Origin of the sequence: Aurantimonas marianensis (genome assembly GCF_024195285.1) — a bacterium.
Classification (GTDB): domain Bacteria; phylum Pseudomonadota; class Alphaproteobacteria; order Rhizobiales; family Rhizobiaceae; genus Aurantimonas; species Aurantimonas marianensis.
Genome location: NZ_JALHBS010000047.1, coordinates 1 through 42,299, shown reverse-complemented (window position 1 = coordinate 42,299; position 42,299 = coordinate 1). Strand labels below are relative to the sequence as shown.

The 42,299-nt window shown below is 64.8% G+C and carries 42 protein-coding genes and 1 tRNA gene; 12 read left to right on the top strand and 31 right to left on the bottom strand.

Annotation, left to right across the window (positions count from 1 at the left end; translation table 11 throughout):
* Positions 1-214 precede the first annotated feature (214 nt).
* Positions 215-1,195 (top strand): NAD(P)H-quinone oxidoreductase, encoded by a 981-nt coding sequence (locus MJ956_RS08845; RefSeq protein ID WP_253964113.1) that lies wholly within the window; start codon positions 215-217, stop codon positions 1,193-1,195.
* Positions 1,196-1,308: 113 nt separating this feature from the next.
* Here MJ956_RS08845 and fdhF read toward each other — a convergent pair whose 3' ends face one another.
* The 6 genes from fdhF to MJ956_RS08815 form a co-directional block, all read right to left on the bottom strand.
* The gene (gene fdhF, locus MJ956_RS08840) at positions 1,309-4,305 is read right to left on the bottom strand and encodes a formate dehydrogenase subunit alpha (RefSeq protein WP_253964112.1); all 2,997 of its coding nucleotides are present in this window, start codon (positions 4,303-4,305) and stop codon (positions 1,309-1,311) included.
* Positions 4,302-5,993 (bottom strand): NAD(P)H-dependent oxidoreductase subunit E, encoded by a 1,692-nt coding sequence (locus MJ956_RS08835; RefSeq protein WP_253964111.1) that lies wholly within the window; start codon positions 5,991-5,993, stop codon positions 4,302-4,304. Before MJ956_RS08835 ends, fdhF begins: the two co-directional genes overlap by 4 nt.
* 256 nt (positions 5,994-6,249) lie before the next feature.
* Entirely contained in the window at positions 6,250-7,458 is a 1,209-nt protein-coding gene (locus MJ956_RS08830) for an MFS transporter (protein ID WP_253964110.1), read from the bottom strand.
* 42 nt (positions 7,459-7,500) lie between these two features.
* Positions 7,501-8,754, bottom strand: coding sequence for a threonine ammonia-lyase IlvA (ilvA, locus tag MJ956_RS08825; RefSeq protein WP_253964109.1), 1,254 nt, complete (start codon positions 8,752-8,754; stop codon positions 7,501-7,503).
* 401 nt (positions 8,755-9,155) lie between these two features.
* A complete protein-coding gene (locus MJ956_RS08820) occupies positions 9,156-9,455 on the bottom strand; it encodes a hypothetical protein (protein WP_253964108.1) in 300 nt (99 codons plus the stop codon).
* A 1-nt stretch (position 9,456) separates the two neighbouring features.
* On the bottom strand, positions 9,457-11,130 hold the full coding sequence (locus MJ956_RS08815; protein WP_253964107.1) for an NAD+ synthase: 1,674 nt from the start codon (positions 11,128-11,130) through the stop codon (positions 9,457-9,459).
* A gap of 121 nt (positions 11,131-11,251) precedes the next feature.
* Between MJ956_RS08815 and MJ956_RS08810 the strand changes: the two genes are divergently transcribed.
* Positions 11,252-11,998, top strand: coding sequence for a DedA family protein (locus tag MJ956_RS08810; protein ID WP_253964106.1), 747 nt, complete (start codon positions 11,252-11,254; stop codon positions 11,996-11,998).
* 90 nt (positions 11,999-12,088) lie between these two features.
* Here MJ956_RS08810 and MJ956_RS08805 read toward each other — a convergent pair whose 3' ends face one another.
* The 8 genes from MJ956_RS08805 to rpiA form a co-directional block, all read right to left on the bottom strand.
* Complete coding sequence (locus tag MJ956_RS08805; RefSeq protein ID WP_253964105.1) at positions 12,089-12,538, bottom strand: hemerythrin domain-containing protein; 450 nt, start codon at positions 12,536-12,538, stop codon at positions 12,089-12,091.
* Between the two features lie 188 nt (positions 12,539-12,726).
* Positions 12,727-13,524, bottom strand: coding sequence for a DODA-type extradiol aromatic ring-opening family dioxygenase (locus MJ956_RS08800; protein WP_253964104.1), 798 nt, complete (start codon positions 13,522-13,524; stop codon positions 12,727-12,729).
* A 97-nt stretch (positions 13,525-13,621) separates the two neighbouring features.
* Complete coding sequence (locus MJ956_RS08795) at positions 13,622-14,053, bottom strand: GFA family protein (RefSeq protein ID WP_253964103.1); 432 nt, start codon at positions 14,051-14,053, stop codon at positions 13,622-13,624.
* Positions 14,054-14,088: 35 nt separating this feature from the next.
* On the bottom strand, positions 14,089-15,474 hold the full coding sequence (locus MJ956_RS08790; RefSeq protein ID WP_253964102.1) for a class II 3-deoxy-7-phosphoheptulonate synthase: 1,386 nt from the start codon (positions 15,472-15,474) through the stop codon (positions 14,089-14,091).
* Positions 15,475-15,625: 151 nt separating this feature from the next.
* Positions 15,626-16,261, bottom strand: coding sequence for a gamma-glutamylcyclotransferase family protein (locus MJ956_RS08785; protein WP_253964101.1), 636 nt, complete (start codon positions 16,259-16,261; stop codon positions 15,626-15,628).
* Positions 16,262-16,291: 30 nt separating this feature from the next.
* On the bottom strand, positions 16,292-17,692 hold the full coding sequence (gene gor, locus MJ956_RS08780; RefSeq protein WP_253964100.1) for a glutathione-disulfide reductase: 1,401 nt from the start codon (positions 17,690-17,692) through the stop codon (positions 16,292-16,294).
* Between the two features lie 182 nt (positions 17,693-17,874).
* A complete protein-coding gene (locus MJ956_RS08775; protein WP_253964099.1) occupies positions 17,875-18,393 on the bottom strand; it encodes a DUF2059 domain-containing protein in 519 nt (172 codons plus the stop codon).
* Positions 18,394-18,567: 174 nt separating this feature from the next.
* Positions 18,568-19,263, bottom strand: coding sequence for a ribose-5-phosphate isomerase RpiA (gene rpiA / locus MJ956_RS08770; protein WP_253964098.1), 696 nt, complete (start codon positions 19,261-19,263; stop codon positions 18,568-18,570).
* Between the two features lie 169 nt (positions 19,264-19,432).
* Between rpiA and MJ956_RS08765 the strand changes: the two genes are divergently transcribed.
* The 8 genes from MJ956_RS08765 to MJ956_RS08735 all read left to right on the top strand — a co-directional run bounded on the left by MJ956_RS08765 (position 19,433) and on the right by MJ956_RS08735 (position 26,641).
* Positions 19,433-20,119, top strand: coding sequence for an HAD-IA family hydrolase (locus tag MJ956_RS08765; RefSeq protein ID WP_253964097.1), 687 nt, complete (start codon positions 19,433-19,435; stop codon positions 20,117-20,119).
* Between the two features lie 92 nt (positions 20,120-20,211).
* Positions 20,212-20,286: transfer RNA gene (locus tag MJ956_RS08760), tRNA-Val, on the top strand.
* A 432-nt stretch (positions 20,287-20,718) separates the two neighbouring features.
* The gene (locus MJ956_RS08755; protein ID WP_253964096.1) at positions 20,719-20,934 is read left to right on the top strand and encodes a hypothetical protein; all 216 of its coding nucleotides are present in this window, start codon (positions 20,719-20,721) and stop codon (positions 20,932-20,934) included.
* Between the two features lie 24 nt (positions 20,935-20,958).
* Complete coding sequence (locus MJ956_RS08750) at positions 20,959-24,162, top strand: formate dehydrogenase subunit alpha (RefSeq protein ID WP_253964095.1); 3,204 nt, start codon at positions 20,959-20,961, stop codon at positions 24,160-24,162.
* A 10-nt stretch (positions 24,163-24,172) separates the two neighbouring features.
* Entirely contained in the window at positions 24,173-24,769 is a 597-nt protein-coding gene (gene fdh3B, locus MJ956_RS08745; RefSeq protein ID WP_253964094.1) for a formate dehydrogenase FDH3 subunit beta, read from the top strand.
* On the top strand, positions 24,727-26,004 hold the full coding sequence (locus MJ956_RS08740; protein ID WP_253964093.1) for a formate dehydrogenase subunit gamma: 1,278 nt from the start codon (positions 24,727-24,729) through the stop codon (positions 26,002-26,004). The genes fdh3B and MJ956_RS08740 overlap by 43 nt, the downstream gene beginning before the upstream one ends.
* On the top strand, positions 26,001-26,129 hold the full coding sequence (locus MJ956_RS18780; protein WP_256477793.1) for a hypothetical protein: 129 nt from the start codon (positions 26,001-26,003) through the stop codon (positions 26,127-26,129). The genes MJ956_RS08740 and MJ956_RS18780 overlap by 4 nt, the downstream gene beginning before the upstream one ends.
* A gap of 323 nt (positions 26,130-26,452) precedes the next feature.
* Positions 26,453-26,641: a hypothetical protein gene (locus MJ956_RS08735; protein WP_253964092.1), complete on the top strand. Its 189-nt coding sequence runs from the start codon at positions 26,453-26,455 to the stop codon at positions 26,639-26,641.
* A gap of 73 nt (positions 26,642-26,714) precedes the next feature.
* On the opposite strand, the gene MJ956_RS08730 is transcribed toward MJ956_RS08735, so the two are convergent.
* From MJ956_RS08730 to MJ956_RS08690, 9 genes are all read right to left on the bottom strand, one after another.
* A complete protein-coding gene (locus MJ956_RS08730) occupies positions 26,715-27,071 on the bottom strand; it encodes an SH3 domain-containing protein (RefSeq protein WP_253964091.1) in 357 nt (118 codons plus the stop codon).
* Between the two features lie 135 nt (positions 27,072-27,206).
* Positions 27,207-28,106: a YiiX/YebB-like N1pC/P60 family cysteine hydrolase gene (locus MJ956_RS08725; protein ID WP_253964090.1), complete on the bottom strand. Its 900-nt coding sequence runs from the start codon at positions 28,104-28,106 to the stop codon at positions 27,207-27,209.
* Positions 28,103-29,032 (bottom strand): MBL fold metallo-hydrolase, encoded by a 930-nt coding sequence (locus MJ956_RS08720; RefSeq protein ID WP_253964089.1) that lies wholly within the window; start codon positions 29,030-29,032, stop codon positions 28,103-28,105. Before MJ956_RS08720 ends, MJ956_RS08725 begins: the two co-directional genes overlap by 4 nt.
* Positions 29,033-29,230: 198 nt before the next feature.
* On the bottom strand, positions 29,231-29,509 hold the full coding sequence (locus MJ956_RS08715; protein WP_253964088.1) for a YARHG domain-containing protein: 279 nt from the start codon (positions 29,507-29,509) through the stop codon (positions 29,231-29,233).
* Positions 29,510-29,591: 82 nt separating this feature from the next.
* Positions 29,592-30,275 carry a fumarylacetoacetate hydrolase family protein gene (locus MJ956_RS08710; protein WP_253964087.1) on the bottom strand — a complete coding sequence of 228 codons (684 nt, stop codon included), beginning with the start codon at positions 30,273-30,275 and terminating at the stop codon, positions 29,592-29,594.
* A gap of 33 nt (positions 30,276-30,308) precedes the next feature.
* A complete protein-coding gene (locus tag MJ956_RS08705) occupies positions 30,309-31,064 on the bottom strand; it encodes an ABC transporter permease (protein WP_253964086.1) in 756 nt (251 codons plus the stop codon).
* An 8-nt stretch (positions 31,065-31,072) separates the two neighbouring features.
* Complete coding sequence (locus tag MJ956_RS08700; protein ID WP_253964085.1) at positions 31,073-31,876, bottom strand: ABC transporter ATP-binding protein; 804 nt, start codon at positions 31,874-31,876, stop codon at positions 31,073-31,075.
* The gene (locus MJ956_RS08695; RefSeq protein ID WP_253964084.1) at positions 31,873-32,751 is read right to left on the bottom strand and encodes an ABC transporter permease; all 879 of its coding nucleotides are present in this window, start codon (positions 32,749-32,751) and stop codon (positions 31,873-31,875) included. Before MJ956_RS08695 ends, MJ956_RS08700 begins: the two co-directional genes overlap by 4 nt.
* Positions 32,744-33,733, bottom strand: coding sequence for an ABC transporter substrate-binding protein (locus MJ956_RS08690; RefSeq protein WP_253964083.1), 990 nt, complete (start codon positions 33,731-33,733; stop codon positions 32,744-32,746). The genes MJ956_RS08695 and MJ956_RS08690 overlap by 8 nt, the downstream gene beginning before the upstream one ends.
* 162 nt (positions 33,734-33,895) lie before the next feature.
* Here MJ956_RS08690 and MJ956_RS08685 point away from each other — a divergent pair, with 162 nt between their 5' ends.
* Positions 33,896-34,618: a FadR/GntR family transcriptional regulator gene (locus MJ956_RS08685; RefSeq protein ID WP_253964082.1), complete on the top strand. Its 723-nt coding sequence runs from the start codon at positions 33,896-33,898 to the stop codon at positions 34,616-34,618.
* A gap of 135 nt (positions 34,619-34,753) precedes the next feature.
* On the opposite strand, the gene MJ956_RS08680 is transcribed toward MJ956_RS08685, so the two are convergent.
* The 8 genes from MJ956_RS08680 to MJ956_RS08645 all read right to left on the bottom strand — a co-directional run bounded on the left by MJ956_RS08680 (position 34,754) and on the right by MJ956_RS08645 (position 41,297).
* Entirely contained in the window at positions 34,754-35,338 is a 585-nt protein-coding gene (locus tag MJ956_RS08680; protein ID WP_253964114.1) for a nicotinate-nucleotide adenylyltransferase, read from the bottom strand.
* Between the two features lie 56 nt (positions 35,339-35,394).
* Complete coding sequence (locus tag MJ956_RS08675) at positions 35,395-36,681, bottom strand: glutamate-5-semialdehyde dehydrogenase (protein ID WP_253964081.1); 1,287 nt, start codon at positions 36,679-36,681, stop codon at positions 35,395-35,397.
* 26 nt (positions 36,682-36,707) lie between these two features.
* Positions 36,708-37,862 (bottom strand): glutamate 5-kinase, encoded by a 1,155-nt coding sequence (gene proB, locus MJ956_RS08670; protein ID WP_253964080.1) that lies wholly within the window; start codon positions 37,860-37,862, stop codon positions 36,708-36,710.
* Positions 37,859-38,914 carry a GTPase ObgE gene (gene obgE, locus MJ956_RS08665; protein WP_253964079.1) on the bottom strand — a complete coding sequence of 352 codons (1,056 nt, stop codon included), beginning with the start codon at positions 38,912-38,914 and terminating at the stop codon, positions 37,859-37,861. The genes proB and obgE overlap by 4 nt, the downstream gene beginning before the upstream one ends.
* A gap of 94 nt (positions 38,915-39,008) precedes the next feature.
* Positions 39,009-39,527: a DUF3833 family protein gene (locus MJ956_RS08660; RefSeq protein WP_253964078.1), complete on the bottom strand. Its 519-nt coding sequence runs from the start codon at positions 39,525-39,527 to the stop codon at positions 39,009-39,011.
* Between the two features lie 71 nt (positions 39,528-39,598).
* A complete protein-coding gene (locus MJ956_RS08655; RefSeq protein WP_253964077.1) occupies positions 39,599-40,165 on the bottom strand; it encodes a GNAT family N-acetyltransferase in 567 nt (188 codons plus the stop codon).
* 131 nt (positions 40,166-40,296) lie between these two features.
* Positions 40,297-40,566 (bottom strand): 50S ribosomal protein L27, encoded by a 270-nt coding sequence (gene rpmA / locus MJ956_RS08650; protein ID WP_206453290.1) that lies wholly within the window; start codon positions 40,564-40,566, stop codon positions 40,297-40,299.
* A 62-nt stretch (positions 40,567-40,628) separates the two neighbouring features.
* Positions 40,629-41,297, bottom strand: coding sequence for a 50S ribosomal protein L21 (locus MJ956_RS08645; RefSeq protein ID WP_253964076.1), 669 nt, complete (start codon positions 41,295-41,297; stop codon positions 40,629-40,631).
* A 304-nt stretch (positions 41,298-41,601) separates the two neighbouring features.
* Here MJ956_RS08645 and galE point away from each other — a divergent pair.
* Positions 41,602-42,299: UDP-glucose 4-epimerase GalE (galE, locus tag MJ956_RS08640; RefSeq protein ID WP_253964075.1), on the top strand; the 698-nt coding region annotated here is incomplete at its 3' end.

Sequence of the window (42,299 nt, the reverse complement as noted above, 5' to 3'; positions counted from 1 at the left end):
TGGAAGCCGCCGGCATCCGCGTCTCGCCCTCCCCCGCACAGCTCGGCAAGACCCTCGTCGAACTGCTCAAGGGCTGAGCCGGGCATTCCCGGGCCGGTGGGGCGGGGTCTCACGATTTGATACGGCGTCCCCTTCCCCTTTAAAGCATCCGACAAGGAGATGGCCCCCCATGCGGGGCCATCATGCGTGATGGGTGACCAAGGAGAGATACCTGATGCTAGACGCCATGAAGACCATCGAAATGCGCGAGGCCGGCGGCCCCGATGTTCTGGAAGTCGGCTCGCGTCCGCTTCCGGCTCCGGCCGCTCACGAAGTGCTGGTCAAGGTCACCGCCGCCGGCGTCAACGGCCCGGACCTGGTGCAGCGGCGCGGCCACTACCCGCCGCCCAAGGGCGCGTCCGACCTCTTGGGCCTCGAAGTCTCGGGCGAAGTCGCCGCTGTCGGCGCGGACGTCTCGGCCTGGTCGGTTGGCGACAGGATCTGCGCTCTGACCAATGGCGGCGGCTACGCCGAATATGTGGCGATCGACGCCGGCCATTGCCTGCCGATACCGGACGGCGTCAGCGAAATCGACGCGGCGGGTCTCTGCGAAACCTTCTTCACCGTCTGGAGCAATTGCTTCCTCGGGCGCGGGCCCGCCAAGGGCCAGATCTTTCTGGTCCACGGCGGCGCTGGCGGCATCGGCTCCACCGCCACGCAATTGGGCGCCGCGCTCGGCATGCGCGTCTTTACGACCTGCGCGAACGACGACGACGCGGGATTCTGCCGCGCCAATGGCGCGGAACGCGCGATCAATTACAGGACAGAGGATTTCGTCGAAATCGTGCGCGCGGCCGGCGGCGCGTCTTTGATCCTGGACATCATCGGCGGGGACTACATCGCCCGCAACATCAAGGCGGCGAAAGCTGACAGTCGAATCGTTCAACTCGCCTTCAACGCGGGATCAAAAGTCGAGATCGACCTGATGCCCGTGATGCTGAAGCGTCTGACCTACACGGGCTCGACGCTGCGCAGCCGTCCCGATGCGTTCAAGGCGACGGTCGCGGCCGATCTCAAGGAAAAAGTCTGGCCGCTGTTCGCCGACGGCACTTTGAAGACCAACACCCATGCGGTGCTGCCCTTCGAACAGGCGGCCGAGGCGCATCAGATGATGGAAGCGGCTCGCCATCGCGGCAAGATCCTGCTCACGCCGTAACGCTTCGCGAACCCGCCCGGAACCAACAACGCCGACGAAACGACAGGGTCGCTTCGTCGGCGTTTTGCTGCCTGGCCGCCGACTGCCCGGCGGCCAGCGGCCAGAACCCTGCCCTACTCCGCCGCCTCGCGCATCGACGCGGCCGACACCTTCGCCGCGCAGAACTTGAACTCAGGGATCTTGCCGTAGGGGTCCAGCATCGGATTGGTGAGCCGGTTCGCCGGGGACTCGTTGAAGCAGAACGGAATGAACACCATCCCGTCGGCGACTTCCCGATCGGCCCGCAGCACGGCCTCGATCGTACCACGCCGCGTCTCGACCGCGATCATCTCGCCGGCCTGGAGGCCATGCCGGGCGATCTCGCGCGGGTTCATCGCGGCGATGCCTTCAGGCTCGATCGCGTCGAGCACCTCGGCGCGGCGGGTCATCGACCCCGTGTGCCAATGCTCCAGCAGCCGCCCGGTGGTCAGCACCATCGGGAACTCCTCGTCGGGGACCTCGTCCGGCGCGCGCAGATCGGCCGGCACGATGCGGCCGCGCCCGTCTGCGGTCGGGAAACGGTCGTCGAAGACCACCCACTGTTCCTCGCCGTCGGGCTTCGACGGATAGGTGACGCTCTCATTCGCCTCCAGCCGGTCCCAGGAGATGTAGTTCAGCGAGGCCATCACCTGCCGCATTTCCTCATACACCGCTGGCACGCCGTCATAGGACCAGTCGAGCCCCGAGCGATTGGCGAGTTCGACGATCAGCTCCCAGTCCTGCCGTGCCTCGCCCGGCATGTCGATCGCCGGCCGGCCGATCTGCACCTGACGGTTGGTGTTGGAGTAGGTGCCGAGTTTCTCCGCATGGGCGGAGGCAGGCAGGACGACGTCGGCATGCCAGGCGGTCTCGGTGAGGAAGATGTCCTGCACCACCAGATGGTCGAGCTTGGCCAGCGCCTCGCGCGCATGGATCTGGTCGGGATCCGACATCGCCGGATTCTCGCCCATGACATACATGCCCTTGATCGAGCCCTCATGGATGGCGTCGATGATCTCGACCACGGTGAGGCCCTTCTTGGGGTCGAGCGTTCGGCCCCAGAAATCCTCCATCTCGCCGCGGATATCGACATTCTCGACCGACCGGTAGTCGGGAAAGAACATCGGGATCAGTCCGGCATCCGACGCACCCTGCACGTTGTTCTGCCCGCGCAGCGGATGCAGCCCGGTGCCGGGACGTCCGACATGGCCGGTGATCAGCGCCAGCGCGATCAGGCAGCGCGAATTGTCGGTGCCATGGGTGTGCTGGGAAATGCCCATGCCCCAGAAGATGATCGAGCGTTCCGACGTCGCATAGATGCGCGCCACGTCGCGGATAACATCCGCCGCGATGCCGCAGACTTCGGCCATCGCTTCCGGCGCGAAATCCTTGACCTTCTCCTTCAGCGCCTCGAAGCCGCTGACATTGGCCTGAATATATTGCTGGTCGTAGAGCTTCTCCTCGATGATGACATGCAGCATCGCGTTGAGCAGCGCGACGTCGGTGCCCGGTTTGAAGCGCAGCCCGTGCGAGGCGTGGCGCATCAGTTCCTGGCCGCGCGGGTCCATCACGATCAGCTTGGTGCCCTGTTTGGCCGCCTGCTTGAAATAGGTCGCGGCCACCGGATGGTTTTGACCCGGTCTTGCGCCGATAACGATGACGCAGTCCGACTTCAAGGCGTCCATGAACGGCGCGGAGACAGCGCCCGATCCGACACCTTCCAGCAAAGCCGCCACCGAGGAAGCGTGGCAAAGTCGCGTACAGTGATCGACATTGTTGGTGCCAAAGCCCTGCCGGATGAGCTTCTGGAAGAGATACGCCTCCTCGTTGGAGCCCTTGGCCGAACCGAAACCGGCGATCGCGCCGCCGCCATCCTCGTCGCGAATCCTGGTGAGGCCGGTTGCGGCCCGCTCCATCGCCTCTTCCCAGGTCGCTTCGCGGAATACGTCGGAGACCTGCATGAAACGCATGTCGATATCGCCGCGCTTCAGCGCGTCGTCGCGGCGGATCAGCGGCTTGGTCAGCCTGTCCTTCGACATGGCGTAGTCGAAGCCGAAGCGGCCCTTGACGCAGAGCCGGTTCTCGTTGGCCGGTCCATCGCGGCCATCGACCAGGACGATCTTGTTGTCCTTGGAATAAACCGTCGTCTGGCAGCCGACCCCGCAGAACGGGCAGACCGAATCCGTCACCTTGTCGAATTCGGTGACGACGCGCTTGCGACCGTCCGTATCCATCAGCGTCTTTTCGTACAGAGCGCCGGTCGGACAGGCCTGCACGCATTCGCCGCAGGTCACGCAGGTCGAAAAACCCATCGGGTCGTGGATGTCGAACACCGGCACCGCGTGGTGGCCGCGGTCCGCCATGCCGAGCACATCGTTGACCTGCACTTCGCGGCAGGCGCGAACACACAGATTGCAAGCGATGCAGGCATCGAGATTGACCGCGATCGCCGGGTTGGAGACGTCGTGGATGCCCGGGGTGTTGTCCGGCATGCCGTGGGTAGTGGACGCCGCCACGCTGTCCGGTCCGGCCGCAGCATTCGGCGACGGATTCAGGCCGTCGAACTTCGATGGCAAGCGCTTCGAACCGGTAATCCCGAAATCCGCCGCCCAATTCCAGAACGACGACTGGCTGTCCGGGCTCTCCTCCGGCGGGCGCATGTCGGCGGCCAGCATCTCGAAGACCATTTCGCGCGATTTTTTCGCGCGCTCGGTCGCGGTCTTCACGACCATGCCGTCGGCCACCTTGCGCTGGCACGACGCCGCCAGCACCCGCTCGCCCTCGACCTCGACCATGCAGGCCCGGCAATTGCCGTCCGAGCGGTATCCCGGCTTGTCGAGATAGCACAGATGCGGAATCCGGTTGCCCTCGCGCTTGGCGACCTGCCAGATGGTCTCGTCCTTGAGGGCGGAAACCGACTGGCCGTCCAGAGTGAAGGTAATCCGATCCGCTTGCGTCTCGAGCCTGTCGGCATGATCGCAGGCGACGTGCCCCCCGTCGGCGGAGGCCGCGCGGCCCGTTGAGTTGTCGGGCGAGATGTTGCTCGTGTCGGCCGGATTCGCCGTGCCGTTGTTCTTGTCGGAACCGCTCATGACAAATCCTCCCGGAAATATTGCAGCAGATGGTTCACCGGATTCGGTGCCGCCTGCCCGAGCCCGCAAATCGAGGCATCACGCATGACTTGTTCGAGATCGCGGATCGTCGCCTCGTCGAGCTTGCCTTCGGTCCTCAAGAGCTTGCCCATCTTCTCTGTGCCACCACGGCACGGGGTGCACTGGCCGCAGCTTTCATGGGTGACGAAATCGACGAGGTTCAGCGCCACGTCCTTGATATTGTCGGCCTCGGAAAACACCACGATCGCGTGGCTGCCGACGAACGAACCCAGTTCCGCGAGCTTGCCGCCGAAATCGAGCGGCACGTCGTCGAGGCTCGCCGGCAGAATCCCGCCCGATGCGCCGCCCGGCAGATAGGCTTTGAACGTATGGCCATCGGCCATGCCGCCGCAGTGATCGTCGATCAGTTCGCGAATCGTAACACCCGCCGGCGCAACCTTCACGCCCGGGCTCTTGACCCGGCCGGAGACCGACCAGGAGCGCATGCCGGGATGATCGGGCTTGCCCTGCGCACGGAACCACTCGGCTCCGTGTTCGAGGATTTTCGGCACCCAGTAGAGCGTCTCGACATTGTTATTGAGCGTCGGACGACCGAACACGCCGACTTCGGCGATATAGGGCGGCCTGTGGCGCGGCAGGCCGCGTTTGCCCTCGATCGACTCGATCATCGCGCTTTCCTCGCCGCAGATATAGGCACCTGCCCCGCGCCGCAGCTCGATGAAGCCCGGCGCGACCAGTCCGGCCGCCTCCAGAGCGGCGATCTCTGTCCGCAGGATCTCCAGCACGGCCGGATATTCGTCGCGCATGTAAAGATAGATGCGCTCCGCCTCCACGACATGCGCGCCGATCAGGGCGCCCTCGAACATCGGATGCGGATTGCGTTCGAGATAATAGCGGTCCTTGAAGGTGCCGGGCTCGCCCTCGTCGCCATTGATCGTCATCAGACGCGGGCCAGGATAGCCGCGCACGAAGCCCCATTTCTTGCCGGCCGGGAAGCCGGCGCCGCCGAGGCCGCGCAAGGACGCATCGTTGAGCTTCTCGATAATGGCGTCCGCGGCGAGCGCGCCGGAACGAACCTTTTCCCAAATTCCGTACCCGCCCTTCGCCCTGTAGGCCGCCAGGCCTTCGTAGTCGGGCTTCAGGACGCCGGTCTCGCCAGCCTCGGCCATCTTGAGCAATCCCGCCGCGCTGGCGTGGCCGACTTCGCGGTCGCCGATCCTTGCCGCCGGCGCGACATCGCAGCCGCCCATGCACGGCGCGCGCAGGACGCGCACCTTGGCCGGATCGACCTCAGCCTCCAGTCCGGCAATCACCTCCTCGGCGCCCATGCACATGCAGGTGACCGAATCGCAGACCCGGATGGTCAGCGGCGCGGGCGTTGGCTCGCCTTCCTTGACCACGTCGAAGTGATCGTAGAAGGAGGCGACCTCGTAGATCTCCACCTGGCTAAGCCGCATTTCCTCGGCCAAGGCCCGGATATGTTTGGCTTGCAGGCAGCCGTAACGATCCTGAATCAGATGCAGATGCTCGATCAGGAGGTCGCGCCGCCGCGGCCGATCCGCGAGCAGATCGCGAATCTCGCGATGCGCCGCTTCGTCCAGCTGGCGTCCCTTTGGCTTGGCGGTGTCGCGCCTGCGTGGTGCTGGCGCGGCCGGTCGATCAAGCATGATGTGGCTCCCCCCATTTCGCTTTCATCGGCGAAACTTCATTTTCACGCACAAGCTCCGCGGAACCCTCCACGACAACCCTGCGGTCTAAGATGAGTTGGCTGGGATGCGATCCGTCCACTGGCAATCAGGTGTCGCCACGTTCGCCATCCCTCCGGGAGCCCTGTCCGGGGTGATTACCCTAACACGCCAGCCATGTGATGCAAGGCATGGTTCCATGCATTGCCGCCCAAACGCGACCTCTCAGGCGCGTGCGTCATCGTCGACCGGATGTTGGCAGCCCGTCGCTCTCGGGCGGACGATCGCGGCTGAAGAGATAGGCAAGCAGCCCCGCTGCAAGCAACAGGGCATAGAAGGCGAAAACGGCGGCATAGGCCGTCCCGGACGACGTCTTGGCTCCCGCCAGGGCGAAAACACCGCCCGACAGAAACTGGGTTGTTCCCGCCCCGCCGATCGAGAAGAAGTTCATCAGTGTGATTCCGCGCCCGAGGAGCTCGGGTGGCATGAAGCTGCGCGCGTGCGCGAGGATCAGCGTGTAGCTCGCGCCGAACAGCGTGATCGCGGTTAAGAGAGTCACCGCGGTCCCGGCGGCTCCGGAGCCGAGGAGGACAAGCCCTGCCAGCACGAGAATATTGAGCGACGAGCCCACGACGGGAATCCATTTCCGGGTCCGGAAGACGACGTCGAGCGGTCCATAGGCAATCGTGCCGACGATCAACGCGATGGCCATTGCCAATGTCGCGTTGCCGACCCCGGCCAGATCGAAACCGTGGATGTCGGTAAGATAGGGGCCGGCCCAAAGTCCCCGCAGGTTCGCGGCCGGCGCGTAGGCCACGAAGGCCATCGCCATCAACGGCCACAGTTCGCGCATCCGCAACAGGTCGAGCAGCGAACCACCGTGCTGATCCGCCGGTTCCGTGGCGGGCCGATCACGCACCAGGCTGACGATGACCGCCGCCAAAACGGTCGTCACGGCCGCTAGCCCGGCCATTACCTGCCGCCAGCCGACCGCATCGACGGCGAGCGCCAGCGGAGCCGAGCCGAGCACGCCGCCGCCAAGGCCGAAGGCGAGGAACAAGGAAGCGAACATTGCGAAGCGACGCGGTGGAAACGTTCGCGCGAAAATGAAGAACGCCGCCATCAGGATCGGCGCGCAGCCGGCTCCGATCAGCGTCATCGCGACGATGATCGCGGTCGCGCCCTTGGCCAGCGCGAACAGAAGTGATCCGCCTGCCGCCGCGAGAAGAAACAGCGCCACCGTGCGGCGCGGACCATAACGATCGAGAGCAAATCCGACCGGAAACTGCATCAGCGCGAACGCGATGAACCAGAGCCCGGCGGCGCTCGAGAGCGCCGCCTCGCCAATCCCCAGATCCCGCGTCAGTTGCGGCGCGAGCACTGCGAGAAAGGACCGGAAGAACTGCGAGAGGATATAGGTGACGGCGAGAATGACGACGCCGGTCATCGGCGGTTCCTCCGGCAATGGAATGACGACCGGCCCTCCCGATCAGATCAGCAGATCGGCGAGGATCTGGTTGTCGGTGATATCCTGGTAGCTGACGCCGCCCTCCTCGAACCGCTTCAGGAGACCGGCGAAATTCGCCGAATCCTTGGTCTCGATGCCGATCAGGATCGAGGCGAAATCGCGGGCCGATTTTTTCAGATATTCGAAACGCGCGATATCGTCGTCGGGTCCGAGATAGTCGAGAAAATCCTTCAGGGCGCCCGGCCGCTGCGCCAGCCGCAGGATGAAGTATTTCTTCAGGCCCTCGAAGCGCAGCGCCCGCTCCTTGACGTCCGGCAAGCGCTCGAAATCGAAGTTGCCGCCGGAGACCACCAGCACCACGGTCTTGCCGCGCACGCTCTCGCCAAGGCTTCGAAGCGCGTCGATCGCCAGGGCGCCGGCCGGTTCCAGCACGATGCCCTCGACATTCAGCATCTCCAGCATGGTCTGGCAGAGCCGCCCCTCGGGCGACAGGATCACCCGGTCGGCCCCGAAGCCACGCAGCGTCTCGAAGGGCAACCGGCCGATTTCGGCGACTGCCGCCCCGTCGACGAAACCGTCCAGTTGCGGCAGGCGGACCAGTTTGCCTTCGGCGAGGCTGGTCCGCAGGCTCGGCGCGCCGAGCGGCTCGACAAAGTGGAATTCGGGCGCCCCCTCGCCCTCGAAATAGCGGGTCAGGCCCGACGCGAGCCCGCCTCCCCCCACCGGCAGGATCAGCATGTCCGGCGTCTCGCCGGCGAGCTGACGCTCGAGCTCAAGCCCGACGCTGGCCTGGCCCTCGACGATATCCTCATGATCGAACGGCGGCACCATCGGCGCGCCGGTCTCGGCGGAATAGGCCTTGGCTGCGGCGTAGCAGTCGTCGAAGAAGTCGCCGACGAGTTCGATCTCGACGGCATCGCCGCCGAAGATGCGGGTCTTGTCAATCTTTTGCTGCGGCGTCGTCACCGGCATGAAGATGCGGCCCTTGAGCCCGAAATGCCGGCAGGCGAACGCGAACCCTTGCGCGTGATTGCCGGCCGAGGCGCAGCAGAACTTGCCGGTTGCCGAGCCAGCCGCGATGCGCTTGCGCATGAAGTTGAAGGCGCCGCGGATCTTGTAGGAGCGGACCGGCGTCAGATCCTCGCGCTTGAGGAAGATGCGGCCGCCATAGCGGGCAGACAGATGCTCGTTGAGCTGCAGCGGCGTTTCGGGAAACAGCGCGCGGAGCGCGTCCTCCGCGCTGGCGACGCGGGAGCGGAAATCGGAAGTGGACATGAGACGGTTCTTGGATTTTGGGGCGCGCGGCGCGGCGTTCCCGGGAGATGTGCGGATCGACGGGGCGTACCCGCGATCAGGAGGCGATGGCGCTGTCGGGCCGACCACCGCGAGCCGGACGGGCCCGTTCCACACCACACCGCGAGGCGGCACGGGGATCGGACGCGCCGGCGCCGATAATCAGGGACGCGGCTCCGCCGATCGAGATATCCAATGCCATCGCAGCCCCTTCCCGCTCGTCCGTTGCTGTTGCGGCCAGCCATCGGCCATCGCGGCGGCTTTGTAAAGTCGTGGTCGCCCGTGCGTCCAAAACTCTGCTTCATCCGACCGAATCTGGTCGCTGGCTTGCGCCGTCGTCCGTGAAGAATGCCGATCCTGTACGAATGAGGGCTCGTAGCGGGTCAGACATTCACGCCGACGGGCGCGCCGGTCGCCAGCAGCCAGGCGAACAGCAGCAACCCGGCGGCGGCGAACACGATGCCGAAAATGAGCTGCCGCGCGGCGTAGCGTCGTTCCGGTTCCAACGCCGCCCCGAACGCATGGCGTTGCATCGCCCGAAAATAATCGCCGAACTGAAAGCTCGGCCGGTGTCCGGCGATTTTCCAGATCCGCCGCATCGCCAGGAAATAGCGCAGCAAAAACAGCGCGCCGACGGCGAGCGTGGCTGTCGCAACGGTATCGAGCGGCGGGATCTCGGACATCTCAGGCACCGTCCCGGAAGCGGTTGGTGATCGGATAGCGTCGGTCACGGCCGAAATTCTTGCGTGTCACCTTCACGCCCGGCGCCGATTGCCGGCGCTTGTATTCGGCGATGTAGAGAAGCCGCTCGATGTGGCGCACGGTGTTCCGGTCGAATCCGCGCTCGACCAGCGCGTCGACGCCGCCATCATGCTCCACGAGATGCTGAAGGATCGCATCGAGAACCTCGTAGGGCGGTAGCGAATCCTCGTCCTTCTGATCCTCGCGCAGCTCGGCCGAGGGCGGTTTATCGATGATCCGCTCGGGAATCACGACGCCGTCCGGCCCGAGACTTCCTTTGGGCCGGTGCGCGTTGCGCCAGCGCGCCAGTCGAAATACCTCGGTCTTGTAGAGATCCTTGATCGGGTTGAAACCGCCATTCATGTCGCCGTAGAGCGTCGCGTAGCCGACGCTCATCTCGCTCTTGTTACCGGTGGTGACGACCATCGAGCCGAACTTGTTGGAGATCGCCATCAGGATGGTTCCGCGTGTGCGGCTTTGCAGGTTTTCCTCGGTGATATCGGCCGGCCGGCCGGCGAACATCTCGGCCAATGCGCTGGTGAAGCCTTCGACGGGATCGGCGATCGGCACGATGTCGTAGCGAACGCCAAGCGCCTCGGCGCAGACCGCCGCATCCTCCAGGCTGGTCGCGGCGGTGTAGCGGTAGGGCAGCATCACGCAGTGGACTCGCTCCGCGCCCAGCGCGTCGACGGCGAGCGCAGCGACGATCGCCGAATCGATGCCGCCGGACAGGCCGAGCACAACGGATTTGAAGCCGTTCTTGTCGACATAGTCGCGCAAACCCAACACGCAGGCCCGCCACACCGCCTCATCCGCGTCGGGCATCACCGCCGTCTCGCCGTCGCGGCAGGTCCAGCCCGTTTCCCCTCGTCGCCATTCGGTGACGAAAACGCCGGATTCCAGTCGCGGCAATTGGAAAGCGAGACCGCGGTCACCGTTGAACGCGAAGGAACCGCCGTCAAAGACCAGATCGTCCTGCCCGCCGACCTGGTTGGCATAGACCAGCGCAAGGTCGGTCTCGATCACCTGGCGCAGCGCCACCTGGTGCCGGACGTCCATCTTGCCGCGATAAAACGGCGAACCATTCGGAACGAGCAGGATCTCGGCACCCGATTCGGCCAGAGTCTCGCAGACGCCGAGATCGCCCCAGATGTCCTCGCACACCGGGATGCCAAGTCTGAGGCCACGGAAATTTACCGGGCCGGGCATCTCGCCGGCCTGAAACACCCGCTTTTCGTCGAATTCCCCGTAGTTCGGCAAATCCACCTTGGAGCGCCATGTGACGACGCGGCCCTGATCGAGGACGGCCACGGCGTTGAACAGCCCCTCCCCGGTGCGCAGCGGACAACCGATGACAACGCCGGGGCCGCCATCCGCCGTGTCTCTGGCCAGAGCCTCGACCGCCTCCATGCACGCCTCGATGAAGGCCGGCTTCAGGACGAGATCCTCGGGCGGATAACCGGCGATGAAGAGCTCGGTGAAGAGGATCAGGTCGGCGTCCTTCTCCGCCGCCTCGGCCCTGGCATCGCGGGCCATCGCGAGATTGCCCGACACATCGCCGACGGTCGGGTTCAACTGGGCGATAGCCAGCGTCAAATGGTCGTCGATAGCTTTCACGTCTTTGCCCGCTCCCCTGCGACAAATCATCATGCAGACGGACGAATGGCATTTCCGCAACCGTCGACTGGCCTCATAACAAGCCGCGCTCGCGGGCGCGAGCCCATCGGCACGAGGCGACATGAAGAGGATACGGCGCGCTGGCGATGCCGGTCGCCGCGAATTTCCACTTTTTTGCGCCTCAAAACTCTGCGACAAGCGCGCCACGTCGAACTGCGACGGGATGGTCGATCGCGCCTGGGCCGTCGTACTCCTCACGCGCGGAGCCGCTGTGTATGAAATCCTGAGCCTCATCGGACAGTTCGGACCGATCATCGTCCTGGCCGGAACCTTCTTCGAGGGCGAGGTCTTCGCGATTATCGGCGGCTTTCTGGCCTATCGTGGGTCGTATCCGTTCGAGATGATGATCGCGCTGGCCTTCGCCGGCTCCTTCGTCGGCGATCTCTCGGTCTTTCTCTTCGCCCGTTTTTCATCGAATCACCGCTGGGTGGCGCGGTGGCGGCGCCGGCGGAAGTTCGCCAAGGCGCTCGAACTGGTCGAACGTTATCAGGCCTATTTCGTTATCGTGAACCGCTACATTTACGGCCTGCGAATGCCGGGTCTCATCGCCCTCGGCCTGTCGCGGATCTCGATCACGCGGTTCGTCGTCCTCAACCTGTTCGGTGCGGCGCTGTGGGCCGGCATCTTCACGACGGCCGGCTACGTCTTCGGCTATTCGATCGGCTCGGTCTTCGCCCATCTTCAGGTGATGGAGCGCGGTGTCGGAATCGTGCTGATCGTCATCGCGGTGGCACTCGCCGGATGGTTCGCATGGCGACAGTGGGGCCCGGTTTTCATGCGGCGCGCGCGGAACCGGCGCGGTGAGTGATTGGCGCCCGGTTCGAGGTGTCGCCCGATCGATCCGACCCGCGCTGAGCGGAGCCGATCATCGCGATTTGCCTCGACGCTTTCCGTACGCTCAAATCCCGATCGCAGCCTCTCCCCGATCGAGAATCAGAGGAATGATCAGGTCCTCTTCGTCGGCAAGATGCCGGACGAGACGGCTCAATAAGCGCTCGCTGGCATGGGCATGGGCATCCGTGGCCCTGCGTGCTTGGTCGCCGGGCTTTTCGTCAGAGACGATTTCAACCGCCAGGAAACGATTGGCCGTCTCGGCCGTGGCCAGGAGATCCTGGTGGATCACATCGTAATCGGCCTCGAGCAGTTCGAATCCGTGAGCGAGCTTGCGTTCCGCCCGCTGGAACGCCGGAAAATAATGCTGATCCTCGATTCCGTGGTGGTCTTCCATCTGGGTAAGGAAGAATTCTAGCGGCGGCGCGAACCATTGCCGAAAGGGTTCCATCGCGACCGTACCCTCGCGCTGCTGGTACAACGCCCCTTTAAGCGCGCCACCAGGCTCGCGAAACATGTCGTGCCGCCGCAGCCGAAAGCGCGCCGTCGCGCCGAGATTTTGATGCGCGGTTCAGATCTCGCGCGGATAGCGATCCAGCAAGTCGCGCAAGTCCGCCGGTAGACCGGCGCGGGTATCGAGATCGAAGACACTCTGGTCCGTCCGATAGGCGATTGCCCACTTCCTTTCGCTTTGCCGCAGGCCCGTCAGGCGAAGGCGAAGGCCTCCATGGAGAGCACGCCAAAGTCGCGGCTGTCGTGCAATTTCCTCGCCGTCGCATCCGCTCCGGCCGCGCCGATCGCCACGTATAGCGGCATCAGATGTTCGTCGGTCGGATGATTCTCGACCGCAAAAGGCGCCCTCGCGCGATAATCGGTGAGCGCGTCCCGGTCGCCGGCCAGGAGGTGCTCGCTCATCCAGTCGGCGAAATCGGCGACCCAGGCCGGCGTTTCCGTCTGCCGCTCGCCTTGCTGCATACGGGCGAACGCCTCGCGCAGATTGTGGGTGAACGAGCCCGACCCGATGATGAGGATGTCCTCATCGCAAAGCGGCTCCAGCGCTTCGCCCAGCGCGAGGTGATGCGCCGGCCCCCGCGTCGGATCGACCGAGATCTGCACGACGGGAATATCCGCATCCGGATAGGCAAGGATCAGTGGCACCCAGGTGCCGTGATCGAAGCCGCGTTCGGTCGCAATCTCCGCCGCGAAGCCGCGTTCGCACAAGGCCTGGACGACGCGGTCAGCAACCGCCGGGTCGCCCGGTGCCGGATAGCGCATCCGGTAGAGGCGCCGATCGAACCCGCCGAAATCGTAAATCGTCTCCGGCCGTTCATCACCGGAAACGAGGACACTGTCTTCCGCTTCAAAATGCGCGCTGGCGACGAGGATCGCCTTGGGCCGCGGCAGGTCCGCGGCCAGGCCGCGCAAAAACCGCGTCGCCTCGGTCTCGGCAATCGCGATATCGGGCGATCCATGGGAAATGAAGAGGCTGGGAAGAGGCGCCATCACGTAAACTCCGTTGATCGCCTCGAAGCTAATGCCAGTTGGGCGGCAACGTCAGCCACCGCAAAGCCGACACAGCGTTTACCATTCGCCGTCGCCTTCACCTACTCTGGGAGCCGACCACCGTTCGGCCATCGCGTTCGGGAAACTGTTCGAGCCCGTCGCCGATGCCGTAGAAATCGGCCTTGCTGGCGGTGAAGATATGATGCGACGCGACAAGCCCGCTCGGCTGGTCGAATGCCCCGGCCAGGATCGATGTCTGGTCGAGACGATCGTGTTTCCAGAACAGCAGCGTGCCGCAGATCGAACAAAAGCCGCGCCGCGCGTCGGATGACGACCGGTACCAGGCAAGCGTCTCGCCGGTGACCGACAGATGGTCGTCGGCAACGCTTGTCGCGGCATAATGCAGACCCGATTGCCGGCGGCATTGCTCGCAATGGCAGAAGATGACCGGTCTGACCGCGCCCCGCGTCTCGAACCGGAGGCCGCCGCACAGGCAGCGTCCGGTTCGAAGGATCTCATCCGTCTGCATTGGCCGTCACCTAAGCTAAGGTCTCCGGCCGCGCGTCAGAAATTCGCCGCCTGCTTCGGCGCGTTCGCGGCGTGGTCCTTCTTGAGGAGCTCGGCGACCAGGAAGGCGAGCTCCAGCGCCTGATTGGCATTGAGCCGCGGATCGCAATGAGTGTGGTAGCGGTCCGACAGATCCTCGGCCAGGACCGGCCGCGCGCCGCCGGTGCACTCGGTCACGTCCTTGCCGGTCATTTCGATATGGATGCCGCCGGCATGGGTTCCCTCGGCCCGGTGAACGTCGAAGAAGCCCTGCACCTCGGCGAGAATCCGGTCGAACGGCCGCGTCTTGTAATGGTTGAGCGTGATGGTGTTGCCATGCATCGGATCGCACGACCAGACCACCTTGCGTCCCTCTTTCTCGACCGCGCGGATCAGCTTCGGCAGATGCGCCTCGACCTTTTCGTGGCCGAAGCGCGTGATCAGCGTCAGCCGACCCGCCTTGTTCTCCGGATTCAGCTTGTCGATTAGCCGCAACAACCCATCGGCTTCCATCGAGGGGCCGCATTTCAGGCCGATCGGGTTCTTGATGCCCCGGCAGAATTCGACATGCGCATGATCTTCCTGGCGCGTGCGGTCGCCGATCCAGATCATGTGGCCGGAGGTTGCGTACCAGTCGCCGGAGGTCGAATCGACGCGGGTCAAGGCCTCTTCATAGCCAAGCAACAGGGCTTCGTGGCTGGTGAAGAAATCGGTCTCGCGCAGCGAAGGATGGTTTTCCGCGTCGATGCCGATCGCGCGCATGAAGTTCATCGTCTCGGAAATGCGATCCGCGAGCTGGCGATAGCGCTCGGCCTCGGGGCTGCCGGCGACGAAGCCGAGCATCCACTGATGGACGTTGTCGAGATTGGCATAGCCGCCCTGAGCGAAGGCTCTGAGCAGGTTCATCGTCGCGGCCGACTGACGGTAGGCCATCACCTGCCGCTCCGGATTGGGGATGCGGGAGCCCTCGTCGAACTCGATGCCGTTGATGATGTCGCCGCGATAGGACGGAAGCGTCTTGCCGCCCTTGGTCTCGCTGCCGGAGGAGCGCGGCTTGGCGAACTGGCCGCCGATGCGTCCGATCTTCACCACCGGCTGCGATGCGGCGAAGGTCAGCACCACCGCCATCTGCAGGAAGGCGCGGAAGAAGTCGCGGATGTTGTCGGCGCCGTGTTCGGCGAAGCTCTCGGCACAGTCGCCGCCCTGCAGCAGGAAGGCCCGGCCTTCGGCAACCTCGCCGAGTGCGCGCGTCAGCTTGCGGGCCTCACCTGCAAAAACCAGCGGCGGAAAGCTCGCCAGACGCTTTTCGGTTTCGGCCAGCGCCATCGGGTCCGGATAGTCCGGCACCTGCTCGATGGGCATTGAGCGCCAGCTCGATGGTGTCCAGTCCTTCGCCATAACCATGTCTCCTGACCGGGCACTTCCCGGTCGTCTTTTGTCTTATCGTGATCCGAAATCCCGGCTGACAGGCTCGCTCGCCCCGACACGCCGGCGGCGTTTAAACATTTCTACGCCGCTTTGTCATCCTTTGCACGGCGCCTGTCTCGCCGTGGATTCAATCCGGATCGACGAACCGGGCGCCGCGATCGACAACGAGGCGGTCAAAAAGATCCGCCTCATCCCGGTCCAGGCTGACCGCTCGCGGATAACGCGGCGCTGCCCGGTCACGCAGAACAGCTGTCTCGAAGCCATGCGTTTCATCGACGAAGCGCCGCAGTCCGGCCGCACCGTAGAGCGTATGAAATCCCTGCATGACCGCGTCGAGATAGCTCTGCAGGATAGCCGCCTGCATATCGCTGGCATCCGCGGCGCCGCGATGCGCCTCATAGATGTAGAGCGGCACGCCGGTGACCGGCGGCTCCTCGATTTGCAATCGTGCGAGATCGACGATGCGCCGGCTATAACCCGCCTCGCGCTCATCGACCGACGGCAGGTGGTCGGCGAGATCGTAGACCACCACGCCTTCGACCGCATCGGTGTCGGAGGGATGAACCGATAGCAGCGCCATCGCGGCACTCGCCTCGCGCGGCAGCCAGAACCGCTGCCAGCCCTCGACACGGGCACGGCGAATGCCGAGAAACTTGGTGCGCAGCGTGCGCCGGTTGACCAACGACCCGTAGCCGAAATAGGCGACGATTCGCCCCTCGGCCGCCAGCCGCGTAAGGTCCGGGTGATCTTCGTGGATGTCCATTGAAACGGCTCTACCGGGTCATGGCGGCGATCAGGCGGCGACCTTCTTGCCCTTGCGCACCCGGTAGGTCGGCTCGTACATCGTCACCAGTTCCTCGGCCGCCGTCGGATGCACGGCCATGGTCGCGTCGAACTGGGCCTTTTTCACGCAGGCCTTGATCGCGATGCCGATCAACTGGGCCATCTCGCCAGCTTCCGGACCCAGAATATGGGCACCGACCACCGTGTCGTCGGCCGCGTCCACCACCAGCTTGATGAGCATGCGGTCCGGGCGGCCAGCCAGAATATTCCGCATCGGCCGGAAGATCGTCCTGTAGACGTCGAAATTCTCGAGAGTTCTTTCCGCCTCGTCTTCCGACATGCCGACTGTCGCGATCTGCGGATGCGAAAAGACGGCGGTGGGGATGTTCACGTAATCCGGCTGGGTCGGATTGTCCTTGAACACGGTTTCGATGAAGCACATTGCCTCGTGGATCGCCACCGGCGTCAGCGGCACCCGGTCGATCACGTCGCCAAGGGCGTAGACGTTGTCCGCGCTGGTCTTCAAGTGGTCGTCGACGAGGACGCAGCCTTTTCTATCCGTTTGCACGCCTGCCCTGTCGAGGCCAAGCTTCTCCGTGCTCGGCAAGCGCCCGAGAGCCAACATGATCTGGTCGCCCTCCCAGAAGGAGCCATTCGACAAGGCGGCGCGAAGGCTGCCGTCCTCCTTGCGTTCCACCTTTTCGAAGATCGTCTTCGTGATGATCTTGATGCCCTTGTTCTCGATCTCCGCGTGCAGCAGGCGGCGCACGTCCATGTCGAAGTGCTGCAGGATCTCCATGCCGCGATAAAGCACCGTGACCTCGACGCCGAGGGCGTTGAAAATGCATGCGAACTCGATGGCAATGTAGCCGCCGCCGGCAATGATGATCTTCTCCGGCAGTTCGGCGAGATCGAAGGCCGCGTCCGAGGTGATGCAGAGTTCGTGCCCCTCCAGCGCCCTATGCGGGTTGGGATAGCCGCCGACGGCGATCAACACCTTGTCGGCGGTGACCGTGCGATCGGCATTGACCAGGCGGATCGTGTGGGCATCGTCGAAAACCGCGATGTCGCGGAGAACTTCGACGCCGGCCTTTTCCAGGTTGGCCCCGTAGATGCCGTTGAGGCGGCGAACCTCGGCATCGCGGTTCCGCTTCAGAACGTTCCAGTCGAAAGACGTGTCGCCAAGCGTCCAGCCATAGCCGGCCGCGTCCTCGAAATGTTCGGCGTATTCGCCGGCATAGACCATCAGCTTCTTCGGCACGCAGCCACGATTGACGCAGGTTCCGCCGAGGTCGTCATATTCGGCGACGGCCACGCGATGGCCCATCTGCGCGGCAAGGCGCGCCGCGCGAACGCCGCCGGAGCCGCCACCGATGACGAAGAGGTCGTAGTCATAGGATGTCTGGGTCACGCGTCGATTCCGTCTGTTGCAACCTGGCCGGATCGAGCCTCACCAGCCTGCCCTGGAAGAGATGCCGCCGGCTGCGGCCCCCTTGGTCATTGGCGTTAGCAAAAAGGGTGGCCGAACGACCACCCCTTTCGCATCATCGGTCGGTTGCCGTTATCATCAAACCCGGGAAAGGCCCCGCCTTGTTACTGAGCCGGGGTCGCGGCATCAGGCGCCGCTGCGGCCGGAGCCGCATCCGCGGCGGCCGGGGCCGCATTCGCGGCCGGTGCGATCTGGCGTATGCCCTCGATCGCGCTCTCGCGCAGATCCCGCATGATGCCGTTGCTCCAGACCTCGGCGGCGCCGAGCATCTCGCGCGTCGCCAGGGGACCCTGCGCCAACAGCTTCTTGCCGGCTTCCGAGTTGTAAAACTCGCCGATCTGCCGCAGCTCCTCCTCGGTGAACAGCTTGGCATAGACGCGGGCGATTTCGTTTTCCAGGTCGCCGCGCCGCGGCGCGAGCGCCAGGGCCTTCTCGTCCACCATATCGGATATCGCGGTCTGGCGGTCGGGATTGTTACCGATCAGTTCGGACTTGATCTGCGTCGCGGCGTTGAGAAGAATATTGTCGAACTGGTCCGTGGCGTCGATGGCCTCGATCGCCACGCGGGCGGCGGCCAGGTGCGAGTCCGAGATTTCCTGCGCCAGCGCCGTCGCCGGCAGCATCAAGACCATGGCCGCGACCATCGAGCGGGTTTGGCGCGTCAATTCGCTGAAGATCATGAAACCTATGTCTCCGTTCGATTTCTCTCGTGCGCCGATCCGCGCTGTTGCATCCGGCGCTTGAGTATTGGATTTCAATCGGTTCTGGCAAGAGCGGCTGGCCGCTGGCGGCACAGCTCACGCGGTCAGCGTTTCAATCCCGTTTTCGGATGCGAGGATCGCCTCGCTCGCCAGACCGATGAAGAGGCCGTGCTCGACGACACCCGGAACCTGGTGCAGCGCCTGCGAAAGCGCTTCTGGATCGGGAATGCGGCTAAAAGATGCATCGAGAATCAAGTGCCCGCTATCCGTGATGAACGGATCCGCGCCTCGCCGCCGAAGGATCATGTCGCCCTCGAGCCCGAGGTTGGCGGCGGCCTTCTGGATGGCGAGATAGGTTGCCATCATTCCGAAGCCGTTGATTTCGATCGGCAGCGGAAAGGCGCCGAGCGTATCGACTTTCTTGGAAGCGTCGGCGATCACCAGCATCCGGTCGGAGGCGGCCGCGACGATCTTCTCGCGCAGCAGCGCCCCGCCTCCCCCCTTGATGAGACGCAGGCGGTCGTCCACTTCATCGGCGCCGTCGATGGTCAGGTCCAGCTGCGGCACGGTCTCCAGCGTGGCGGTCGGCACGCCAAGTTCACGACAAAGCGCTTCGGTGCGGTCCGACGTCGTCACGCCGACCACGTCAAGTCCGGCATGCACACGATCGGCAAGCACCCGGACGAAGGCCTCGGCCGTCGATCCCGTGCCGATACCCAGCCGCATGCCGTCCTCGACATGGCCAAGCGCCGCCTCACCCGCCATGGTCTTCAGTTTCGCCGCGTCCGTCATCAGCCTCGGGTCCCTCCCTGGTTACGCCGTTGCTCTAGCCTTTCTCGGCCTGGCTGTCGATCAACCGGGGGCCGCGCGGCCAGTTGACCCCCGATGCCCGCCGGGCGAAGAGACTGCGGGTCCGGCGATGGATGTGTCGCCACCGGAAGGGCAAAAGGGGCATTCATTCATGGCGCGAGTCGCTGTCTTCGATCTCGACGGAACGCTGGTCGACACCGCGCCGGACCACGCCGCGAGCCTCAACCATTGCCTTGCGGCGGCCCGGATGCCGACGATGTCCCTCGACATGGTCCGACCCTATGCCGGACACGGCGCCCGCGTCATGCTGGACGAAGCCTATCGGCGGGACGACCGTCCTCTTCCCGACCAGGAGCTGAACGAGCAGACGGCCCGGTTTCTGGCGCATTACGAGGCGAACATCGCTGTCGCCTCGGCGCCGTTTCCCGGCGCTGTAGCAGCGATGGACCGGCTGGTTGAGGCCGGCTTCAGGCTCGCTGTCTGCACCAACAAATACGAACGCTTCGCTCGCTTGCTTCTGTCCGAAATCGGCCTCGCCGATCGTTTCGCGGCGATCTGCGGGTCCGATACCTTTGCGCGGCGCAAGCCCGATCCCTCGCATTTGACCGGGACCATCGAGCGCGCCGGAGGGCGTAGCGATGCCTCGATCATGATAGGCGACACCTCGACCGACATCGACGCCGCCGTTGCGGCAGGTATCCCATCGATCCTGGTGGATTTCGGCTATGCACCCGATGCGAACGCCCGCGCTCGGGCCAGCTTCATTCTCGACGACTACGCGCATCTGGACGCCGCACTCGCCGGCCGTCTGATCGGCGCACCGGCGCGACTATCCTGAATCCTGGCGTCGTCGCGATGCCGTATATTGACGAGCACGGCCCGGCGGCTCTATATCGCGGCACCTTCCCGGCGGCTACGGTCGCCCAGGCGGGGCGCGTAGCTCAGCGGGAGAGCACCTCGTTCACACCGAGGGGGTCACAGGTTCAATCCCTGTCGCGCCCACCAATCCTTTCCATGTTTTGGACGACGGTAGCTGCCGGCCATCCTTGCTCTCACCAGCGTCTCAGTGCCCTTTGCGTCGCCGTCCGGCCCTGACGTGCTTCGCGGCCTCTCAGCCCGCGCATTCGACGGGCACCGGTCGCCACCCGGTGACAAGACTGTCGTGCCTCCTGATCGGCTGATCTTCGACCCTCCCGGACCAGGGGGCGAGGTTTTTGTGGTGCCGGCTAACGGGTCGTCTCTGAACAAGCGATTGCAAAGCCGGTCGTGCGAGCCGCGAAGACTGCCGCCGCGAGGGTTTTGCTCGTCGACGAGCACATCAAAGATCGGGGCCCACGCGCAGTCTGGAATTTCGATTACCATCTCGAAAGGTAACCTAGACGAACGATTGGCGAGCGATATCTCTGGCTGGGTTGGACGGAGAAAATGGAGGTCGGGATGAAGAAAAATCCGGCTGACAATCGCAGCAGCATCGTTCCCGTTTCACGAGGGCGCCGCGCCTTCCTGCGCGGCATCTCGGGGAGCGGCTTGGTCGTGGGCAGTCTCCTCGTCGGAGCGGACGCCGTGGCGGACGAGCCGCGCGGCGTCGAAAGCGAGGAAGGGTATCGGGAGAACGGCCATATCCGCCGCTATTACGAGCTGTCGCGCTTCTGAGGCGCCAGTCCAGGGATCGTTACCGTGCTACAGAAAAAAGCTTCCGCCGCCGGCAGCCCTTGCCGCAACACGCCGAGGTCTGGCGCCGCGACGGTTTCCCGTCGCAGCTTCCTGCGGAACTCGGGGTTGGCCGTCGTAGGCCTTGCCGGAGCGAGCGCCCTGCGCAGCGGAATCGTAAGCGCGCGGACTGCCGATCAACCCGCTCAGGAAACCGGCACGCAGGTCAAGAAGACCATCTGTCCGTTTTGCGCCGTGGGCTGCTCCATCTGGGCGGAAGTCCAGAACGGCGTCTGGATCGGGCAGGAGCCAGCTTTCGAAAGTCCGATCAATCTCGGCACCCATTGCGCCAAGGGCGCGGCGACCCGAGAGCTGGCCATCGGCGAGCGACGCTTGAAATATCCGACCAAGCTCGAAAACGGCAAGTGGGTTCGGGTGAGTTGGGAGCAGGCGATCGAGGAGATCGGCGATCGGCTGCTGGAAATTCGCGAGACGAAAGGGCCGGACTCGGTCTACTGGCTCGGGTCGGCGAAGTTTTCCAACGAGATGGCCTATCTGCACCGCAAGTTCGCCGCCTTGTGGGGCTCCAACAACACCGATCATCAGGCCCGTATCTGTCATTCGACCACCGTCGCCGGCGTCGCCAACACCTATGGCTACGGCGCCATGACCAACACCTTCAACGACATCCACAATTCCAAATCCATCTTCCTGCTTGGCGGCAATCCCGCCGAGGCACATCCCGTTTCCATGCAGCATCTGCTGCGGGCCAAGGAGAACGGCGCCAGGTTCATCGTCGTCGATCCCCGTTTCACCCGCACCGCCGCTCATGCCGACGAGTATGTGCGCATCCGGCCGGGCACGGACGTGGCATTTTTGTGGGGCGTTCTGAATTATATTCTCGAGCAGGGATGGGAGGACGTCGAATACATCAAGCAGCGCGTGTTCGGATTCGAGGACATCCGCAAGGAAGTCGCAAACTATCCGCTCGATGTCGTGGCCGACATCACCGGCATTCCGGAGGACCAGATCCGCCGCGTCGCGGCGATCGTCGCCCGGAATCGCCCGGGAACCTTGATCTGGTGCATGGGCCTGACGCAGTCGACGATCGGCAACAACAAGACGCGCGCCGCATCCATCTTCCAGCTGGCGCTGGGCAACATCGGCAAGTCCGGCGGTGGGGCGAACATCTTTCGCGGACACGACAACGTCCAGGGCGCCACGGATCTTGGCGTCGTCTGCGACAACCTGCCCGGCTATTACGGCCTGAGCGAAGACGCATGGAAACACTGGGCCAGGGTCTGGGATCTCCCCTATGAGTGGGTCCGGGACCGGTTCGCTTCGAAGGAGCTGATGGAGCGGAAGGGCATGCCCGTCTCGCGCTGGTTCGATGGCGTGCTCGAGGCCGCCGACAACATCCAGCAGCCCAACCCCCTCAGTGCCATGATCTTCTGGGGACACGCGCCGAACTCCCAGACCCGTGGGCCGGACCTGAAGAAAGGCTTGGAGAAGCTGGACCTCCTGGTCATCGTCGATCCGGTACCGACGGTCTCCGCGGTCATGGGTGAGCGCACCGACGGCGTCTACCTTCTTCCCGCCGGGTCGACCATGGAATGCGCCGGATCGGTCACCAATTCCAACCGGTCGCTGCAATGGCGCGAAAAGGTCGTGGATCCGCTGTTCGAGGCGAAGTCCGACTACGAAATCGCGCGGCTCTTCGCTGAAAAGCTGGGTTTTGCCGATCAATTGCTGAAACACATCGGCGTCGAGAATGGCGAGCCGGTTGCCGAAGACATCCTGCGCGAGATCAATCGGGGAATGTGGACCATCGGCTACACCGGCCAGAGCCCCGAGCGGCTCAAACTGCACATGCAGAACCAGGAGCTGTTCCACCCGACCACCCTGATGGGGATGAGCGGCCCGGTGAAGGGTGAATATTACGGCCTTCCCTGGCCCTGCTGGGGAACGCCGGAGATGAAGCATCCCGGCACGCCGATCCTTTATGACCAGTCGAAGTCCGTCGCCGAAGGCGGGCTGCCGTTCCGCGCCCGGTGGGGCGTCGAGCGCGACGGCAAGAGCCTGCTTGCCGAGGACAGCTATCCCAAAGGATCGCCGATCCGGGACGGTTATCCCGAGATGACCGTCGCCGTGTTGGACCAGCTCGGATATCTGGGTGAGCTCACGCCGCGGGAGCAGCTCGTCATGGCATCGATCGGCATGGGCAGCTACCATCCCGCGTTGCTGGAAGCGAGCGATGGCGAGGCCCGACAGCTGTTATCGCGGATGGACGAGCCGGAACAGCCGCAAGCCGAGGCGACCGCCGAGGCTATGGTCGAAAATCGGGTCCGGCGGCAGTTCCCCGACATGTCCGCCAAGGCACAGACCGCGATCGCCGCTTATCTTGCTCACAAGAAGGAGGAGAAGCGCGACGAGGGTTCGGCGAAACAGGCCGGCGCTGGCGACGAGAACGCCGAGATCGGCGAGGCCGAGTTCAGCGGAGGCAAGGAAAACGATAGCGACCAGAAGGAACTCTCGGAGACCCACGCCCTTCGGGACAAGATACTGCGCATCAACTGGAAAACGGATCTGTCCGGTGGTCTGCAGCGGGTGGCGATCAAGAACGGTCTCGCCCCTTTCGGCAACGGCAAGGCGCGGGCGGTGGTGTGGACGTTTCCGGACGAGGTTCCCATCCACCGTGAGCCACTTTACACGCCGCGTCGCGACCTGCTCCCGAAATACCGGACCTATGACGACCGCACCGATTTCCGGCTGCCGACGGCCTATTGGTCGGTCCAGAAGAACGATCACAGCGTCCAGTTTCCGCTGGTATTGACCAGCGGCCGGCTGGTCGAGTTCGAGGGGGGCGGCGACGAGACCCGCTCGAACAAGTGGCTCGCCGAATTCCAGCAGGAGATGTTCGCCGAGATCAACCATGCCGATGCGGCGCGCGCCGGGATTTCCGATGGTGCCGCGGTCTGGGTCGCGACACCGGAGGGTGCCCGCATCCGCGTCGCCGCGATGCTGACCAATCGGGTCGAAGAAGGGACGGTCTTTCTGCCTTTCCATTTCGCCGGCATGTGGATGGGCGAAAGCATCGCCGAGCGCTATCCGGAGGGCACCGTGCCCTATGTCATCGGCGAAGCCGCCAACACGGCGATGACCTACGGCTACGATGTCGTCACCTTCATGCAGGAATCGAAGGCGTCGCTTTGCCGGATCGAACCCGCTTGAGGAGCATCCCATGGCTCGCATGAAATTTCTTTGCGATTCAGAGCGCTGCATCGAGTGCAACGCCTGCGCGACGGCCTGCAAGAACGAGAATGAAGTGCCGTGGGGAATGGTGCGCCGCCGGGTCGTGACCCTCAATGACGGCAACCCCGGCGAAAAGTCGATCGCGATCTCCTGCATGCACTGTACGGACGCGCCGTGCATCGCAGTTTGCCCGGTCTCTACGCTCTATCAGACAGACATCGGCATCGTCCTCCACGACAAGGACACCTGCATCGGTTGCGGCTATTGCTTCTACGCCTGCCCGTTCGGCGCCCCGCAATATCCCCGCGACACCAATTTCGGCTCCCGCGGCAAGATGGATAAGTGCACCTACTGCGCCGGCGGTCCGGAAGAAACCGGCTCGCAGGCCGAGTTCGAGAAATACGGACGCAACCGGATCGCCGAAGGCAAGCTGCCGCTTTGCGCCGAGGTCTGCTCGACGCGGGCGCTGCTGGCCGGCGATGGTGACGTCATTTCCGACATCTACCGCGAGCGTGCCGATCATCGCGGGTATGGCTCCGGCGCATGGGGGTGGACGACCGCCTATCATGCCTCCGATGCCACCTGAACGCAGGGAGAGCTGAGGACATGTCAGCAGCACGCATAGCCGGCGGCATCGTGGCCCTCATCGCCGGTCTGCTTCTCACGGTGGTGGTGGTGATCAGCTTTACCGGCGAGAATCTGGTTCAGCCGGAAGTCTCCGTCGCGGGGATTTCGCGCGACGGAGCGGCAAGCCGGCTCGTCGCCGCCGAAACGTTGATCGCGCGTTCGAACCTGTTGGGAGACCGCGTCCGGGCGGGCACCACTCGGGGCCAGTCTGTGGATACCGATGGCGGCGGCGGTGGCGTCGACCTGGTATTTCGCGATGGGGTGGCGGCGCCGCGCCAGCTTACTTCCTCGTGGCTCCAGATTGGCGAAAGCGAAGCGCCCATCCTGCCCGAGGCTAGACGCATCGAAGGCATCTCCTCCCTGCCTTACGAGAATGCCGCCTCCTTCGAGCAACCGGGCGGGCGCACCTGGCGCGGTCTGCACAATGATCCGGTGCGCTATGGCGGCGGCTGGATCATTTTCGGCGCGCTCGCCGCGCTCGGGCTGTTTCTCTTCGCGCGCGGCCGGATCCAGATCGCCGAAGGAGAAGCCGGCACGACGATCGAGCGCTTTTCGGCGACCGAGCGCGCCAATCACTGGATGACGGCGTCCGCCTTCGTGGTCATGGCGCTGACCGGTCTCGTCATCCTGTACGGCAAGCCCGTGTTGCTGCCGCTGATCGGCGAAGCGGCCCTGAGCGATCTCGCTTGGGGGAGCGCCTGGCTTCACATGGGCTCCGCCGTGCCGTTCGTGATCGGCGTGGGCGTGATGGTGGTATTCTGGCTGCTCCATAACCTGCCGACCCGCCTCGACTGGGAGTGGCTCAAGCGCGGCGGCGGGATGCTTCGTGACGACGGCAACAATCCCCCTGCCCGCAAGTTCAATGCCGGCCAGAAAATCGTCTTCTGGGGCGTTGTCCTCGGCGGTTCCGCCTTGCTCGTTTCAGGTCTCGTGCTGATGTATCCCTTCCTGTTCTTTGGCTATGACACCATGCAGACCGCACAGATTTCGCATGTGGTCATCGCCTTGCTCATGATCGCGCTCATTTTCGGTCACATCTACATCGGCACGATCGGAATGGTCGGAGCCTTCTCGGCGATGTGGTCCGGCAATGTGGACCGCAACTGGGCGAAGGAGCATCACAGCATCTGGTATCGCAAGGTTACCGGCGACCATGACGCTGACACTCAATTGCCCGAGGAGCGGACGACATGAAGGCTTTTTTCGCCGGAGCCACGCTTATGCTCGTGCTGGCGGGACTGTCGATGGCGTTGTTTACCGTTGCCGAGCAGCCGAGCGCCGAAGAAAGCGTTTACGTTCGTCTTGACGAGACCCGCTGATCGCCGGCGGCCCGGCGATCGCCGGACAGCCCACCCAGGACGATTTGCCCCGCGCTTGCACTCTCTTGGAGGGACGGCACGCTGCGCGACTGGAACCAAGGCCGCGCCATGCTGGCGTCCGATTTCGCGCCCTTTGTGAAGCACATTACGGCCGCGCTAGAGACTGCGGCAAGGGCTCGTCAGGCCCCGCGGCGTGACGTGAGGAATATCCCGCGCCAGGCAAAACAAGTGCAGCGCGCAACAAACCCGCTTCCCCGGCGTTGTCTCACATCGACGCAATCTGGCAATCCATCCGGCCGCTTGCCGGATCACGGGAGATCGACATGGCGACCAACACCGGCGAAGGCTATCGCAAGGGTTCCGTAACCGGCCGCACCCAGGTGGAACGAGAGGACGGCACCCACCAAAAGCGGGACGAGCGGACCGGCGAGTTCATGGAGGTCAAACAGTCCGACGGCAAGTTCAAGGGCGTCGCCAGGGAGCCGGACGGCCGCGATACCAAGAACTCCTGACGCCGCCGGGCGGAGTCGAGCCTCGGGTCATCCCGCGTCCGCCGCACCAGCCGCGCCTGACCGGCGCCGCTTTTCAGGGGCAAACGCCGCGTGCCCGGACATACCGGGCGGAGACCCATCCGGACGGATTGGCCGGGCCCCAGTAGGGGTTCTCGCAATCGCCTTCCATACAGGTCACGTGGTACCAGTTGCCGCTTCGGTCATAGACCGAGACGAGATCGCCGGCGTAGACCTCCCCGATCTGGCGCGCGCGCGCGGACGGCTCGCGCCTGACGGCGAGGAAGCCCGCGCCGCTCTGGTGATCATAGGAGGAGATCGGCCGCACACCGGTCACCCGCCCTGTGCAGTCGCCGGCGAGTGCTTGAGACGTGACGCCGAGCCCGGTAAGGGCCAAGGTCGCCGCTGCGACGGCAGATGTCGTTCGCGTCATCGATAGTCTCTCCCTGTTGCTTCGCAAGGCCGGCGCGACTGCCGCGTCCCCTCAGCCATCCTGCCGAAGCCGGCGGCGGGCTCCTTGATCTCGGTCAAGCGGCTGGGGTCCGGGGGTTCACAGCCCCGTTCGCGGTCAGGGCTGCGCCGCCCAGTAGCGCTCGAGGTCGCCGCGCAGCCGGGCTGGCGAACGTCTTTCCCACCCGTCCCGGTCTCCTACCAGATAAAAGACTGGCCGCAGCAGCGAGGGTCGGGACGCCGCGAGGTCGGCGAACTGGTCGGGAACGAAGACGTGCCTGCCGTAGATGTGACGCGCCTCTACCGGTAGCCCCGGAAAGGCGCGGCGCACGAGTTCGCTGCAGTAGACGCAGTCGGCCGTATCCGCGTCGAAGCGGAAGTCGAAGGGCTGGCCGACGGCGCCGAGCAGGAACCGCATGGCCCGGCGTCGTTCGACCCGGGAGCCGAGCGCCGGACGCAGCACGAGCAGATAGTCCACATTGAGGACGGTCTCCGTCGAGCTGAGGTGCACGCCGTTCTGATCCGCCTCGATGAAGCGCTTGCCGGCGAGGATGCCCTGCGCCTGCGCCCGCGCGACCGCATCGCTCCAGACGCCCAGCCGGCGCATGTCCGCCTCGGATCCCAGATAGATCGCCGAATGCTTGAACAGGCCCGGCAGGGTCGCGTTGGTCAGCCGCCCGGCCGAGGTCACAAGGACGATGTCGAGCGGTTGCAGATGCTGTTTTAGGAGCTGGACCGCCCCGTCTCTGGCGTTCAGATGGCCGTCGCGCCATTCGACGGCGGCCACGAATCGTCCGATCGCCGGCGCGATCGGATCGAGCACCGCCACCAGCCAGTCGGGATAGCGTTCGACGTTGCTGCAGCATTTACGGATCGCCGGGGGCGGCGGCTCGGGACCCAGCTCGTTGGCTCCCGGACGGGTGACACAGCCGGCGAGCGCCACCAGCAAAAGCATTGTGAACAGCGCTCGCGGCAGGCGTGACAACGCGATGGTCGGAAAGCACCGGGGATGTGTCATGGGATGCTTGCGGTCTCTCCGATCGCGAGGGTGCGTGCCTTCCTCGTGGCGCCGGCCCGAAGGAACCGGCGCGCCGGTTCGTTCCGCCGCTCCGGCGACAGGGCGAACGTACCCCAGTGAATGCCGATCGCCACCCTGGCCCGAAGATCGTCCGCCAGCCGGACTGCCTCTTCCGGGCTGATATGCATCTCGCCGACGAGAAGCTGCGGCTCGGATGCGCCGATCGGCACCAGGACGAGATCATAGGGACCGCGCCGGCGACCGATCTGCGAAAAGACCGGGCCGTAGCCGGTATCGCCGATGAACAGCACGCGATGCCCGCGACCGGCGAACTCCCACGAGAAAGCCGCGCCGTCCCGGATCCCCAAGAGATTGCGCCGCGTGGCATGGACGGCCGGAAGGCCTGTGACGGTCACTGCGCCGACGCGCAGGGGCCGGTTCAACGGCAGCGCGTGGACATGGCGAAAGCCGTCATCAGCCACCAGATGCTGCAGCCCGTCGGGAACGACGATCACGGCGTCCGGAAAGCGCGCGGCCAGCGCACGCAGGGATGGTTCATGCAGATGATCGAAGTCCCCATGGGAGATCACCACCGCGTCGATCTTCGGTAGCCCATCGAGTTGGAGCGCGGGTCGACCGTAAAGAACCGGAAGCGGACTCCAGGGCGAAACGGCTCCCGCAAGGATGGGGTCGGTCAGGATGGTGGTCTTCCCGAGCCGCAGGAGAGCGGTCGAATGGCCATACCAGGTTACCTGCAACGCCCCGCGCTTTGGCGATCTCGCCGCTTTCCCGGGTGCCGCCTCGCCATTTGGTTCGACAGCCTCGCCAGGTTCCCGCAAGCGCTCGGCAAGCGCGTAGGCGCCGGTGGAAAGCCAGAAACGGTGAAGGGCGAGACCAGCACCGCGAAGCGGCTGCGGCGCGAGCACAGCAGGCGTTTCGTCTCCGCCGGACAGTCCACCTGGCGGGCGCGAAGCGCACCCGGCCACAAGGAGCGCCAGACATAGAGCCGTCCAAAGGCCTCGAAAACGCGACATCAGGAAGACCCTTGGAACGCGGAACAGACTTACCTTACCGGGGGCAAGAATGTTTCCGCAACTTATCGATGCGCCTAAAGCGCCATCGTGCTACCGGCAACCGTACCGCCTCTCCCGGTGCTGGATCGCGGCGACCCCGCGCTCGTCGGAGGCGGGGAGCGGGCCATAGGGTGGGAAGCAGTTGCGGCCGAAGACGCGCTGCGCACGCCGGGCCTCGAAGCAGTACCCCGGGTCGGCGTAGATCGCGTTTCGGGCATACCAGAGTTCGTCGCAACTCAGGTCGCGATCGTTCTGCGCGACAGCCGGCGATAGGCCGGCGACGGCGGGGAAGAGCGTCGTGAGAAACCGTCGTGCTATGCGCCGGATCATGTCGAACGACCGCACCTTCGATTAGCGCAGCCGTTCTTCGCGGAGCGACGCGATTCCCCTCGCCTCGCTTTCCCCTTAGAGTTCAGGCCACCGTCACCTTGAGATCGCCGATCCCGTCGATATGGCCTTCGAGCACATCGCCGCGCTGTACCGCGCCGACGCCGGCCGGCGTGCCGGTCATGATGACGTCGCCAGGCGCCAGCCGGAACAGGCCGGACAGGTAGGAGATCGACTCCGCCACTTTCCAGATCATCTGGTTGAGGTCGCCGTTCTGGCGTGTTTCGCCATTGATCTTGAGCCAGATCGCGCCCGAATCCGGATGACCGATTTCCGATGCCGGAACGACCTCGGAAACCGGCGCGGATTCCTCGAACGCCTTGCCGACTTCCCACGGGCGGCCGAGCTTTTTGGCCACGCCCTGCAGGTCGCGCCGGGTCATGTCGAGACCAACGGCGTAGCCATAAACGCAGGACAGCGCGTCCTCCACCGAAATGTCCTCGCCGCCCTTGCCGAGACAGACGACGAGCTCGATCTCGTGATGCACGTCGTTGCTCTTGCCGGGATAGGGAAACGTGCCGCTTGTCGTCAGATTGTCCGGGTTCTTCTGGAAGAAGAACGGTTCTTCCTTGTTGGGGTCATGCCCCATCTCGATCGCATGGTCGGCATAGTTGCGGCCGACGCAATAGACCCGCCGGACCGGGAACGTCTCGGTAGAGCCGCGGACCGGTAGTGCCGGCATCGCGGCGGGCGTGAAGACGGGGGACATGAGCGATTTTCCTTGATTGATGACGGTTAGAAATCAGCCGCGGCTGGCGGCATAGAATTCGACGCGCCGTTCCAGCCAGGCGAGGCTTTCGGCCAGGATGAAGGCGAGCGCGAACAGGACCAGAAGCGCGGCCCAGAAATGCTCCATCAGGAAGCGCGAACCGTAGAGCTTGAACAGCGCGCCGAAGCCGACGATCGAGACCAGGATCTGGCCGATGATGACGCCCTTCACCGCGCGGATGACGCCAAGGCGGATGCCGGCGAGAATCTCAGGCAAGGCCGCCCAGACATAGATGCCCCGGAAGGCCTGCCAGCGATTGGCGCCGAAGCTGTGGGCCATCTCGACCAGCGAGGGCGAGATCGAGCGCACGCCGGCGCGGGAATCGAGGACGATGATCCAGATCGCGAACAGGACGACGGTGAGGATGATCGTCGTCTGGCCGAGCCCGAACAGCACCATGATCACCGGAACCAGCGCGGTCAGCGGCGCTGACAGGAAGAGGTTGACCCAGGGTAGGAAGATCCGGTCGGCGATGATCGAGCGGCCCATCAGAATGCCCAGCGGCACACCGACCCCGATCGCGATCACATTGCCGATGACGAAGGCATAGGCGGTGACGCCGAGCGCCGACATGAAGCTGCGGGTGGGCACAATCTCGACGAGCGTGACGAGAACGGCCGACAGCGGCGGCAGCAGGATGGTGATTTCCAGCCGGCCGACGATTTCCCACAGGATCGCCCAGAGGATCAGCGAGCCGACCATGGGAATGCGATGTCCGAAGATGACCATGTCGCGCCTCAGTCCAGATAGGTCTTGAGCGACTGCCAAATGGCGTCGACCGTGTCGAGATAGACCGGATGCCGGCGGATCGCGTCCGCGTCGCCGTCGCGGTTGATGTCCGGCTCGATGATCTCGGCGATCCGGCCGGGGCGCGGCGACAGCAGCACAATGCGATCGGAGACGTAGACCGCCTCCTCGATCGAATGGGTGACGAAGATGAAGGTCTTCTTCTCGTTGGCGACGAGCGTCAGCAAATCCTCCTGGAACTTGCGGCGGTTCTGTTCGTCGACGGCCGAAAACGGTTCGTCCATCATCAGGACGTCGGCATTGACCGACAAGGCCCGCGCCAGGCCGACGCGCTGGCGCATGCCGCCGGACAGCTCGTGCGGGAAGCGCTCCTCGAAGCCGGAAAGTCCCACCTGGGTGATGTATTTGCGGGAGATCTCCTCCCGCTCGGTCTTCGGCGTGCCGCGCAGTTCCAGCCCGAAGGCGACATTGCGCAGTACCGTGGCCCAGGGCATCAGCGCGAAATCCTGGAACACGAAGGCGCGCTCGGGGCCGGGACCGGCGACAGGCTTGCCATTGACCAGAACGTCGCCCGAGGTCGCCGGCAACAGGCCAGCGATGATCTTCAAGAGCGTGGTCTTGCCGCAGCCGGACGGGCCGAGCAGCGAGGTGAGCTGGCCGCGGGGAAAGTCGACGCTGACGTCTTCCAGCGCCTGGACACCGCCCGGATAAAGCTTGCTGACGTTCCGGACAGCAACGACGGAATCGGTGACCTTCGACGGAGCGGCGAAGGCAAGGGGAGCGATGGCGTTCACGAAATGGCTCGCTTTTCGGGTCGAAAGATCGTGACCTCGACGCGCTCGATCAGTTCGATGAACAGCACGGAAAACACGATGATGGACAGGATCGCGGCATACATGCCGGGATAGTTCGCGATGGAACGGTTGTAGGTGATCAGGTCGCCGACTCCGGTCGGCGTGATCAGCAATTCAGCGAGGATGGCGCCGATGAAGCCCGAGGCGGCGCCGAGCCGAAGCCCGGCGAAGATCACGGGGCTGGCGGCCGGCAGGATGATCCGCGTGATCACCTTCCAGCGCGGGGCGAGAAACGAGCGGCCCATCTCGACCAGCGATGCTGGTGTGTGGCGGACGGCGGCATAGGAATTCAGCACGATCACCGGCATCGCCATGATGCAGACGACGATGGTCTTCGACGTCAGCCCGATGCCGTACGAAAACACGATCAGCGGAATGAGCGCGGCGAGCGGCGCGGCCTGCGCGACGATGAAGATCGGCGAGGCGACCCATTCGGCCTTGGAATTGAGGCCCATGGCGACACCGATCGCCACGCCGAAGATGGCGGAAATGATCAGGCCGAGGACCAGCGGCTGCAATGTGATCGAAAAGGCCGTGATCAGCGAGCCGTCGGCCAGCATCTCCCAGAGTGCGGCCATCGTTTCGGTGAAGGTCGGAAAAGCCGGGCTGATCGGCACCAGGCCGGCCCATTGCCAGGCGACGCAGAACACGGTTACCGAGAGGACCCGCAGGGTCAGCGGATGAGCGAGAAACGACGCCGCAGCGTTGGGCTGCTTGTCGCGAAGGGCGGCCGGCTGCCCGCCCATCCCATGGGGCAGGAACCGGGAGAGGCGGAGCCCGGCTGGCTCCACCTCCAAGGGGCGATGCTCAGCCACCGAGCTTCTCTTCCGCGCGCTGGAGCGGGCCGAGGTCCCAGAAATCCTCCACCTTCAGACTGTCGGCCGGGCCGTCTAGCTGGCCGGCCTTGGTGTAGAATTCGAAATCAGCCTTGGCGGTATCCATGCCGCCCTTCGGATCGAACAGATCGTTTTCGACGCCCTCGGTGTAGAATGGCGTGACCTCGTCGAGGAGTTCCTTCGGCTGATCGGAAAGCAGATCACGCTTGGCCCGCTCGGTCTCGATGATCGAGGGATCCTCGTTCATCTCCTTCCAGAGCCGCAGCAGCTCCTCGACAAGCAGATCCGCCTGCTCGGGGTGCTCGGAAAGCCATTGCTGCGAGGCGAAGACCAATTCGTCGCTCGGCTTGGCGTCGAGACCCGGCAGGACCTGGAACTTGTCGCCGGCCTTCGCCATCAGGATGTTCTTGTTGGCGAGATCGACGATGGTGGCGTTGATCGTGCCGTTCATCATCGCGATGATGCGGTTTTCCGATCCCGGAACATAGTTGCGCTGACCGAATTCGATGCCTTCCCGCTCGGCGATGATGTTGCCGATCGCCTCGGTCCCGGTGCCGCGTGCATGGAAGGTGAAGGGTTCGCCGTCGAGATCCTGCCAGCTCTTGTATTCATTCGACGCGACCGGGAAGAACACCAGCCGCGACATCTGGAAGATGGCGCGCAGCGGCACCTTGGCCTTCTGGATGATCGTGTAGGGCGTGCCCACGCCGATGTCGGCCTGGCCGCTGACCAGCGCCTGGATCGCCAGCTCCTCCTCGGCGAAGGAGGTCAGCTCGTAGTCGAGACCCTTTTCCTTGGCGCGGTCGAGCGCGACGAGAAAGGCCAGCGTTTCCACCGACACGACGTCGCCAAGTGCCACGCGGACCTTTTCCTGCGCGGTTGCGGCGGGCACGCCGAGGCCGATCGTCGCGGCGATTGCCCCTGCGGCGAGCGTTCCGGTTATCTTCGTCCAAATTCTCATGATGTCCTCCCAATTGGCTTGTTTCGGTTGCTGCCTCATACGTGCCGCACCGGCCGCTGACGGGGCCATTCTCCCTTGCCAATACCTGATTGGTTAAGGCATAAGGTTGGAATGATCAAGACGGAATCATCTGACCGAATTCGCAAGCCGGACGAATTAATAATGTCTGAGCCGGGTGTCTTCCCCCCGCCAGCAACCGATCGAAACGGCGGCCAGAGCGCGCTGGTGCAGCTGCGCGCCTACCTTGCGCAGAAGGAATTCGCGCTCAACGCGCGGCTGCCGCCGGAACGCGAACTCGCCGAGCTGGTCGGGGTGTCGCGGGGCGATCTGCGCAAGGCTTTGGCGGTGCTGGAGGAACATGGCGAGCTCTGGCGCCATGTCGGCAAGGGCACATTCGTCGGCGCGCGGCCGGTGGCGGAACTCGCCTCAATTGCGGCAATCGCCGATCAGACCAGCCCGGCGGAGGTAATGCGGGCGCGCCTGGTCATCGAGCCGGAACTGGCGCGCGAGGCCGCACTGCACGCCACCGCCGACGACATTCGGGCGCTGCGGCTCTGCGTTTCCAGCGCCCGCGAGGCAGCCACCTGGCGGCAGTACGAAAACTGGGACAACCGGCTGCATCGCACGATCGCGGAAGCCGGCAAGAACGCCCTGCTTCTCGCCATCTTCGATACGATCAACCTCGTGCGGCGCACGGTGGTATGGGGCCGCCTGCGGACCGATCTTCCGCAGCCGCCGGCCGATCACCACAGTTTTGCCGAGCACGAGGCCATCGTCGACGCGATCGAGGAGCGCAATCTCGTGGCCGCGGCCGCCGGCATGCGTCTGCATCTTCAGCACGTCCAGACGGATCTGATCGCCCGCCATCAATCCGCGGCGGAATAACCGGGTCACGTGGCGAACACCGCCGGCTATCGTGCCGCGCGGCCATAACCAATGCTTGATTGGTTTATCAGCCCGCGCGGAGAATCTCGCAGGCGAATGTCGGCGGGTCCATCGGATAACCTTCGCTAACCGCGCCTAGCCGCCCCCGCTTCTGAGGACCGTCGACGACACCGGCGAACGCGGGCCGTGCAGAAACACCCAGGCCGGCGGTTTTCTGAACGGCAGCGCTGCCGCCTTCCGTTCGGCCAGCCGGGCATAGGCGAAGGCCTGCGCCATCGGCGCCGACAGGACCGATAGCGTCGATCCCGGGCGGTCGACCACCGCGATCGGAAACGTCGCGACGATCCGCCGCCAGTCCTGCCAGCGATGGAACGAGGCGAGGCTGTCGGCACCCATGATCCAGACGAAGCGGACGCCGGGTCGTTTCTGGCGCAAGAGCGCCAGCGTCTCGGCGGTGTAGCGGATGCGATGCGCCGCTTCGAAGGCGGTGACATCGACCCGAGGCCCGCCGGCGAGTGCCTCGACCGCCGCCAGCCTCTCGCCGAGCGGGCGCAGATGGCCATTGTCCTTGAGCGGATTGCCGGGCGTGACCATCCACCAGATGCGGTCGAGTCGCAGGCGTCGAAGGGCGATCTCGGCGACCAGACGATGGCCCTGGTGCGGCGGATTGAACGAGCCGCCGAACAGCCCGACGACCATGCCCGCCTCGGTGTGTGGCATGGCGAGCGCCGCCGGGTCGACACCACGGGGCCAGTCGGCACGCGCTTGGGTCTGCCTCACGGGCGAGTCTGGCCGGTCCCGCGGACACGGTAGTTGAAGCTGGTCAGCTGCTCGACACCGACCGGGCCGCGCGCATGCATCTTGCCGGTGGCGATGCCGATCTCCGCGCCCATGCCGAATTCGCCGCCATCGGCGAACTGGGTCGAGGCGTTGTGCAGGAGAATAGCCGAATCGACTCCGGCGAAAAACGCCGCCGCTACAGCCTCATTTGCGGTGACGACCGCCTCGGTGTGGTGGGACGAGTGCCGTTCGATATGGGCGATGGCCCCGTCCACACCGTCAACCAGGGCAACCGATATGATCGCGTCGAGATATTCTGTGTCGAAATCCTCCTCGCCCGCCGGCTCGGCGGTGGGGTAGCGCTGGCGGACCTCGTCGGTGGCCCGGATTTCGCAGCCCGCCGTGCGCAGCGCCTCGAGGATCGGCAACAGATGGGTGTTCGCCGCCGCCCGGTCCACCAGCAGCGTTTCGGCCGCGCCGCAAATGCCGGTGCGCCGCATCTTGGAATTGACGACGACATCGATTGCCATCTCCAGATCGGCCGCGCCGTCGACATAGACGTGGCACAGACCTTCCAGATGCGCGAAGACCGGCACCCGCGCCTCGTCCTGGACGCGGGCGACGAGCGAGCGGCCGCCGCGCGGCACGATCACGTCGATGGCACCGCCGAGACCTTTCAGCATTTCTCCGACGGCGGCGCGGTCGGTCGAGGGCACGATCTGGATCGCGTCCTCCGGCAGGCCGGCATGAACCAGGCCAGCCACCAGCGCCGCGTGGATCGCGGCCGACGACCGGGCCGAGTCGGAGCCACCACGCAGGATCACCGCGTTGCCGGATTTCAGGCACAGGGCGCCAGCGTCGGCGGTGACGTTCGGCCGGCTCTCATAGATGACGCCGACGACGCCGAGCGGGGTCCGCACCCGCTCGATTCTTAGACCGTTCGGCCTTTCCCAGGCGGCGATGGTCGCACCGACGGGGTCCGGCAGCGCGGCGACCGCGCGAATACCGTCGGCGATCGCGCCGAGACGCGCCTCGTCCAGCGTCAGCCGGTCGATGAACGACGCGGCCATGCCGCTTTCCTTCGCCCGCTCGATATCGGCGCGGTTTTCGCTCAGGATCGTGTCCCGCGCCTGCAGGATCGAATCCGCCATCGCCTCCAGCGCGGCGTTCTTCGCTTCCGTCGGCGCCGTGGCGAGGCTCCGCGCGGCACGGCGCGCGCGCTGGCCGATCGCGGCCATCAACGCCTCGATCGAGCCCGCCTCCGTTGCACTCCTGTCGAGCATGTTTACCTCTTCGCTCTTCGTCCTGCTCACGCGATGGGAAGGGATTCGTCGGCCGGATCCACCGCCGCCGCCTCCATCACCAGATCGTCGCGATGGATCATCGCCGTGCGGCCCTCATAGCCGAGCACCGTCGCCACCTCCGCCGAGCGCAATCCGGCAATCCGCCGCGCGTCATCACAATCGTAGGCGACGAGGCCGCGCGCGATCCTGCGGCCATCGAGCCCGGAAACCGCGATCGTGTCGCCGCGCCGGAATTCGCCGTCGACGGAAACGATTCCTGCCGGCAGCAGGCTCTTGCCGGCGCACAGCGCCTTGACCGCACCAGCATCCACGACGAGCCCGCCAGCGGAGCCGAGATGCCCGGCGATCCAGCGCTTGCGCGCCGTTACCGGATTGCCGGCGGCGCGAAACAGCGTCGCGGGTTCGCCGCGCTCGATGGCGCTCAGCGGAAACAGCCGGTCGCCCGCCGTGATGATCATCGCGGCGCCCGAGCCGGTGGCGATCTTGCCGGCATCGATCTTGGTCTTCATGCCGCCGCGCGACAGCTCCGACCCGGCCGCGCCCGCCATCGCCTCGATGTCCGGTGTAATCCTCTCGACCAGCCGGATATGCCGCGCCGCCGGATCGAGGGCGGGCGGCGCGGTATAAAGACCATCGACGTCGGAGAGGAGAATCAGCAGATCGGCGCCCATCATCGTCGCGACGCGAGCCGCCAGCCGATCATTGTCGCCATAGCGGATTTCCGAGGTGGCGACGGTGTCGTTCTCGTTGATCACCGGCAGCGCGCCGAAACCGAGCAAGGTCGAGATCGTCGCGCGGGCGTTGAGATAGCGCCGCCGCTCCTCTGTGTCGCCGAGGGTCAAGAGGATCTGCCCGGTCTCGATGCCGTGGCGGCCGAGAATCTCCGAATAGGTTCGTGACAGGGCGATCTGCCCGACGGCCGCGGCCGCCTGGCTTTCCTCCAGCCGCAGCGGGCCGGCGGGCATTTTCAGGAGCTTGCGGCCGAGCGCGATCGCGCCCGACGAGACGACGAGTATCTGCCGCCCGTCGCCGCTGAGACGAGCGATATCTTCGCCGAGCGATTCCAGCCAGGCGCGCTTCAGTCCGCTTTCACGATCGACGAGAAGCGAGGAGCCGATCTTGACGACGATGCGGGCGTAGCCCTCGAGCAGGTTCGTCATCGCTCCTCCCTGGCGGCCCGCGCCTCGGCGAAACGATCGGGCTCCTCCGCGTCGGCGGCCGGGGCGAGACTGGCGATGCGGCTCTTCATTTCGCGCAGCGCCTCGGTCATGCCCTCGCGGCTGACCGCCGAGAGCGCCAGCGGCGGCCTTCCGACCACGGCCTCCAGTTCGGCGAGCTTTTCCGCCCGCGCCTCGTCGGTCAGGGTGTCGACCTTGGACAGCGCCACGATCTCGGGCTTTTCCGCCAGCCCGTGCTCATAGGCCTCCAACTCGCGCCGCACGGTGCGATAGGCGCCGGCGACATCGTCCTCGCTGGCGGAGACAAGATGCAACAGGACGCTGGTGCGCTCGACATGGCCGAGGAAGCGGTCGCCGATGCCGACGCCCTCGTGCGCGCCCTCGATCAGGCCGGGAATATCGGCGATGACGAATTCGGCGTCGTCGATCTTCGCAACTCCGAGGCCGGGATGCAGCGTCGTGAACGGATAATCGGCGATCTTCGGTCGCGCCCGCGTGACGGATGCGAGAAACGTCGACTTGCCGGCGTTGGGAAGCCCGACCAGACCGGCGTCGGCGATCAGCTTCAGCCGCAGCCAGATCGTCAGCTCCTCGCCCTCCAGACCGGGATTGGCGCGGCGCGGCGCCTGGTTCACCGAGGTCTTGAAATGCGCGTTGCCGAAACCGCCATTGCCGCCCGCGGCCAGCCGATGGCGCTCGCCGACATGGGTGAGATCGCAAAGCAGCGTCTCGTTGTCTTCGGCAAAGACCTGGGTTCCGGCCGGCACCTTCAGCGTCACGTCGGGGCTCTTGGCACCGGTGCGGTTGCGGCCCATGCCATGCCCGCCGGTCTTGGCCTTGAAATGCTGCTGGTAGCGATAGTCGATCAGGGTGTTCAGGCCAGCCACCGCCTCGATGAAGATATCGCCGCCCCTGCCCCCGTCGCCCCCGTCCGGACCGCCGAATTCGATGAATTTCTCGCGGCGGAACGAAACCGAGCCGGCACCGCCATCACCGGAGCGGATATAGACCTTGGCCTGGTCGAGAAACTTCATAGCGGTTGTCTTTCGTCTTCTTGATCTGCGGCAAGTCCGGCTCGCCTGTCATAGCGGGCCGGGCGGCCGTTGGAAACGACCCTGTGTTTCCGGTTCAGTACGGCGCGAGCTCAGCCCGGCTCTTGGCGAAGGTCACATCCGAGGTGGCGAGTGGAATCGCAAATTTCGAGACGATGACGTGGTTTGCGATCGTCCCGTCGGGACGGCCGGTCATTTCGTGGCGAAAATGCAGAAGCGTGCTCCCGCCGCCGGGCGCATGGCCGTCATAGTCGAGAACGGCGCCGTTCTTCGTCTGAACGCCGACCACCGGCATCGGCGGCCCAAGCTTCCCCGTCTTCAGCTCCGTCGCGACGGTACCGCCGTAAAGACCCGGCCCGGTCCGCACCAGATCCCAGCGTTGCAGGCGTTCGCCATCGTGGAAGGTGAAGCGTTCGTCGAGCTGGAACCGGTCGCCCGTCTGCCTGCCCTCGAATTCGGCGGTAAAAGCCTCGGTGAAAACCCAGGCTGTCGTCACCGTGCCCTTCGAGACCGACGTTCCCTCGAAGAAATCCGGCAACGACAGGCCGTTGGGATCGGGTCGTGGAAGCCGCGACGGCGCGGCGAACCACGTCACACCCGCAAGCAATATAACGGCGCCACCTGCGGCAATCGTCGGCCAAAGCCAACGCCGGCCCTGTCTTCCGGTCATTGCCGACCCCAGGCCTTGAGCGACGCCCAGCAGCTGCGATCCATCACGAAATGTTCGCTCGCGACCCGGCCCGCGGACACCGACTCGATCATGCCGCTGCCACAGAAGTGAAAGCCGCATTTGCGGATCACCCGCCGCGACGCCTCGTTGACGACACGGCAACTCACGTCGATCGCATCGAGCCGCAGATGGGAAAAGCCATAATCGATGACCGCCTGGGCGCCTTCGGTCGCGATGCCGCGCCCCCAATAGGTCCGGCCGACCCAATAGCCGAGTTCGGCGTGCCCTTGCCTGCCCGAGGGCTTCAAGCCGCAACAGCCGACAAGCCGGTCATCTTTCTTCAGGCACAGGGCGAAGACGATTTCCGCCCCGTGGTCGGCGATAAACGCGCGCGCGTCGGCGACACGGTACGGATGCGGGATGCGCGCAAGCATCGCCGCGAGGTGGTGATCGTTGGCGAGCCTGGCCAGCGGCTCCGCGTCCTTCATCGCCAGGGGGCGCAGCCGGAGCCGTCCTGACTCAATCGAGACGTCATCCCGTTCGGCGGGCAATTCCTCGGTCATCGCATCGTCCTTCCCGAGACGCGAAAAGGGGAGATGGCGGTCCATCTCCCCTTTTGTCGCTCTGAAGTCCGATGCGTCTCGGAGGGATCAGAGGGCCGGGTCGTTGGAACGCCGGCGCTCTGAAGCTCCGGTCACTCGGCGGCTTCTGCTTTCGGCAGTACGGCTACGTAGGTGCGCCCGTTCGCCTTGTGCTGGAACGCGACGTTACCTTCGGCCTTGGCGAAGAGCGTGTGATCCTTGCCGATGCCGACATTCGCACCCGGATGCCAGCGCGTGCCGCGCTGCCGGATGAGAATGTTGCCTGGAATTACGGCTTCGCCGCCGAACTTCTTCACGCCGAGGCGCTTGGATTCGGAATCGCGACCGTTGCGCGACGAGCCGCCTGCTTTCTTATGTGCCATCGTCTGTCTCCTTGCCTGTCAGGCTACCGGATCGGGTTCGCGGTAAAAATCCGCCCCGGGTCTTATTTCGTCGCCAGCTCTTTGGCCTGCTCGCGCCAGTCCTCGATCTGGGCGGCGCTGAACGGCATATGCTCGTCGATCCGCGCAACGTCCTTGTCGCTCAGCTTGGCGATCTGGGCAAAGGTGGTGATGCCCTGCTCGTTGAGCTGCTTCTCGGCGACCGGACCGATGCCCTTGATCGTGGTCAGCTTGTCGGCATCGCCCTTCGGCGCGGTGAACAGGCTCGCCGGCGCGGATGCTGCCGCCTGCTTCGGCTCCGCAGCCTTTTCGGCAACCTTCGCAGGCTTCGCGGCTTCGTCGGTCGCCTCGACCGGCTTTGCGGTCTTGGCAGGCTTCGTTCTGGCGGCCGACGTCTTCGACGGGGCCTTGCCGTCGGTCAGGATCTCGGCGACGCGGATCAGCGTCAGATCCTGGCGATGGCCGCGCGAACGCTTGGAGTTCTGCCGACGGCGCTTCTTGAAGGAGATGACCTTCTTGCCGCGCGTCTGGCCGATGATCTCGGCGGTCACGGAGGCGCCCGCGACGAACGGCGCGCCGACGGTCGAGCCGACCATCAGCACTTCCTTGAAGGTCACGAGATCGCCGGCCTCGCCAGGCAGACGCTCGATGGTGAACTGGTCTTCGGGGACAACGCGGTACTGCTTGCCACCGGTCTTGATGACTGCGAACATTTTATCTCCGTTCGTTCGATCGGCTCTCGCGCCGTAAAGGCCCGGGCCATCTTCTTGTCAGTCGGTTGCGAAATGGGCGAAAACAAACGGGCGCGGTCAAGCCACGCCCCAATTTGATGTCCGTCACTAGCGGGCCGGGTCCTTAAGGTCAAGTCAACTTTGCGGGCCGACCCCGATCGGTTGCTTGGGTTCGTAGCGCCCGATATGGGGGCGACAGTAGTGGTCATGAATCCATAAACCCATGACATGCGACAATGTCGCGGGTAATCGCGCCGCGCGGGAAACATGAGGACAGGACCCGATCATGACGATACTCGTCACCGGCGGCGCCGGCTATATCGGCAGCCACATGGCCTGGGAACTCCTGGATCACGGCGAGACGGTCGTCGTTCTCGATCGGTTGTCCACCGGCTTCGACTGGGCGGTGCCGCCCGAGGCAACGCTGGTCGTCGGCGATGTCGGCGATGCCGATCTCCTCGATCGCACCATCGCGACATATAACATCGACGCCATCATCCATTTCGCCGGCTCGATCATCGTCCCGGAATCCGTCGCCGATCCCCTTGGCTATTACGAGAACAACACGGTCAAGTCGCGCGCCCTGATCGCGGCGGCGGTCCGCGGCGGCGTCAAGCATTTCATCTTTTCCTCGACCGCGGCCGTCTACGGGTCACCCGCCACCATCCCCGTCACCGAAGCGGCCGCGACGCTGCCGGAATCGCCCTATGGCGCGTCCAAGCTGATGACCGAAATCATGCTGCGCGACACGGCGTTCGCGCATGATTTTCGCTATACCGCGCTGCGCTATTTCAACGTGGCGGGTGCCGACCCGCTGGGACGCACCGGCGAATCGACCAGGGGCGCGACGCATCTGATCAAGGTCGCGTCCGAAACAGCGCTCGGCAAACGCGGCTTCCTGGAAGTCTACGGCACCGATTATCCGACCGCCGACGGCACCTGCGTGCGCGACTACATCCATGTCACCGACCTCGTCAAAGCCCA

Excerpts from the sequence above, each read along its gene's own strand:
- MJ956_RS08655 (WP_253964077.1), bottom strand. The coding sequence starts at position 40,165 with ATGACCGAGGAATTGCCCGCCGAACGGGATGACGTCTCGATTGAGTCA.
- rpiA (WP_253964098.1), bottom strand. The coding sequence starts at position 19,263 with ATGACGGACGCGGCGAAACTGAAGACCATGGCGGGTGAGGCGGCGCTT.
- MJ956_RS08735 (WP_253964092.1), top strand. The coding sequence starts at position 26,453 with ATGGCGACCAACACCGGCGAAGGCTATCGCAAGGGTTCCGTAACCGGC.
- MJ956_RS08675 (WP_253964081.1), bottom strand. The coding sequence starts at position 36,681 with ATGCTCGACAGGAGTGCAACGGAGGCGGGCTCGATCGAGGCGTTGATG.
- MJ956_RS08685 (WP_253964082.1), top strand. The coding sequence starts at position 33,896 with ATGTCTGAGCCGGGTGTCTTCCCCCCGCCAGCAACCGATCGAAACGGC.
- MJ956_RS18780 (WP_256477793.1), top strand. The coding sequence starts at position 26,001 with ATGAAGGCTTTTTTCGCCGGAGCCACGCTTATGCTCGTGCTGGCGGGA.
- MJ956_RS08800 (WP_253964104.1), bottom strand. The coding sequence starts at position 13,524 with ATGGCGCCTCTTCCCAGCCTCTTCATTTCCCATGGATCGCCCGATATC.
- MJ956_RS08730 (WP_253964091.1), bottom strand. The coding sequence starts at position 27,071 with ATGACGCGAACGACATCTGCCGTCGCAGCGGCGACCTTGGCCCTTACC.
- ilvA (WP_253964109.1), bottom strand. The coding sequence starts at position 8,754 with ATGTCCACTTCCGATTTCCGCTCCCGCGTCGCCAGCGCGGAGGACGCG.
- MJ956_RS08810 (WP_253964106.1), top strand. The coding sequence starts at position 11,252 with ATGAAGAGGATACGGCGCGCTGGCGATGCCGGTCGCCGCGAATTTCCA.
- rpmA (WP_206453290.1), bottom strand. The coding sequence starts at position 40,566 with ATGGCACATAAGAAAGCAGGCGGCTCGTCGCGCAACGGTCGCGATTCC.
- MJ956_RS08820 (WP_253964108.1), bottom strand. The coding sequence starts at position 9,455 with ATGTCCGAGATCCCGCCGCTCGATACCGTTGCGACAGCCACGCTCGCC.
- MJ956_RS08790 (WP_253964102.1), bottom strand. The coding sequence starts at position 15,474 with ATGGTTATGGCGAAGGACTGGACACCATCGAGCTGGCGCTCAATGCCC.
- MJ956_RS08755 (WP_253964096.1), top strand. The coding sequence starts at position 20,719 with ATGAAGAAAAATCCGGCTGACAATCGCAGCAGCATCGTTCCCGTTTCA.
- MJ956_RS08805 (WP_253964105.1), bottom strand. The coding sequence starts at position 12,538 with ATGTTTCGCGAGCCTGGTGGCGCGCTTAAAGGGGCGTTGTACCAGCAG.
- MJ956_RS08775 (WP_253964099.1), bottom strand. The coding sequence starts at position 18,393 with ATGCTGCCGGCGACGGCGCTGGCGCAGGAAATCTCGGACTCGCACCTG.
- obgE (WP_253964079.1), bottom strand. The coding sequence starts at position 38,914 with ATGAAGTTTCTCGACCAGGCCAAGGTCTATATCCGCTCCGGTGATGGC.
- MJ956_RS08835 (WP_253964111.1), bottom strand. The coding sequence starts at position 5,993 with ATGCTTGATCGACCGGCCGCGCCAGCACCACGCAGGCGCGACACCGCC.
- MJ956_RS08740 (WP_253964093.1), top strand. The coding sequence starts at position 24,727 with ATGGGGGTGGACGACCGCCTATCATGCCTCCGATGCCACCTGAACGCA.
- fdh3B (WP_253964094.1), top strand. The coding sequence starts at position 24,173 with ATGGCTCGCATGAAATTTCTTTGCGATTCAGAGCGCTGCATCGAGTGC.
- MJ956_RS08680 (WP_253964114.1), bottom strand. The coding sequence starts at position 35,338 with ATGCCACACACCGAGGCGGGCATGGTCGTCGGGCTGTTCGGCGGCTCG.
- MJ956_RS08710 (WP_253964087.1), bottom strand. The coding sequence starts at position 30,275 with ATGTCCCCCGTCTTCACGCCCGCCGCGATGCCGGCACTACCGGTCCGC.
- MJ956_RS08765 (WP_253964097.1), top strand. The coding sequence starts at position 19,433 with ATGGCGCGAGTCGCTGTCTTCGATCTCGACGGAACGCTGGTCGACACC.
- MJ956_RS08715 (WP_253964088.1), bottom strand. The coding sequence starts at position 29,509 with ATGATCCGGCGCATAGCACGACGGTTTCTCACGACGCTCTTCCCCGCC.
- fdhF (WP_253964112.1), bottom strand. The coding sequence starts at position 4,305 with ATGAGCGGTTCCGACAAGAACAACGGCACGGCGAATCCGGCCGACACG.
- proB (WP_253964080.1), bottom strand. The coding sequence starts at position 37,862 with ATGACGAACCTGCTCGAGGGCTACGCCCGCATCGTCGTCAAGATCGGC.
- MJ956_RS08705 (WP_253964086.1), bottom strand. The coding sequence starts at position 31,064 with ATGGTCATCTTCGGACATCGCATTCCCATGGTCGGCTCGCTGATCCTC.
- MJ956_RS08645 (WP_253964076.1), bottom strand. The coding sequence starts at position 41,297 with ATGTTCGCAGTCATCAAGACCGGTGGCAAGCAGTACCGCGTTGTCCCC.
- MJ956_RS08725 (WP_253964090.1), bottom strand. The coding sequence starts at position 28,106 with ATGACACATCCCCGGTGCTTTCCGACCATCGCGTTGTCACGCCTGCCG.
- MJ956_RS08830 (WP_253964110.1), bottom strand. The coding sequence starts at position 7,458 with ATGACCGGCGTCGTCATTCTCGCCGTCACCTATATCCTCTCGCAGTTC.
- MJ956_RS08795 (WP_253964103.1), bottom strand. The coding sequence starts at position 14,053 with ATGCAGACGGATGAGATCCTTCGAACCGGACGCTGCCTGTGCGGCGGC.
- MJ956_RS08785 (WP_253964101.1), bottom strand. The coding sequence starts at position 16,261 with ATGGACATCCACGAAGATCACCCGGACCTTACGCGGCTGGCGGCCGAG.
- MJ956_RS08690 (WP_253964083.1), bottom strand. The coding sequence starts at position 33,733 with ATGAGAATTTGGACGAAGATAACCGGAACGCTCGCCGCAGGGGCAATC.
- MJ956_RS08845 (WP_253964113.1), top strand. The coding sequence starts at position 215 with ATGCTAGACGCCATGAAGACCATCGAAATGCGCGAGGCCGGCGGCCCC.